The organism is Aquimarina macrocephali (assembly GCF_051627225.1).
In the GTDB taxonomy this organism is placed as follows: Bacteria; Bacteroidota; Bacteroidia; order Flavobacteriales; family Flavobacteriaceae; genus Aquimarina; species Aquimarina macrocephali.
In genome coordinates this window covers 115,343-173,013 of sequence record NZ_CP151795.1, presented here as the reverse complement: position 1 = coordinate 173,013, position 57,671 = coordinate 115,343, and the positions used below count along the sequence as shown (strand labels likewise).

Here is a 57,671-nt window from a genome sequence, read left to right as displayed (position 1 = left end):
GGAGTTGCTGTTGCAGCTAATTTTTGTGTTGCCGCAATAGGAACAGAAACCAGCGGATCTATTTTGTCACCATCTAGTCAGAATTCTGTAGTAGGTTTAAAACCTACTATAGGAGTATTAAGCAGAACAGGAATAGTACCTATCTCAAGTACATTAGATACCCCGGGGCCTATGACTAAGAGCGTAATTGATAATGCTATCTTACTTAATGCTGTTATAGGTAAAGATGATAATGATGCTATCTCTAAAGCTATAGACATAAATTTTATGGACTCAATTAAGGAACGTTCTCTAAAAGAAAAACGTTTTGGAGTAATTAAAGAACTTTTAGAAGATTCTATCTATAAAATTGCCGTAGAAAAAATAAAGAAAGCAGGAGGAGAGATCATAGAAATTGAACCAGAACGAGTACAATTACCAGGTTTTCTAAGTATTTTAAATATAGACATGAAAAATGATCTTCCTGTATATATAAGTACTCAGTCTGGGAGTGATGTTGCCGTTAAAAATATAAAAGATGCAATTGCATTTAATCAACAGGACTCGATAAAACGAATTCCTTATGGGCAGCAGTTGTTTGAAGGTATCCTTGCAGATAGTACTACTACCGAAGAATTGAATGTAATAAAAGAAAATCTAAAAACGATCGCACGTAATTATTTTGATACTCATATTGATAAACATCAACTGGATGTGATACTATCCATAAATAATTATCATGCGGGCTATGCTGCTGTAGCCAAATATCCTGCTCTTACGGTCCCTATGGGGTATACAGGTAAAGGCGAACCAAAAGGACTTACATTTATAGCTAAACCTTTTTCTGAAGCCTTATTGTTGCAATTAGGTTATGCTTACGAACAAGCTACAAAAGAAAGAAAAGAACCTGCTAATTATATGGATTAAGAATAAGATTGCTCCAGATATTGTCTGTTTTTAGTAATCAAAAAACTTTCTAAAAAAGGTGCCTGAAAAGTAACTAAATTTAGTTTTCTTTCTGGTTTTTCACAGCTGCCAATAAGGGCGACTAATGCTATAATAGAAATTGTTTTAAGAATTTTTTTATGATTTGTCTTCTAATTCTAACTTTTTAGAGCTCTCTTTAGGTTCAAAAAGTAATAAACTAGTAAAAATGAAAATAGAGATTAGTGACAATGTCGAAAACCTTAACATAAACCATGGATGTCCTGCTGTGTGATTTATAAAAGTTGTATACCAAAAAAAGGGAAATATTGCTGCTGCTAAAAACAAACAGTTAGATGTTTTATGTAACAAAATTTGTTTAAACCTAATAATAACTGCACTAACTAGGCCTAGTCCAATAAAAATCAAACTTAGATATACAAATTTTTTGTTACCCGAGCCTAGAAAATATAGATAATCAATCAGTCCAGTATACACATCTCCTATACTGTATGTTTCTCCATTTATTCTATAGGTAAAGGTTTCATAAAAAACTTTAAAAATAGAATCATTTACCAAGAAATATTTAACTAATAAAAAAACTACAAATGTGCCGACAAAAGAAATCCCATAAGTAAATAATAGTCGAAAAATTTTAGAAAAGTTGTATGTCGAATCAATTCTATTTTTTATAGCTCCAAAAATTAGAATGCTAATAATGCAAAACGGCAAAATGCCAATTAAATATTCTATATATGCACTTAATGATCCAAAAATAATACATAGAATAACATTTTTTTTGTAGCTCAAACCCCAATGGATTGACCACATCAAAATAGCAAAAAAGCCAATACTGATCCAATCACCAAGACCGTGACTTAAGTTTTGACCAAAAAAATCAAAACCATGTAAAGTTAGTAACATAATTACAGCTCCCATTCCAGCAATTGCTAGACCCGGTCCTTTGAATTTTTTATCGCTAACTAGAATTAGTGCTATTCCAGAAAGGGCAGTCAATAGAATGGTGATAAATTTTAATAAAGCTCTATATAATTCTAAAGGAATTATAGAACAAAATATCGATGTTACAGCTACAGTTCCATGATTATATTGCCAATACATATGTACTGTAGACATTAATTCTTCTTCATCTTGTTGTTCAAAAACATAATCATATAGCCATTGACATTTAGCTTCTCCAGATTTAGGTCCTAAAAAAGCATTTTCTTTCCAATCATCACTAAGATGTAGTGCTTGCATTAGCACTAGACAATCCTGGTATTGATGATTACCTCTCCATGCATCTAATCCGTATGTGTTTCCTCCTACATCAGATTTTAATAGATGGGATTTCGCAAATGCCTGTTTTGTTCTTTTTACAAGTTGATCTCTGGGAATAAATGCAGAAATAATGTTTAATAATATAAGGAATGTTATACAAGCAAAAAACCATAGAATATAAGAATGTATACCCGCGAATTTTGTTTTTAATGTTTTCATGAAATTAATTTAAGAATTATTATACTGCTGCATAAAATTAGCTTGCCTGCTAATTTTAATACCATCAAGTATTAGACCTGTGAATATCGATAAAAACCCTCCAAGTCCTAGTATAGAAGAAATGAATAAAGTTGGAAATCTTTCAACTTTTCCTGTATTCAAAAAATCAGAATATACCGGGAAAAACAAAATCAAACTAGTTATAAATAAAAATATTCCTAAAAAAGAAAATACTTTAAGTGGTGAATGATCTCTAAGAAAAAGTAATAAATAAAATAATATCCGGAAACCATCACTTAATTTATTCAATTTGCTTTCGGATCCTTCTGCACGAGCAAAATATTTTGTAGAAACTTCATAAAAAGGCAAACGATAAGTTACTAGATGCGCATTAATTTCTGTCTCTATTTCGAACCCTTTCGAAAAACAGGGAAATGTTTTTGCAAATCGACGAGAAAATACTCTATACCCAGAAAATAAATCATTGATATTCATTTTAAACAAGATTGAGAAAATTTTGCTAAAGAATTTGTTACCAAATTTATGCCCTGATCTATATTGACCTTCATCATGACCTACTCTGGCGCCAATAACCATATCCAGATTTTTTTCTAAAAGTACTCTTACCAAATTTGGTGCTGCATCTGCTTCATACGTATCGTCAGCATCTGCCAATATATAGACATCTGCATCCACATGAGAGAGTAATGCTCTAACAGCATTTCCTTTTCCTTTTAATGGTTGGTCTATAACAAAAGCGCCTGCGTCTAATGCCAATTGTCTTGTATTATCTGTACTATTATTATCACAAACCCAAATATCGGCTTTTGGTAATGCCTTTTTAAAATTTTGAATTGTAACTCCTATGGATACCTCTTCATTATATGCTGGTAATAAAACCGCTACTTTTTTTTTCAAAACTGTGTTTTTAATTAAGAAGTGCTTTTTTGCTTTTTCTTTACCTGATAACTGGCACTCTGACCACCTCTTACTGCAGAGGTATGACTTCCGTCAAGGTCAACACAGGAAAGGCCAAACTTACTTTTGTTTCTCTCTAATAGCTTTTCCTAACATTGCTGCCGTACTACTAAAAGACACTATTTTCTGTAATGATGGTAGACCGATTGCCAACCTAATACCACCCTTGTAAAGAGGGCCTTTACCGGTAAATAGTTCCATTGAACACCTGTCTTTAGCTTATATTTATTGATAGGAAGGAATGGTATAATTTCAATTTCTATCATATCTTTGTCTAGTGCTAAGTGTATAACGATTTGTTTTTAAATATCTTACGTGTATTAATGTAAATTTCTTCAATCTTTTTGTTTTTTCGAAAAAGTTTAAATCACTTCAACTATTGAAGCCGAAAATTAAATTTTGTAAGTTATTTTGGTACCCCCTGTTTTCAGGGAAATAGACAGTTTGATTAAGATATTACCATATTCAATGTTTTATCTTGAAATTACATGTAGTTCTTAACTCGTATGATACCATAACCGAATATCCTACCCTTATATGGTATATGCTTAAAGGAAAGTTAAAACGATTTATGTTTATTGTTAAGCCTTTTTTTCAACTAGATTGTTGCAACTAGGCTGTGTTTATGAATAGGTTTCAAAAAAAGAAGAAGATACCTTTTAAGTATAGAATTTTATATAATAAAGGAAGAGATTATCTTTTCAGATAACCTCTTCTTCCCAAATAAAAATATAATGATAAACCCCCGAAGTAATAAAAAAAATGATCTTACGTATGAAAAATTAAATCTATTTTCAGAGGTTTATAAAAACTGAATGTGTGTATACACATACCTGTTTTTTTTTGTGTACTTTCAATTAAATGACTGTTACTTTTAAAGATATTAAGAATAATAGAACACAATAGATTATCATAAGGGCTCCATAAATAAGAATTCTGTGTTTTGGAATTATTTTTAATCTAAGCATTTGACAATTGTTATTAAGTTTAATCAGTAAGTTCTTGTGTTTGAAAGTATTTTATTTTAAAGTTTGATTACAAAATAAATTCTAATCAATTTTAATAAAGAGGGTAATTTTTCTGAACTTTATCCTCCAATAGGGTTTTCGATACAAAATTCTAAGTACATTGCCCAACTATTACCAGAAAAATCAGTTCCTTCTCCCCAAGCAGTTTCTTCTCCACATTCACCCATTTCTATAGGGGTTTCTATACCTTCAATAATCTCTAAGCTACCCCCTCCTTCAATAGTAGTTTCAATATTACTACAATCGACTTCTGCATGAGCAGCAAAACAAAAGCAGTCTCCTTCTAATGATGATAAGGGAATAGTATATGTGTATTCTGATATGCCATCTTCATGTTCTTTTTTGTAAGGAAACTTACCTATTTTAGGATTACCACTTCTACTTAGTGGTAATTCTTCACAATTTCCAATATAGAGGTGAGAAGCTTTCATTGTCCAATTATAGTCGATATTGTATGTCACTAATAAATTTGTTCCATCAGAGTCTACAGTAACAGTTCCTGCTTCATGATTTTGCCCTGCAATTAACTTTGTAATAAAAGGAGTTGTTAAGGCACCACCTTCTTGAGACATAGTTAACATTTTTACGTCAACACCAGTTTTGATCTTATAGTTATCGGCTACAAATGACTCAGTTTCGCAACTTGTTACCAATAGTGCAGTAAATGATACAATTGTTAGAGTAAATAGTGAGTTTACAATTGTTTTAAAGAGATTTTTCATAATTTTTTGATTTGTTTATTTATTGAGGCTATTATTGTAATTGTTGAAAGAATAATTCATCTTTACTTATCTCCTGTTCGGTTCTATCATCAAGCATGATACGTTTGTCTTTTATTTTCTTGACATTCCATTTATTGTTCAGTTTATTTAATGGTGCACCATTCCCAAAATCAAGAAAGGTATCTAATCCTCCATCTACTCTTGTAGATACAGACCATGTACCATCAATAGTACTGTTGTCATTTTTATTAGTTATAATGACCGTACCATCTCCTGAAAAATTAAATATATAATCTCGGTAATTATTAGTTTCATTACTTTGATTGTCTTTATACTTCTGTATTCTTAATGTTTGATTAATGATAACTTGAGTAAAGTGTTCTCTGGTAAGATCTCTTTCATCACAATCATCAATAGTGTCTTCAATAACATTTTCGAGATGATCCAGATCAATGATGCTAATTTCGCTACCATCAGAAAGGACTACTGTGATAGGAAAACCTATGTTTACAATATCATTCTCGTTAAGATCTTTAATAAATTTGTGGAGTTCTTTGTCATTTTTAAAGGTTAGAGTTTCTAGTAATTCGTTACTTGAATTAAACACAGAAACTGAGAATGGATATTGAAAATCAATACATTCGATATCTTCGTCTTTATCCCCGTCATTATTATCGCAATTTTTAATCAACTTTTTTAATTGATTTTCGTTTTCGACGATGACTTCAGAAAAATCATTTAATATAATCGTTATAGGAAAAATAATTTCTAATACATCTGTGTCATTATTAAACTCTGTGAAAATATCTTCAATGATTAGAAAATCTTCTACAGAATTAATAATTTCTTCTGATCCATTAGCAATTACAGTAATTGGCAATTTTACTGTAGAGCAAGTTAAATTATCGATTATATTGTCTATCGATCCATCATTCATAGTAACTTTTGATATCAAATTCGCTACTTTAGAATTAGGTCTAATAATTTGGTCTTCGGGTGTTTCTGTAAGTATATCAGATTCGTTTCTACAAGATGAGAAGGTGATCACTATAATGAGAGGCAAAAAAAGTGAAATAAAATTCTTTTGTGTTTTCATAGTTCTATTTAGATAAGCCTTGTAATATAGAAACAACTAACTTTTAAAAATCCCTTTAATTATTTTTGAGTTTTTTACATCTACTAAAAATAGTTGTCATTTTATGCCAGAAAAACTGGGTAAAGATGTTTGCAATGATGGTGTGTTTACTATGATTTATAGAGAGTATTTTTCAAGCATCTATATTATAAATTTGAAGAAACTTTGGGATAAATATAAAGAAGTAACTCCTATAATAAAGTAAAAGGTTATGCGCATACTGATAAAGAGTGGCTAAAAGAATTTACGCTTGTAGCTAAGACCTTTTTTTGAAGATTTATTTGAAACAAGATGCAAAAGAAAGGAAGATGTCGTTTACTTACGAAGAGTAGATAAATAATAAAAAAGAATACCTCCAAAAAGTTAATTTGGAGGTATGTAATGATTTAATTAAATTTCTGATAATTACCCCTGTCAGACGATTTATTAAACCCTTTAGTGTATTCCGGTACAATTATGTTCCCAGTGATAATTATATTAAATTTTTATTCTTAATTGTAAATATTCATTTTGATTATAAAAATGTAAACCAAAAAAATGCAGTATCCAATTATCAAAGCTCCACCGATTAATATTTTATTCTTTGCTACCATAATTTTATAATTTTTATTGCGTATTCAATGCTTTTCTATATTTCCCTTTTACGTATTATTTTTTTTTAAAAAATAACTCGTCTTTGCTAATTCCTCCACTTTTTCTATCATCTAACATTACTCTATTATCCTGTACTTTCTTAACATTCCAATTGTTATTATTAAGTTTATCTAGAGGAGGTTGTGAACCAAAATCTAAGCTGGCATCAAGGCCGCCATCTGCTCGGGTGACTGTAGACCAATTACCGTTAGTAATTTCGTTGGTTACTGTGTTTTCAACAGATACAGATCCGTCATCTGAAAAAGTAAAGATAAAATCCTTGTAATTTTGAGTTTCGTTATTTTGATTATCCTTATACTTTTGAATTTCCCAATGTCCTTTAGTTACGGTATTGGTAAACAAATCGGTAGTTGTATCACCGTTGTCACAATTCTCAACTGTATCTTCTATAGCTTCTTCTAAATTATCCACATCGACTATTGTAGTTTCAGTATTGTCAGGAAAAACAACAACGATAGGGAAGTTTATACTCGCAATATCTTCTTCTTTTAAATTTTTCAAGAATCCGAACAACTCCTTATCATTAATAAAGGTAATTGTTTGTATGAGTTCACTTTGAGAATCAAAAACTGAAATAGAAAATGGATATTTAAAATCTACACATTCGATATTTTCATTATTAGTTGTGCAATTACTATTTATGGTTTCCAATTCGGTTTGATTTCCAACACTGGTTTCTGTATAATCATTAAAAATAACAGTAATGGGAAAAATAATTTCTAATGTATCAGTGTCATTATTAAACTCCGCGAAAATATCTTCAATGATTTGAAAATCGTCAACGGAGCTAATAATTTCTTCTGATCCATTAGCAATTACAGTAACTGGCAATTTTACTGTAAAACAAGTCGAATTATCAATTATATTATCAATAGATCCATCATTCATAGTCACTTTAAGCATCAAATTAGCCGTTTTCGAGGTAGGTTTAATCGACTGATTTTCAGAATCTTCTATGAGTGTGTCAGATTCACTTCTACATGATGAGAACATGACTAATATAATCAGGGGCAAAAAAAGTAAAACAAAATTTCCTTGTGTTTTCATGTTTTTATTTTAGAAAAGCCTTCTATTATAAAAACAACTATCTTTTAAAAATCCCTTTAATTATTTTGTATTTTTTACATTTACTAAAAATAGTTGTTGTTTTATGCCAGAAAAACTACGTGAAAATGTTTGTGATGATACTGTGTTTTCTGTGATTTATAAAGAATATTCTAATGATTTATTTAAATATCTCTATTATAAGTTCGGTGAAGCTTTAGGCCCAAATGATAAAATGCAAGATGCTTTTATGAAACTTTTAGACAAATGTAAAGATGTCACTCCTGCTAAGGCAAAAAGCTTCTTGTTTACAGTTGCCAATAATATGATGCTTAATGAGATCAAACATCAAAAAGTGGTTTTACGGTATAAGGAGGTCAAGCCAAAAGAATATACCAATGAATCTCCTGAGTTTATTCTTGAGCAGGAACAATTCTTAAAACAATATCAGGAAGCATTAAGCCTTTTGACCGAAGATCAACGTGTTGCTTTTTTGTTAAATAAAGTAGAAGGTAAAAAACAAGCCGAAATAGCTGAGATGCTAGGTACAACACGAAAAGCTATTGAAAATCGAATTTATGTAGCCTACAATAAATTGAAAAACACATTGGATGGATTTAAATAATTTTAAAATAAAATAAAGGGAAAATAAGGTTTATGTTGTTATATATATAAAGGAACACCAAAAAATGGATAAAGAATATCTGATAAAAAAGTGGCTAAACGATGAATTAACAGATCAGGAAAGAGAGGCTTTTGAGAAATTAGAAGACTACAATTCGCATGTCAAAGTTCTTGAAACAGCTAAACAATTCAAAGCTTCTGAAGTTTCAGAGGGTAGTGATTTAGATTCCTTTTACTCAAAATATAGTACTAAGAAACAACCTAAAGTTAAAAGCATAGGTTGGTATAATCCATTGTTTAAAATTGCTGCTACTGTAGCTGTTATATTGGGTATTACATCTCTTTTCTTTTTATCAAAAGATACACTTGTTAATACCTCGATAGGAGAAAAAACGACAATTATACTTCCTGATGCTTCTGAGGTAATCCTGAATTCAAAATCTTCAATACAGTATAACAAGAATAAATGGAATAAAACGCGTACGGTTAGTCTTGAAGGAGAGGCTCTTTTTAAAGTTTCTAAAGGAAATAGATTTGATGTGGTGACACCTTCGGGAACTATCACTGTACTCGGGACACAATTTAATGTAAAAAGCCGTAAAGATTATTTTGAAGTTACCTGCCTTGAAGGGTTAGTGAGTTTGACACGTAATGAAAAATTCATCAGGAATATACCAGCTGGCAGTTCTTTTAAAATCGCTAATGGTACTATAGTTTTTGAAAAGAATTCAGACTCTTTTCCTTCTTGGGTAAGTAATATAAGTAGTTTTAAAAGTGTACCTTTTGAAGAGGTAATAAGGGAGTTTGAAAGGCAATATGATGTGACTTTCTCTATTGATAATATTGATGCTCAACGAGTTTTTACAGGTGGTTTCGTACATAATAATTTACAAGATGGTTTAAAATCTATAACTTTACCTTTAGATTTAAATTATACAATTGATACGTCTAATCATATTACATTTCAAAAACTTAAAGAGTAGTATAAAGAATACTAGTTTTATTGTAGTATTGTTTTTCATATTTTGTATGAGTGCTTTTGGTCAGGATAAAACCGAAAAACAACTTCTCACTACGATAATTTATGATTTAGAATATCGCTTTCTATTTCAATTCACTTATGCAAATGATAGTGTTGAAGGTATAACTGTTGCACTTCCGAAAAAAAACCTAACATTTGAACAAACTCTTGATTACCTTGAAAAAGAAACGAATCTCGTTTTTACTATTCTTGCTAACAATTTTGTTTCAATTAATAAACGTAACAAAGTATTGGTAATCTGTGGTGAAATTAAAACCAGTACAGGCGATCCTATACAAAATGCTACAATCCAAGGCAAAAATAAATCGACAATTAGTACTGATCAAGGATACTTTGAACTAGAACTTAGACCAGAGGAAAAAAGTATAACAATAGATCACCTGGGATATCAAACCCTGACTCTTTATGTAACTTCTTTTCAAAGGGATAGTTGTTTAACCATTTATCCAAAATTGAAGACTATTGATTTACAAGAAATTATTCTAAATAATTATATTACAAAAGGAGTAAGTAAAACCAGTGGTGGAGGTTTTAAAATTGACTATTCCAATTTTGGGACCCTTCCGGGACTTATTGAAACAGATGTATTGCAAACCATACAGGCTTTACCAGGAATTCAAAGTGCAGATGAAACTGTTTCAAATATAAATATAAGAGGAGGAACACATGATCAAAACCTGATCATATGGGATGGTATAAAAATGTATCAGTCAGGTCATTTTTTTGGATTGATATCTGTTTTTAATCCAAATATAACTTCAACAGCTACTTTGATAAAAAATGGTGCTCATACAGAATATACAGATGGAGTTTCTGGCACAATCATAATGAATTCTGATACAGAGGTCAATACCGACTTCTCGGCTAGTGTAGGGGTAAATATGATTAATATTGATGCTTTTGCTGATATTCCGATTGGTAAAAAATCTTCCCTACAGCTTTCTGCCAGAAAATCAATTAGCGAATTTTTGAAAACACCAACATATTCACGTTATTTTGATAGGATATCACAGGATAGTGAATTAGATAACAATAATGAAGAAGCATCAAATTCTGATATTGAGTTTGACTTTTATGATGCTAATCTACGATGGAACTATGAGCTTTCTGGTACCGATAAAATTAGAGTTAACTTTTTGGTGATAAACAATGACTTAATCTTTACAGAAAATACAGTTATAAATTCAGAGCCTATTTCCCGCCAAAGCAATATTACACAGAGTAGTATTGCAGGAGGTTTGTGGTATGAAAGAAACTGGAACGAGAACTTTACTTCTTCCTTACAGTTATATGAAACAGACTATAGATTAAAATCTACAAATGCAAACCTTCAACAAGGGCAAAGGTTTTTACAAAAAAATAAAGTCTCAGAAACGGGAGCTAAACTCAATACGTTTTATAACATAAATAAAAATATTACACTTCAAAGTGGTTATCAATTTATCGAGACCGGAATCACTAATCTAAATGATGTAGATACTCCGGTTTTTATAGAACAACAGGTTAGAGTGATCCGTACTCATGGATTATTTTCTCAGGCAAATTATAAAACAAAAAATAAAACTACATTTTTTAGTCTTGGTATCCGATATAATTATAATGATAAGTTTAACACTCATTTTATCGAGCCCAGGGTAAGTTATAATCAACGGTTAGGTAAATATTTTAATCTTGAAGTGCTAGGTGAATTTAAACATCAAAATACCTCTCAGGTTATCAATTTTCAGAATGATTTTTTGGGTATAGAGAAGCGAAGGTGGATTCTGGCCAATGAAGAGGATATACCTGTAATCAAAAGTAAACAAGCTTCACTGGGATTACAGTATAATCAAAAAGGCTGGTTGATAACAGCAGAAGGGTATCACAAAATTGTAGAAGGGATTACAGCAAGAAGTCAGGGGTTTCAAAATCAGTATGAATTTGTGAGGTCTGTTGGAGATTATAGAGTTAGCGGATTAGAGTTTTTGATTAATAAAAGATTTACCAGTATCAGTACATGGTTAAGTTATTCATATGTTAATAATGAGTATACTTTTCAAACTTTTGAAGAAAGAGAGTTCCCAAATAATATAGATATTGCTCATTCTGTAACATGGGGAGCGACTTATTCTTTTAAAGGATTCAAGGTTTCTGCTGGCCTTAATTGGAATTCAGGACTGCCAACGACACGACCACTATTTTCAGAGCCTGTGGTTGGAGAGGAAATTAATTATGATAAAGCTAATAGTGATACCTTACAAGAATATTTTCGATTAGATTTTTCTGCTATTTATGATTTTAATTTAAGTAAAACTATTAAAGCTCATACAGGGGTGTCTGTTTGGAATGTAACCGATAACGATAATATTGTTACTAATTACTATTTCTTAAATCAGGAAAAAACTCCTCAGGAAAAGATTAAAACTACATTAGGAGTAACTCCTAATGTAGTTTTTCGGGTTTCTTTTTAAAACCAAATTAGTTAATAAGTGAATTATTCTTTTTCTCTTAATTTATGACAAAGGGGGTGTACAACAAATTTCCCTTTTATATCTTTTGGGCGTGACCCAAGGGTCGGGCTATTCGTTTTTACTCCTCGTACTTCCTTCAGTCAGACTGTGGGGTAACCACTACTACCTCTCACGCAAAAAACAATAATATCAGTTATACTTTGAATTTATATCGTATACTTTGGTTAATCCTTGTATCTTTGCACACCTTTATCCGGAAGATATGAGAACAAAGACATTAAAGAAGAACAAAATCAATGTAGTTACACTTGGGTGTAGTAAAAATGTATATGATAGTGAAGTGTTGATGGGACAACTGCGTGCCAATAATAAAGAGGTTGTTCATGAAGAGGAAGGAAATATTGTTGTCATTAATACATGTGGTTTTATTGCTAATGCCAAAGAAGAATCTGTAAATACTATTTTAGAGTATGTGCAGAAAAAAGAAGAAGGAGCAGTCGATAAAATTTTTGTTACTGGTTGTTTGTCAGAACGGTATAAGCCAGATTTGGAGGAAGAAATTCCTGATGTAGATCAATACTTTGGTACTACAGAGCTCCCCGGATTATTAAAGGCTTTAGGAGCCGATTATAAACACGAATTGATTGGAGAACGATTAACTACAACTCCAAAAAATTATGCATACCTTAAAATTGCAGAGGGATGTGACCGTCCTTGCTCTTTTTGTGCAATACCTTTGATGAGAGGTACTCATAAATCTACTCCCATAGAAGAATTGGTAATAGAGGCAGAAAAGTTAGCTGCGGATGGAGTAAAGGAATTAGTTCTGATTGCACAGGATTTAACCTATTACGGGCTAGACCTATATAAAGAAAGAAAATTAGCAGATTTACTAAGAGCATTGGTAAAAGTTGATGGTATAGAATGGATACGTTTACATTATGCATTTCCGACAGGGTTTCCTATGGAAGTACTTAAAGTAATGAAAGAAGAACCAAAAGTGTGCAATTATATCGACATACCTTTACAGCATATATCTGATCCGATACTAAAATCAATGCGACGAGGAACTACCAAAGCAAAAACAACAAAACTTCTTGAAGAATTTAGAGAAGCTGTTCCCGAAATGACTATTCGTACCACACTTATCGTGGGATATCCGGGAGAAACGCAGGAAGATTTTGAAACATTGAGAGAATGGGTAAAAGAAATGCGTTTTGAACGTATGGGATGCTTTACATATTCACATGAAGAAAATACTCATGCTTTTAATCTAGAAGATGATGTGCCAGAAGAAATAAAGATGGAAAGAGCAAATGAGATTATGGAGATCCAATCACAAATCTCATGGGAGCTAAATCAACAAAAAATCGGACAAGAATTTAAAGTAGTTGTAGATCGCAAAGAAGGAAATTACTTTGTAGGCCGTACCGAGTTTGACTCTCCAGATGTAGATAATGAAGTGCTTATAGATGCATCTAAGTATTACCTTAAAACAGGTGACTTTACAACAGTAAAAATAAATGAAGCAGAGGATTTTGATTTATATGGAGAGGTGATTTAATTTTCTTTTACAGGTTTATAATCACCATCAAATACAGTTATCCAATTTTTTCCTTTATCAGTGCTTTGATACCAGGTTTGTCTTATTGTAGTATCCTTATTTTTTTGCCACTTGATTTTATTTAATACTACTCCCTTTTTTGTAGTCACTTCATTTTGTAATACCATTTTACCATCTTCAAGATTGCCAATAATGTGCAAGGTAAGCCCACTGTTATCTACCCAAAATTGCTCCCATTGATCAGTTCTGGGATTGTATTTATTTAGACTTGTACCATGATATTTTGATGTTGTAGAACGGTAGGTTTCTTTAATAACTTTATTGTCTACAATCGATTCTATTGTACTCTTTCCTACAATAGAATCTGTATTATGTTTATATACATTCCATTCTCCGACCCAAAAATTAAATTCTTTGTATTTATGATCTATTGTTTCTTGAGCAATAATCTGAGAGCATCCTAGCCCAATAAAAAGAAAAAAAAGGATTCTATTTAATGTTTTCATTTTTTAGGAATTGTTTTTTAAAGATACTGTTTGTTTTTTTTATAAAAAGAGGCTATTTAAAAAGTATATAAATGACCTTTTTAGTTTCCCCGATTTTTCTTCTTATTGTTTAATAAGAGTATAGTTTTTTCATTTTTGTTAAATATTTAAAATATCGAGGTTTGATTATTTTTTTAGATCTAAATCCTATGATGTGTAAGAAAAAACTTTCGTTTTCTTTAGCATCTTTATTAGTCTTTTGCCTTAAGACTTTATTCACTTGTTAATTGGGTGTGTGAATTGTGTATTTGATCGATTTTATTGTTATTCTAAAATTAGATTTTTAGTGATTTTTTTAGAAGAATCATATAATTTTGGTGTATTTGTAATAAATAGTTAAAAATATTGGCTTAATCTTTTATAAAAATAACATATCTTCAAACCGCAAAAAATTAGAAAAGTTCAAAGCTTTCTATATAATTGTATTTAGAAATAGAGTTTTTAAACTCTGTTTTTAGTTTTAATAACTACACAAACTCAATTTAATTAGAATGAAAAAAATCAAATTATTAGCGCTTTGCGCTATCGTTGCAGGATTTACAACATCTTGCGAAAAAAAAGAAGTTTCTAGTGAAACACAAGAAGAAGCTGTTAAAGAACAGCTTTCAAAAGCTCATATCCAAGGACTTTTGGATGCTGGGGTTAATCCTAATGGAGCTGAGTATACAACGCTAAAGCGCCCTGATGGATCAACAATAAAAGCAATTAAGTCTCATGATATTGCTATTGCACTTGATAACTTAGCAGAACAGGCTTTAGAAAAAATGGATAATGGTACTAAGCAATATAGAACTAGAAATCTTGTAAGCCAAGGACGTACAATTAATGTTATTGGTTATACAGGAAGTGGTCGTGCATTGACTAGTAAAATGCGTACTGGCTTACAGTGGGCTGTAAATAATTACAATGCAGTTAGTACCTCTTTAACTTTTAGACTAACTTTTTCGGCTAGCACAAATGGCGATATTGTAGTTCAAAATTTTGGTGGATCGAGCGCAGGAGGTCAGGCAGAATTTCCTAGTAGAGGTCGACCAGGAAAATTCATTGAAATATATGGTGGTATAGACAATTATAGTGCTAATGTTGTAGAGCATTTAATGACTCATGAGATGGGCCATGCAGTTGGTTTAAGACATACTAACTACGCTCGAAGAAATTGCAGAGATTCTAACAACGAAGGACAAGGTAGTGTTGGAGCTATTCATGTTCCTGGTACACCAACAGCCAATCAAACTGGTCAACAAGGTTTAGATACTGATTCTGTTATGATTGCCTGTTTTAGTGGTAATGAAGATGGAGAATTTAGTAATTATGATAGAATAGCTTTAAGGTACATGTATTAAGAATAAAGTATTGAAAGCTTTGAACTTTTTGTAAAAACCATCCTGTTAACTAAGGATGGTTTTTTTATTCGTTTATCCACGATCACAGGAAAATATTACTTTTTAAGAAAAAGAAATCTAAGAAAACTTTCTGAGTCGTCCTAAAATAGGTTGACAGTTTTTTAATAATTTAATTCAAACCATTGAATCTAGCTTCAATGGTTTTTTTGTTGTGTATAAAGTTAGGAGTTTTATAATTAAGACTGAAGTGCGGTCTTTTGTTATTATAGGTGTAAATTGATTCTTTGATGAGTTGCTTTAGTTCTCTACCATTTTCACAAGTATATATTAAAAATTCTCCTTTTAGCGTACCATTAATTCTTTCTGCCAAAGCATTCTGATAACAATCATATCCATCGGTCATTGATGGTATTATATTGTTGAGTTGTAATTCTTTTTGATAAACTATCGAACAATATTGTAATCCTCTATCAGAATGATGGATAAGCTGTTTATTAGTTACTCTATTTTTAGTTGCCATTTTGATTGCCTTTACAACATTTTCTGCACTCATATCATCACTGAGTTGATATCCCATAATCTTTCGGCTATAGGCGTCTGTAACTAGAGATAAATAATGAGTACGTTCTCTGCTTTTGATATAAGTAATATCACTAACAAAAAATTCTTCTGGCCTTGAAGCTTTACTGTCTTTCATCAAATTAGGGTGTTTTCTAAGCCAGTGCTTAGAGTTTGTGGTTTTTGTATAATTTTTCTTTGGTCGTATCAACAGGTGTTCAGATCTTAAGTAATTAAAAAGTGCATCTCTACCCATTTTTATACCTAATTTGGATATCTCTACTTTCAGTAAATAATATAGCTTACGAGTGCCTAATCTTGGCATCTCCATTCTTATAGATCGAACTAATTCTCCTATTTGAACAAGTTCTTCTGCTCTTTTAGCTTTACGTTTTTCTAATTGATAGACAGCTTGTCTTGTGATCCCAAACAATCGACAACAACGCGATAAGCTTAATCGATGGTCTTGTCTGATTCGGTGGATGGTTTGGGAGAAAACTTTTTTCTGATAGAAGTGCCATACTGTTGATCAGAGATATCAATCATAGTGTTAAGAATCTTATTTCTCAACTTCTCATCCGATAATTCTCGCTCTAAACGTTTGATCTTTTGGGCTGGAGTCTCTTTAGATTTTGGCATGTGATAACGAATTGGCTTGCTCCAGTCTAAGGTACCATGTTTTCGTAACCAAACCAAAACAGTACTTCTTCCCTGGATACCATAAGCCTTCTGGGCTTGTTTATAGGTCATCTCGCCTTTTTCTACTTGGGATACCACTCCCAATTTAAAACCTAAATTGTAATCGCGTTGAGTACGCTTCTTGTTAGTGTTTCCTGAATCTTTCATAAATAAGTCAATTTTGTGTCAACTTATTTCAGGACGGGACATTCAAAACAAAAAAGACTGCCTTTACAGACAGTCTCTTTTAAAATAGATTCTTTTGTTTTTTGGCTAACTCTATACTCGTATAAAGAGAAACTATTTTTTGACCAAGGAGCTTTATCTCCTTAGTTTAGTTATTTAAACCACCGTCAACTTCAATGTAATTATCAATGATTTTTCCTGGCTCAATTGCAGGATTAATTTCTGGGTTAACTTCAGGTCCGTTTTCTGGAGTGAATGCATTTTCATCAAATGACTCTGCTTCACATGAAAATAAGATAATAACAACTGCAAGTAGAAATGGTAATTTTTTGATCATCGTTTTAAATTTTATTTTGGGTTAAAATTTTTATTTATTTAAATCGGCGGCAAATGTATCTAAAAAAATGACACGAAATATTAAAATTTCACTAACGAATTATTTGATAATCAGAAGTTTTAAAAAGAATGGATTATGAAGTTTTCAATCAGAATAAGGAAGGAATTCTTAATTATACAATGCTCTGTAGAAACAAGAATGATTTTATCAATTTTTGAATCATTTTATTGAAAATTTGCTAACACTGAAGTTACTCTAATAAGATCAATAGTTAACAATTTGATAACATTGGGGGTCTTTTTTAGTTATTTATTATTGAATAATTATTAATAACCTATTTTTGTTGATTATTATGTATTGTTAAGTGCAAAGAACATATGTCTTGTTAAACGTTAGGACTAAAAAAAACTGATTTGATAATATGTAATGCGTTTTTCATTTAAAAATGAAATTTCTATATATGGTATAATCAAAATCAACTAGTCATTGGTACTTCCATTAGTAATATTTTTGAGTCATTATCGGCTTTAATTTTAATACGATCTGTTTCCCATATACCAAGTCCATCCCTTTTATGTAGGTTTTGATTTTCTATAGTAACATCACCATCTAGTATAAATACGTATACTCCATTTTTTGAATCTTTTAGAGTATAGTTTTGGATATTTCCCATTTCTAATTCACCTATATGAAACCAGGCATTCTGATGTATCCATACTCCCGAATCATCTGTGTTGGGGGAGAGAATCTGATATAATTGATTTTGTAGATTTTTGGTATGCAAAGTAATTTGATCATATCTGGGCTCGACATCTCTTTGATTAGGAACAACCCAAATCTGTAAAAATTTTACTTCTTGATCAGTATTTCTATTATGCTCGCTATGAAATACCCCTGTACCTGCACTCATAACTTGTATGTCACCTTGTTTAATAACCGTTGTGTTTCCCATACTATCTTTATGCTCCAGATCGCCTTCTAAAGGAATAGATATAATTTCCATATTATCATGTGGATGTTTTCTAAAGCCCATACCTGGTGCGACTATATCATCATTAAGCACACGTAATACCCCAAAATTCATTCTCTTTGGATCATAATAATTTGCAAAACTAAAAGAGTGGTGAGAACTTAACCATCCATGCTCTGCTTTTCCCCGGGTATTTGATTTGTGTATAATTGTTTTCATAGTCAATGATATGAATAATTAATTTTCTTTTGGCAAACCTAATACATATAAAATTTCACTTGGTTTCCCTTTTTTTACTTCAATTTCCCAATCAAAATTATTGCTATTATTCAATTCAGAGATCATTTGTTTCAACTCAGGAATTGTATACGTTCTCAATACAGAGATTACACCATCCCAAAGTATAAACAGTGGTAATATCGGGATGAGATAGGTAAATAATAACCGACCCAGTTTAAAAGGTCTTATAAAAGGAGTCATTAATATAACAGTAATAGGTGATAAGAGCATAGGGATCATGCTTTTGATATTTCTTTGTTGTGGTTCAAAAACTCCAATGGGCTGATTGGTGTCTACAGCATTTTGAAAAATGGCTTTTGCATTTTCTGGCTTAAAATGATGTAGAGATATAAATTGAGTCCTAAACCCTTTTAATTCTGAAGGAACATTCATTGCATCTACAGGGTAGTCAATAAAATCGAATATACCCGGCATCTTTGATTTAGTTCCCTTAAAAGCATCCAGATTTGGATAATAGTCAGATAGAGTGATTTTTAAAGTTGGGTTATTCTTTTTTAGGTGCTCTGCAAGTTTAATTAAACCGCCACCACCGCCAGAAGCAATATCAATTATTTGGTTATTTCCTACACTTTTGATTCCTCTATCAAGAATAGGAATAATACTTTTATAGATATCGAATGTATTTGATCCAAATTGTAAAAAATCGGTCATATAGTTTCTTAAGTTTTCAGGAAACCAATGTAAATCCTCAAATTCAAATACATGTATCCGTTTCATTTCGGTATAAAAATTATAGAAATAATGCTACAATAGTGTTCTTGCTAAAGTCTTTTTAGAAACTTCTATTTTCTTAAATTAAAAATACAAAATCATTTAGTTAATTAGATGTATTTCTCTGATGGATACTGATAAAATTTAGTTAATTATGTTTCCAAGGTCTTTGGATGTATATTAAAAAAACGTTTTACAAACAGTGTCTTCTTAACCGTTATACGGTAAGGGGTTATGGATTGATTGCAGCAGGTAAATATAGATTTTTACTATTTATATCAATACAACACAGGCCTATTCTGATATAAGTTCAGAATAGGCCTGTGTTTACTGTTTTAAGAAATAAATAGAATCTTTAATCCTTAACTGCTGTATTTTCTTCATTCAATAAAACGGGAGTACCAAAACCTAACTGTTCTAGTTTTTTGAGTTGTGTTTTTGCATCACCTACCACAAGGTAAATCATTTTGTTAGGGTCTAGATATGTGCCAGTTAGTTTTTTAATCTGATCTATGGTCATATTATTTACAATTGCCTCTCGTTGTGTAACATAATCTTTTGGATATTGAAACGTACTCATATTAGTTAACATATTCAATTTAGAATTAAAGGTTTCAAAAGCTCTTGCATTACTTTTTATTAAAGAACTTTTTGTGATATCTAAATCATCTTGAGTATAATTTTTTCCGTAATTATTCAGAATTTCTTTAACCAAATCAGCCGATTCATAGGTGACATTAGATCTTACACCGCTAGATATTGTAAACATTCCTGGGATAGTACTTCCCGAAAACCCAGAGCGTATACCATAGGTGTATCCTTTGCCTTCTCGTAATTGTTGCGTGAGTTGTGATGCAAAACCACCACCGCCCAGGCGATAATTCATAATCTGTACTGGATAATAATCTGGATCTGTTGCTGCTAATGCAGGATACCCAAATCGCAATTGAGATTGTTTAGCATCGGGTACATCATAAAAGTATACTTTGGACTGCTGTGGAGCTTTAGGTGCATTTAAAGCAGGGAATTTAACCTCTTTGTGTTGCCATTTGGTATTTAGGCTTGCTAGAGATGTTTTTGTCATAGCTTTTGTGATATCACCTACCACATGCATTTTGGTTACATTTGGAGCTATATTAGTGCTATAATATTGTTTAAGATCTTCTATTGTAATAGAAGGTACAGAGGTTTCTGTACCTAAATTATTATGAGAAAGAATATGATCTTTTCCATAGCTTAGTTTAGCATATTCATTACTGGCAATACTTCTAGGGCTTGCTTTTTCTTGTTGAATCTGGCTAATAACACTTTGCTTGATTAACTCAAACTCTTTAAGATCCCATCTTGGCTGAAGAATCATTTCTTCTACCAAAGCCATAATTTTACTATAGTTTCTGGATAAAGTACTTCCACTTATTATAATACTTTCGTCTCTTGCCGAAATATTAATAAATGCACCCAGGCTTTCTATTGCATTTTCTAATTCTTCTGTAGTTTTGTTTTGGGTGCCTTTAGTCATGAGTTGTGCCAATAAGTTTGATACACCTACTTTATCAGATTTTTCTAATAATAAACCTCCTCTTATGTTTATCCTAAATTGTACCAGAGGAATTTCATCATTTTGTATTCCGTATACTTCTATTCCTGACGAAAACTGATCTTGCCATACTTGTGGTACGGTGACCTCTGGAGTATCTCCATATGGCGGTTCTGTAGATCGATCAAAACTAGATGGGGTTTTCTTATAATCTACCACTATACTGGCATCAAAATTTTCTTCTGCTCCTGCTACAATTTTTTCCTCAACTACCTCTGCAAGTTTAGAATCTTTTAAAGCCAAATTACTTTGTCCGATAGGAACAAAGCTTGTGGCAACATAATGTTTTCCTTTGATATATTGATTATATACTCTATTTACATCATCAATGGTTACTGCAAGGATATTTTTTACATCCTGGTTAATAAAACCGGGATCTCCTGCAAAAATTTCATATTGTGCTAGCTGAAAGCCTTTACCCAATACACTGGATAAACCATTGTAAAATGCAGTTTCCTGACTTGATTTAATACGATCAAGGTCTTCTTGCGAGATTCCTTCGGTCTCAAATTTTGTAAAAGCTTCAGAAACGGCACTATCAATAGTACTTAGATTTGTTTTTTCAAATCCACGAATAATCAAATGATATTGGCCTGTTAATTCTGATCCAAAGTTAAACATGGTAATTTCGGGAGTAAGCTGCTTGTCTTCTACCAATACTTTATTGAAAGGAGCTTTTTTTCCTTCAGATAAATATGTAGAAAGTACTTCTAAAGCATATGAATCCGAATGATATACTGGTACGGTTGGCCAAGTCATCGTTAATTGCGGAAGACGTGCAAAATTATCTTCATAATATAATTTTTTAGTCTCGGTCAAAACCACGGGACGTTTTTCTAATGCAGGAATGTCTTCTCCACGTTTAATTTCATCAAAATATTTATGCACCCATGTTTTGGCTTGATCCGGATCAAAATCTCCTGCTATAGTAAGTGTAACATTATTAGGGACATACCAATGATTATAGAAATCTTTTACATCTTGTAGCGTAGCGTTTTGTAAATCTTCTAATGATCCAATTACCTGCCAGCTATATGGGTGATCTGCAGGATACATGTTTTTATCGATTACATAATTAACATGTCCATAAGGGCGATTATCTACACTCTGGCGCTTTTCATTTTTAACCACTTGTTTTTCTTTGGCGAGAACGGGATCAGTAACGGTATTGATAAAAAAGCCTAATTTATCAGCTTCTGCCCAGATCATTTTTTCAAGTGCATCTTTAGGTACAGTTTGGTAATAGTTTGTGCGATCCTGACTTGTAGAACCATTTGCTCCGGATCCACCAATACGAGCACTCATTTTATCTAATCCACCTTTCCCTAAATTCTCTGATTCGAGAAAAAGCAAATGTTCGAATAGATGAGCAAAACCAGTTCTTCCTTCTTTCTCACGGGCAGAACCTACGTGCGCGGTTAAGGCAACAGCAACAACTGGGTCTGATCGATCGATATGGAATACCACTTGTAATCCATTATCGAGGGTGAATTTCTCAAAGTCGACTTTAAATTCTTTATTCTCAACAATTTCGGTAGATGACTCTTCTGTTACTGTATTCTTTTTACAGGAAACCAAGACTCCTGATATTATTAGAATAAATACTAAAAATTTAATTGTTTTCATGATTGATAAAGTATTGATGAGTATGAAATTTTTGTATATAGCATTAGTTATTATTCGTTTCCTATAATTTTATATATAGTAAGATCACTAATTTGAGTAATTGATATTAGGTCCTCTTCGATTTTTGTTACAACGGGTTTCAGTTCTTTTAATTCTTCTTTTTCATGATCATATTCTAATGTTTTCTTAACCTTTGTTTTTGTTAAGAAATTAATACTGGTGTTTCCAGCCCCATCGTGAGTAGCATTCCCGTAGTTGTTTAATTCTGAGCCAATAAGCATATAGTCATTGTATTTTTTTTCGAATCTAAATTTTATTTCATAGTCATGCCTCATAGATTGATGACTAATACTTAGTATATGGGTTGTTATTTTAAGTGATGGATTTTCATTATAAATAAAAGCAGAAGTTAAGTTTCCGCTTAGTGCTTTTTGTTTATATGTATCATTTTCTGATCCTTCGTATATAGCAATTCTAACCTCTTCGGGATCAGTATCCTCTATATTGGTGTTTGAATTTACAATTATGGCCACAAAATCCTGATAACCATCCTGATTCAAATCTCCAAACGCTATCTTCTTTTCATTTTGAACTACAGCGATTTCAAAACCTTCAGCAATAAAATTAGTAAAGTCTTTTATACTACTCTCTTCTTTAACATCTTCTTTTTCAAGAACCTGTTTCTTTTCACTATTGCAAGAGAAGAGTATCATTATTATGAATAGAGATTTGATTTTTTTCATTTTATACTACTCCTTTTTTGGTGGTAATTCTACTTCTCCGTTAGGATGGATACGACATAGTACCTTATTAAACTGATCTATTAGGTTTAGGACAAATACCACAGGACCTTCTTTAGGTATTTTTTGAAATTCATCACTCTTAGCAATATCGGTAAGACCTTGTAAGACTCCATGGCAAGCATTATGAAAGCATTTTTCTTTATACTCGTGATCATCTTCACGATAATAATCGCCTTCTTCATTTAACGGGAAAAATGCTTCTAAATCTAATACTCCGCAATCACTAAAGGCTTCTCCTTCAGATCCACCACCATATCCCATAAAGCCTAAATCCGGAGGTGTTGTGATCTCTCCCTGAGCAGCAAATACAATTTTAGAAACCGGATGTAAAGGGTCATACCCGGTATGATTAGAATCAGCAAAATAGGTAAAGCTTTCTAGAAGATCTGTTGTTATCTGTTTGATTATAGTGTCTTGATTCATGTTTTTATTTTTATTACTTGACGAGATTTAGGATGTTTTTTGTATCAACTAATTATTTTTTATCGACTTTTAATTCATTTAGTATGATGAGTTTTTGCCATATTTTTCTACTTAGTCCTGTAGTTAGTATTTCGATTTCGTTTACCGCCCTTACTACTTTCTCGTCGGGTAGACTTTGAGAATATAGGGCTGCAACTTTACCAACTAATGCTGTGGCTTCAGAGCAATAGTCAAGATATCGCTGAAGCTGAAAGTTAGTAAAGGTTCGTTTAGGAGAGTTTTCTGTAGCAGATTCTGGTACATCAGTGACATTTGGATCTTTTGTTAATTGATGCATATCAATAACATGAGCAATTACCCTGAGTTCATTAAGAGATTTCAGTGCTCGTTTCATTTTTAGTCTAGATTCTAATGAAAAAAGGAAAAAAATTGCAGCACCTAATAGTATGATATCATTAAAAATAGCTTCAGAAATAGTAACCACATTAGCAAGGGTAGTATTTTCAATTTGTAAATCAATATAGGTGATACTGTAGATCAGACCTCCTAAACCGATTAGTATGATCATATGAGAAAATACACGAAGTAAAATATTTGGAGAAGAGATCCAATCAATATTTTGCTTGCTTTTTTGAGCAGTATGCAAGAATTGAAAGCAAACCTCTCTAAGTCCCGAATCAGGAAATCGATCCGAAACTCGTTTTTCGAGTAGATCGATGGTTTTAATGATTTTTTCTGGTTCCAGTTTTATACTGTTATTCATATATTGACTACATTTTATTAGTATTTATCATTCCTCCTCTGCTTTTGAACACTTCTAATCATTTTTCCTAAGTCTTTATCTTTCTTTTTTCTCTCTTTGATATCTGATTCAAAATGCATTTTTTCTTTTTCCATTTTTCGAAAATTAGAATATGAGTCTTTATCAATTTCTCCGTTTTCAACAGCTTCCAGTATAGCGCAACCTTCCTCATGCACATGTGTGCAATCTTTAAATCTGCAATTGTCAGCATATTCAATAATGGTTTCGAATGTAGTTTCTAATCCACTTGTTGTGTCAGCAATCCCGACTTCTCGCATCCCGGGATTATCGATCAAAATACCACCATTTTCCAATACAATTAACTCTCGATGACTTGTTATATGTTTTCCTTTGTTTACACTCGAACTTATTTCTCCTGTTTTCATTTGTAGCTTACCTGCAAGGTTGTTAAGAAGAGTGGATTTTCCGACTCCGGAAGATCCAAGTAGACAGTATGTTTTTCCTTTTTGGATAATTTGATTTAGATGATCATACCCTTTGACTGTTTGGTTGCTAACTGTAAGTATTGTAATGTCTTTGATTCGTTGCTTTATCTGGTTTATGATATTCTGCAAATCGGTTTCATTTAGCAAATCAATTTTGCTTAAAATAATAATGGGTTCAACTTTAGAGGCATTACAGATTGTTAAATACCTTTCTAATCTATTAATATTAAAATCACGGTTAACGGCTTGGACAATTAGACCATAATCAATGTTTGTTGCGATTATTTGTACTTTTCCTGATGCTCCAACGGCTTGTCTTTCTATGATAGAGTTTCGAGGATAAATAGCATGAATTAGAGCTTTACCTTCATCATACTCTGAAAAGGCAACCCAATCTCCAACAGCAGGAAAGTCATATCTGCTTTCTGCTGTATATCTTAAATTACCAATGAGTTCTGCATCAAATTCATGTATAGGAGTCTTAATAACATATCTTTCTTTATGCTCAGATAGTATTCTGCCTACTTCAAAAGAATCTAAATTTTGTTTGATTCTAAACTGCTCTAAAGTATTGGTATATCCTAAATCTTGAATTGTCATTCTGTGTTTTTGTTTTTTTAGAGTTTGGTTACATTATATTCTCTAAAATTTCTTTTTAATTGGTGGTACTGGAGCAGGAGCGGGAGTAGGAAAGAAAGTTGGATCAAATCTATCCAACACTTCTATTCTTGACGTGTTTATGTCTATTTTTAAACGATACTGCTCAAAGAGTTCATTAAAGTGATTAGAGTCAATAAGGTCATGATCTATCCTTCTTATTGCCATTTCATATACATTTTCATTATGCGCTGTTATTACTATTAGATAATTTCTAATTAGTTCTACTATCCCTTGGGAAGCAAAATTCTTAATTTCTTCTACATCATTGGTCACTAGGATATCATTTATTTTTTTCACAATACCATCATGATCTTTTAGAAGTGTATGGTATGAATAAGAATCGTTCATCCCATAAAGACTCATCACGAGATCTTCGGGTTTTACTTTATTACCTACCACAAACTCGATACCTCCATCTGGTGTTCTTACGACAGAAGGGTCTTCCCAGTCTATAGTAATTGTTTCTATTCCCCAATTAAATTCATCTTCTTTATAAACTCCGGGGTTCACAAAAAATGTAATTTCATTCTTAGTATAATAACCCTTATCATTAAGCATTCTTTTTTTGAGGTGAATTCTTGTTAAATCATCAACCGGAAATCCATTGTTTTCTAGTTTTTTGGCAACTTTTACAATAAGCTTTTGTTCTAAACTCGTAAACTTGGCAATGGCAGGCTTAAGTCCTCTAACTATATCCATTGATGATGATTTTTGATATTTTTTACCATTAAAAAAAAGTACAAGAACACAAAATACAAATGCTGATTTATATATGTATTTCATAAAAGCTTCATATTAGTTCTTTTATCACAACTACATCTATTCTATACTTCGTATAGTTTAATTTTTATAATGAAGTATAACTCTCTTCTATATAAAAATACACATATACCCTCTGTTATAATGGCATATGTGCATTTTAATTACATGTTATTTTTAGTTACGACTTAGGAACCGGGAATCCTCTGTCTTTCATTAATGCTTCAATCTTAGCATCACGTCCTCTAAATTTGCGATATGCTTCTGCAGGATCCATAGCGTTGCGTGGTGCAAAAAGGTATTTTACCAGTTTAGCAGCAACTTCTTTATCATAAAATCCTCCTGGAGCTTCAGCAAATGCTTCTGCTGCATCAGAGGTAAGTACATCTGCCCACATATATCCATAATATGCAGTGGCATATCCTTCTCCAGAAAAGACATGTCCAAAATGTGGTGTGCGATGACGCATCACTAATTCTTTTGGCATACGTAATTCTGTTAGTGTTTCTTTTTCAAATTTATCTACATCGATATTGGTTGGGTCTGCTAAATGAAATTTCATATCCATTAGGGCAGAGGCCAGGTATTCTGTTGTAGCAAACCCTTGATTAAAGGTAGCTGCTTTTTTAATTTTATCAACCAGTGTTTTTGGAATAGCTTCTCCGGTTTTATAATGTACAAGATAATTATCAATTACTTTATCGGTAGATAACCAACGTTCTAACAATTGAGATTGAAATTCTGTATAATCACGTACACCTCCATTAAGAGTTGGATATTTCACTTCTGAGGAGAAGAAATGCAAAGCGTGGCCAAATTCATGGAAAAAAGTAGTAGCATCATCCCATGATACTAAAACGGCTTCTCCCGGAGCCGGTTTTACAAAATTAGAGTTATTAGATCCCAGTACATTCTTTTTACCATCAAAAGTAGTATGACTTCTATAGGTAGTTGCCCATGCTCCAGATCGCTTACCAGGTCTGGCAAACGGATCTAGATACCATAATCCAATATGCTCTCCAGAAGTTTTGTCATTTACTTCCCATACTTTTACATCTTCATGAAAAACAGGAACTTTACCATCTTCGATAGGAGTGAATTTAAAATTAAATAATTCACCAGCAACAAAGAACATAGCTTCTCTTAACTTATCTAATTGTAAGTATTGTTTTACTTCATCAGAATCCAGGTCATATTTTTTCTTTCTTACTTTTTCTGCATAGTAGCGATAATCCCATGGTTCGATTGTTATCTTATCCCCATTTGCATCTGCTACGGCCTGCATATCAACTACTTCTTCTTTTACCCTTGCTATAGCAGCTGGCCAAACAGCATTCATAAGTTTCATAGCATTGTCAGGATTCTTAGCCATACGGTTTTGTAGCCTCCAGTCTGCATAATTATCGTGTCCTAATAAACCAACACGTTCTTTTCTTAGTTTTAGTATTTTGGCGATATTTTCATTATTGTCCTTAGCATCACCATTGTCTCCTCTAGAATAGTAGGTTCTCCATACTTTTTCACGTATAGCACGCTCATCAGAATAGGTAAGAAAAGGATCCATAGAAGACCTTGTATTGGTCACCGCATATTTACCATCCTGATCTCTATCGGTTGCCGCTTTTGCATATGCTTTAATCAAAGGCTCTGATAAACCGCTTAATTGATCTTTGGTTAGATAGGTAACATATCCTTCTTCATCTTCTAAAACATTATTAGAAAAGTTGGTATATAGTTCTGATAATTCTTTGTTGATTGCTGCATAGCGTTTCTTCTTTTCTTCATCCAGCTCTGCTCCATTCATGGCGAATGACTTATAGGTAAGATCCACCACACGTTGTTGATCTGCTTCTAATGGTGTTTTTTGAGCATTATCATAAACCATTTTGATTCGCTTAAACAGCTTTTCGTTTTGTGATATTTTAGAACTAAATTCTGATAGCTTAGGAGCCATTTCTTTTTGAACGTCTCTAAATTCTGGAGAAGACATATTACTACTTAGGATACCGTAATATGTAAAAACTCTATCGAGTTCTGCTCCGGATCTCTCCATTGCAACTATGGTATTTTCAAAAGTAGGAGCCTCAGAGTTATTTGCAATCTCATCAATTTCTTTAAGATTAAGCTCCATTCCTTTTTCAAGGGCTGGTTTTATATCAGCGACATTCATTTTGTCGAATGCAGGAGTACCCCCATATGGACCAGTCCATTTGGTTAGTAAGACATTTGCTGTCTCTTTAGGTTCTGATTCTGTTGTAGTTTCCACAGTTTCTTTCTTTTGGTTACAACTGGCTAAAAGCACAATAGCCGATAAAGCTACGGTCTTAAAAGTTGTAGAGAGTTGTGAGTTAATCATGATTATTTAATTTAAATTCTAAATTTATTGTTATTAGCAAAAAAGATGGCATTCACAAAGAAGAGTTTTCCATTCTCCCAAAAAGATCTGAATAGTGGATTGTCTACCATATAGATAATACTTCCGTTACCTACTCTTGATTCACCAAAAACCAATGAGTTATTCAAGTTTTTTAAGGCATCTGAACCTGCAAATCCAGAAACACTTTGTGGTTTTTCTATATAAGCGATATTATATCCATTTTGAAGAAATTTATAAGAACTGCTTCCTAATTTTAAACTAAAATAAGTGTCATCATATCCAAAAGCCATTGGGTGTGAGGGGTCTACTTTGGTCTTGAAAATGCTTCCCGTAATAAAGTTTTTTACGCTTTTTCGTTCACGTTGATCATAAGGTGTAAGGTTACCAATAGAGTCTTTTTCTTTTTTATCAGCTTTATTTTTCTTAAGACTAAATCCTTTTTTATCGGCAAAGGTTCTTACAGCATTACCAATTGCGATTACTTTACCACCACTGCTTACCCATTCTTTCAATTTATCTAAAGCTCCTTTATCCAGATAGCTGTTGTAATATCCATTTGGCATAACTAATACATCATATTTGGTAAGGTCAACATTCTTAAAATAATCTGTATCAATTGAGGTAATAGGAAATTTAAGTTGTTGTTCGAAAAAATACCAAATCTCTCCATAGCTTAAAGAAGAGGTGTATCTACCTTTTAACACGGCAATGCGTTGGTTGTTGATGAGTTTTACATCTGGAGAACCAAAATCTACCCCTTTACTAGAAAAACTAGTAGGAGCAGTATATAGTTTTCGATGATGAGTATTGGCAATATCAATAACCATTTTATCGTAATTAGTGGTTTTACGATTATCACTTTTGGTGATAATAAGACTTCCTTTTTTGAAATTCTCTGCACCATTGCTAAAATCTTTTTCACTAAAACGTACTCTAATATTATGACGTAATAAGTCTGCCATAAAAGCAGCGTCATCTATACTATTCCATTTCGCGATATATCCTGGTCCAGATGAATTGGCAACGTTATTTATAGTATTAGGTTTCTTATTTCCGTTAGCAGGAATCAATGTAGTCGAAGCAATGGCATTTAATCCGTAAGCATGCGGTACACTCCATGCTGTAATATCATAAGTCAATGGATCATTTAGCTTGGCGTTTGGCTCAAAAAGTACTTTTACCATTTTACCTTTGGGTTGATTAGTACTAACCACGAGTGCTCCGTTAGCATTAATACTCCCTTGCTTATTTTCTTTAAAATTGAATCCCGAAATTTTTGCAGTATTTGTATACCCATATTTGATATCGTGAGTTTCCAGCAATTTTACTAATGCATTGATCTTATCGGCTTCTCCATTTAATACATAGCTTTTATATTTAAGCCCAGTGGTATTAAAGAATTTCTTAAACTCAGTATTTAGTTTTGTAGCTTGATTAGATGAGATTTCGACTGTTGATAATCCGGTTGTGGTGTGGTGTAACGCACGATCTTTTAGCGTTAATACATAACCTTCGTCGGTTTGGATACCTAAACCTGCACGTCCATGCCCGGCTTGCTCATATGTCATTCCTATCGCTCCCATAAAAGTAGGGTAGGTGTCTCCATAACTAGGGTATAGTAAATCAAAACGTTCTCTGGTAAAAAACAACCATCCTTCTGCATCAAAATATCGAGCATGATTCTTACCGATTTGAGTTTGAAAATCTCTTTGCCATGGCGTAATAATCTCATGAAAGGGTTCTGCGGCAGGCGCAAAATAATAAGGTTCATTAATCCCTTGTTCATGAAAATCCACATGAATATGCGGCATCCATGTATTGTATGCTTTTATACGTTGTCTTGATTCTACTTGTGTTGCCCATGCCCAGTCACGGTTAAGATCAAATAAATAATGATTTGGTCTTCCACCCGGCCATGGTTCATTATGTTCTGTTGCGGTTTGATCCGTGTTATAAGGTGTTGCTTTTATCTGGTTGTACCAGTTTACATACCTGTCACGACCATCAGGATTTATACAAGGATCTATAATAACTACAGTATTTTTTAACCATGCGGTTTTCTTAGTGATTAACTCATAGATAGTTTGCATGGCAGATTCTGTACTAGAAGCTTCATTACCGTGTACATTATAACTTAACCAAACAATTGCAACTTCTGGATTAGCTGTACCTTCTGCAATACCAATATTTTTTAGATTGTTTAATCTTATGTTTTCTATGTTGTTTAGATTTTCTTCAGAAGAAACAATAGCATAAGTCAACGGTCTACGTTCATTTGTTTTTCCATAGGTATAATAGCTTACCATATTAGAATGGCCGGCAACATGATTAAAATAATTTACAACATCTGCATGACGTGTAAATTGGTCACCTATTTCATAGCCCAAAAATTCGGCAGGAGATTGTAATTTGTTTTGAGAATAGGTTAAGCATGTCGTTATAGTTACGACAAAGAGTGTGATGATTAGTTTTTTCATTGATCGGTGAATTCTTTTAAAAGGGTAAAATACCGAGTTAAATCTAGGATTTAATCGGTATTAACTAAAATTTAGGATTTGAAATAGAGAATATTGATAAATTTTAATATTTATATAAAGACTTATAGATGAATTCTTTCAAACTATTAAAAAAAATATAAAAAAGCAGATGAGATCACAATCCGCCGTATATTTATCGACCAAAAAGTTTGCTTATGCTTAGTGACTGTATTCCGTTTAGCGATACGAATTACTTTTCTTCTCTTATTTGTGACTATTTAGATCAAAAATCTGAATTACAACCTTTTTATAATCGGTTTCCAAAATTAGAAAACTTCAAAGACCAAATTGAAGAAAAACAACACTCTTTTTCTAATGAGCATAGAAAAGTATTGGTACAAGCTTTACGTAAACAATATATAGGTGTCGTTCCTTCAGATCTCACCAATCAAAATATAGAATCATTAGATAAACCTACCACATTTACTGTGGTTACAGGACATCAACTGAATCTTTTTACAGGGCCATTATACTTTTTATATAAAATCATTTCTACCATTAATCTTACTAAAAATTTAAAAGAGAGACATCCAGAATATGATTTTGTACCTATATACTGGATGGCAACAGAAGATCATGATTTTGAAGAGATTAATTACTTTAATCTTTTTGGGAAAAAGGTACAATGGAATCGTAACGATGGAGGACCGGTAGGGGTTTTTGATACCGAAGGATTAGATAAAGTTTTTGAGATTTTTTCTTCGGAAATTGGATCAGGACGAAATGCAGAATACCTTAAAACCTTATTTAAGGAAGCATATTTACAACATAATAACCTTGCCGAAGCAACCCGATATCTGGCTAATGAATTGTTTGGTGAGTATGGTCTGGTTATTATAGATGGGGATGACCGGGAATTAAAGAAGCTTTTTATACCGTTTGTTGAAAAAGAATTAATAGATCAGATTGCATATACTAAGGTAATACCAAAAGCAGAAAAACTAGAAGTACAAGGGTATAAAGTACAGGTAAACCCAAGAGAAATTAATTTGTTTTACCTGGCAGATAGATTACGCGAACGAATTATTGAAAAAGAAGAAAGATACTTCGTGAACGAAACCGATATCTCCTGGAGCAAGAGTGAGATATTAAAAGAACTTTCTGAGTTTCCAGAAAGATTTAGCCCTAATGTAATGATGCGACCTTTGTATCAGGAAGTGATTTTACCTAATCTTTGTTATATAGGTGGAGGAGGAGAATTAGCGTATTGGTTAGAGTTAAAAGACTATTTTGAAACTGTAGATATTCCTTTTCCTATGTTGTTACTTCGTAACTCTGTGCTGATTCAAACTAAAAAACAAGCCGAGAAAATCGAAAAACTCAATGTTTCTGATACAGAATTGTTTTTGAAACAACATGAGTTGATTAACCGTAAAGTTCGTCGAGTATCAAACATAGATATTAATTTTGATCCGCAGCGCAAACATTTGAAAGAGCAGTTTGAGGAAATGTATAAGTTGGCAGAGCAAACGGATGTAACTTTTAATAATGCAGTAAAAGCACAAGAAATAAAACAACTTAAAGGATTAGATGTTTTAGAAAAACGATTGTTGAAAGCACAAAGACGCAAATTAAGTGATCATGTAAAACGTTTAACAACACTGCAAAATGAACTTTTTCCTAATCAAAGTTTGCAAGAACGTAACAAGAACTTTACAGAATTGTATCTGGAGTATGGTTCTGATTTAATTCCAACATTGATGAAGTATTTAGAACCTTTAAAAGGAGAGTTCTTGATTTTAAAAGAATAAAGTATAGCCTCTATTTTTATAAGTTTAAAATCAAATCTTGTAAAGAGCAGTCTGGTGATAGGTCTAGTTTTTTTCGAAGCCTGTAGCGTGCTTTTTTTACTCCTTCTTGTGAGATGTTGAGAATACTGCCAATTTCTTTAGAAGACAAATTCATCTTAAGAAGTGCTAAAAATCGTAATTCATTTGTAGTTACATGAGAGTATTTTTTTTTAATTCTGCAATAAAACCCTTTGTGAACTTGTTCAAAGTATTTTCTAAAATTCTCCCAGTTTTCATCATCTCTAAGATCAAAGTTAATGGTTTGTATAAGTTTTTGATAGTTGTATTGAGCATTTTTAGACTCGGAATGCTTAATAAGTTTTACTTCATTTCTTAAATTTTCCAGGACTTTATTCTTTTTTGCAATATGTAAAGCATAAGTAGTCAATTCATTTTTTTTATAATTCAATTCTGAATTTAGTTTTTCTTTTTCCAAAATTGAACGTTTTATTTTTAGCCTGAAAACATAAAACCCTAAACTAAAAATAATCATGAGTAATCCAAACCCGATAACTAAAAGTGCTCGCTGTAAACTACTCATCTTGGCTTTTTGTTCGAGCAATTCAATTTCAGTATTTTTCATTGTGATTTGGCGCTCTTTTTTCTCGGTTTCAAAAATGATTTGTAGTTCACCTACACGCTTCTCATTTTCTAAAACGTATAAAGAATCTTTTAATCGCTCATAATTTTTATAAAACTGCAATGCTTGTGTACTTTTTCCCTCCTGCTCTGCAATATTAGATAAGGTATGATTGATTTCTTTTTCTCTTTTCAAGTCTTTGATTGTTTTATTAATAGCAATCGCTTTTGAGACGTAATGTTTTGCCAGATCTATTTTTTTTGTTTTTAAATAGGTTTTTGCAATGGCATTATATGTAGATAATTTTTGTTTGTTATTTCTTGTGGTTGGGTAATTCGACAATGCTTTTTCATAGTATTGCATAGCAGTGTTATATTCTTCTTTTTCATAATACGTATCTCCTATTATGGATTGGTTAAGTGCGATAGCTTTTTTGTTTCCTATTGCCTTTCTATAATCCAGTGCTCTTTGCAAATAATCCAGTGCCTTAGAGTATTTTTTTAAGCCTTTATAACAATTGCCTGTATTTTGTAAAATTGATGCTATAAATTGCTTGTTTCCCTCTTTTTCTATTTTAGGTAATCCTTCATTTAGATATTTTAATGCCTCTTTATACTTATGTTGGTTTATCAATATATAACTAATATGATAGTATCCACGACCTACTCCTACGGGGTTATTAATTTTTTCATAAAGTTGTATTGCTTTTAAAAAATACTCGATGGCTTTTGGTCGATGCCTCATCAGGTTATATGAAACACCTATGTTTTCTGTAGATTTAGCAAAAGCAAGAGAATCATTTTTAGATTTAAAAATCTCACCAGATTCTTGAAAACTTTGTATCGCTTCATGATAATTTCCTTGAAGATTTTGAATGGCTCCAATCTGATGTAAAGCAGAAGCCTGACCCCATTGATGCATTATTTCTGTGTTAATAGCTAATGCTTTTTTAAAATATACTAGTGCAGAATCTAGTTCTTTTTGGTAATAGTATACCACTCCCATGCAGTTATATGCACCGGCAATACCTCTTGGTTTTTGGATCCGCTTAGCAATTATAAGTGCCCTGTTGATATAAATTTCAGCTTGTTTTGGATCAGAAACTGCATATTGAATACCAAGGTCATTATAGGCCAGTATTTGTGTAGTATCGGCAGTTTTTTTGTTGGAGACCAATAGAGTCAAACTATCTATGACTTTTTTGTTTTGAGACCAAACTGTATTACTAAAAAGCAAAAAAGTTAAAAGCAGGTAGGTGGGATAAAGGGGTTTCATTAAAAAATGATTTAGCAATTAAAAGTAACGCTTTGATTTAATTTTTTTTTAAAATTTAGTGTTTAGATAGACAGATGTTGGATTATTTTTGATTTGTGTAATACATATGTTGTTTTGAAAAAGTTGGTTATCTAGAAACTAGTTTTATCTTTTAAATTTATTACTAAGGAGTAAAAGATAAAAAAAAGGTAGGGGGACAAAAGGGGGACATGCCTTGTAAGATTAATAAAATGAAGACAGAATCTTAGGGTAATTTTTTTTCGTGCTGAAGTTTAGGTGTAATCCGTTAAACTTTACATGAAAATAAGATTGACTTTTTTGAAATATTTTAAAGAAATATTTTTGATGTTGACAAAATGTTTGAATTTATTAAATCCAGTTTATACATTAAAACTTCGTTATAAAAGTTTTAATTATTACAAAACATGACGAAATGATGTGTTTTACTGTAGCTGAAAACTGAAGTGGTTTTTTTAGTCTATAAAGTAAAGTGTTATTGATTCTGAAATAATAAGCAATGTATGTAGAATCTTTTGTCTAATTTGGAAGGTGTGCCGTAAATACTTCACAACTTTATACAGCGAATTACACAAGCTCTCTTTTTATCCAATTTGGATCTTTAATCCATTTAGTACTTTTGATCCAACTACCCTGAGCCTCATTTTTCTTTTTATATGGATCAGTATGTTCTTTAATGAAATCTAAAATGGACATTGTAAGAACCTCGTTCTTTTTTTCTAATGCAGTGCTGTAAAACGTATTTTGATCCATCATGGTATCAGGGATTTTTGTAATCATACTCGATATATGCTGATCAAAGATTTTTATACTATACTCAGTATCGTTGGCAAAACATCTTGTGTTAGAAAAAAGAATGATTATTATGGCAAGTTTCAAAGTAAAGTTATTCATCGTATTGGAGGTTAGAAGGTTTCTGATGTAAATTTAAAATTATTGTGTCATTTGCAATGATTGTTATCGACGAAATGCATTTAAATATCGACGAACGGTTAATTGGTTTAGGTAGAAGGTTTTTGGTAATAGCTTGTTTTATAAGAATAATGATGCCTAAAAACTTAGATAGTAAATAATATTGAAAATTATTCCTTTTAGGATTTCGAGGGTTGTAATTTAATTTTATTTTTGCCTATGCAAAACAACGTACTTATTTTAGATTTCGGATCGCAATATACTCAGCTAATAGCACGACGAGTTAGAGAGTTAAACATATATTGTGAGATACACCCTTATAATAACTTACCCGAGAATATATCAGACTTTAAGGCGGTAATCCTTTCTGGTTCTCCTTTCTCTGTTAGAGGGGAAGATGCTCCTCATCCTGATTTATCAGCAATTCGGGGTAACAAGCCACTTTTGGCTGTTTGCTATGGTGCTCAGTACCTGGCTCATTTTAGCGGAGGAGAAGTTGCTCCATCAAATACGCGAGAGTATGGTAGGGCTAATTTATCATTTGTACAAGAAGGAGAGCAGTTTTTTGAAAATATTACTAAAGGCTCTCAGGTATGGATGAGTCATAGTGATACTATAAAAAAACTTCCTACAGGAGCTGTTAAATTAGCAAGTACTGGTGATGTAGAAAATGCAGCATATAGGATAGAAAACGAGCAAACTTATGCTATTCAATTTCACCCAGAAGTGTATCACTCTACTGATGGGAAAAAATTATTAGAAAATTTCTTGATCAAAATAGCAGATGTTCAACCCGATTGGACACCTGATTCTTTTGTGGATTCTACAGTAGCAGAGCTTAAGGATAAAATAGGTAATGATAAAGTAGTATTAGGTTTAAGTGGAGGTGTAGATTCTACAGTAGCGGCAGTATTATTACATAAGGCTATTGGTGAAAACTTGCATTGTATCTTTGTTAATAACGGGTTGTTACGTAAAAATGAGTTCTCTGCGGTATTAAAACAGTATGAAGGAATGGGACTTAATGTTAAAGGCGTTGATGCTTCGGCACGTTTTTTGGATGCTTTGGCTGGAGAAAGCGACCCTGAAGGAAAACGAAAAATTATAGGAAAGATTTTTATAGAAGTATTCGATGATGAAGCTCATAAAATAGAAGATGCAAAATGGTTGGGACAAGGAACAATTTATCCAGATGTAATAGAATCTATATCTGTAAATGGCCCATCTGCTACGATCAAATCACATCATAATGTTGGTGGACTGCCGGATTACATGAAATTGAAAGTCGTAGAGCCATTGCGTATGTTGTTTAAAGATGAGGTGCGTAGAGTAGGAGCATCGATGGAGCTCGATCCAGAATTGTTAGGAAGACACCCTTTTCCTGGTCCTGGATTAGCAATTAGAATATTAGGAGATATTACAACAGAGAAAGTTGCTATCTTGCAAGAAGTAGATGCTATCTTTATTAATGGATTAAAAGAAGATGGTCTTTATAACAAAGTTTGGCAGGCAGGGGCTATTTTATTGCCTGTGCAAAGTGTGGGAGTAATGGGAGATGAGCGTACTTATGAAAATTGTGTGGCATTAAGAGCTGTAGAAAGTACAGATGGGATGACGGCAGATTGGGTAAATCTACCGTATGAATTTCTACAAAAAACTTCTAATGCAATAATAAACAGGGTAAAAGGCGTTAATAGAGTAGTATATGATATTAGTTCTAAGCCTCCGGCGACTATAGAATGGGAATAGAAATATATTAAATTAAAAGTTAGGGAATTAAAAAACAAATCGGATAAATACATGAAAAAGTTTTTATTGATATTTCTGTTGTTGATAGTATCAGGTTCAACTTTTGCACAGCAATATAAAAGTCATACCGTTGCAAAAGGAGAAAATGTATACAGAATAGCTAAACGTTATAATACAACTCCAGAAGCAATATATAGAATAAATCCAACTGCAAAAAATGGAATTAGCGAAGGAGAAATTTTAGCTATCCCAATAGTAGATGATCAGGAATATAATACTCATGTTGTAGAAAAAGATGATACTGTATACAGTCTGTCTAAAAAATATAATATAAGTATAGAAACTATTTACTTGCTTAATCCAGAAGCAGATAAAGGTATTAATATAGGGCAAATACTAAATGTAGGTAAAATTGTAAAAAAGGATCCTACCTCTATTGATGCGATTTCAGAAAAAGGAAAAGATACTGTGCTTGATAGTTTGAAAGTTATCCCTAAAGAGCGAAAAATTGTTCGGTTTATTACTCATAAAGTTAAAAGAAAAGAAACGTTATATGGTATAGCAAAGAAGTATGAAGTTACGGTTGAGGATATAAAAAAGAATAATAAACGGTTATATTCTGAACAGATAAGAAAGAAAGATAAAATAAGGATACCAGTATATGAAGAAGAGACTTCAACTGTTGAAACAATTAAGGATCCAACCAATTCTAGATTATCTGCCACAACCAGATATACAATAAAACCAAAAGATACTAAATACAATATTGCAAGAAGACACGGAATTACGATAGCAGAGTTAGAACAGCTCAATCCTAACATGAATCCTAGTTTTCCTATCGGAATGCAAATTACAGTACCTACGACTATTTTTGTCTCTCTAAAAGATTCAATTCAACCAGGATTTGAGTTGTATGAAGTAAAACCTAAAGAGACTGTTTTTAGAATTTTACAACGTACAGGTATTTCTGCTGATTCTTTGTTTAAAATGAATCCTTACTTAAGAGATGGGCTTAAAGCGGGTATGGTTATTACAATTCCTAAAGACACATTAAGCGCAGTTACAGACTTAGGCGTGACCAAAGGGAAATATATAGACCTAAGTAAAAACCTTTATAATTTCTCTCCTAAAAAAGTAGCTATAATGTTACCTTTTAGTTTAGATACGTTAAACTTTGATGCTAGAAAAGATACCGAAGAATTTCTTAAAAGCAAACAAAGTCTTAGAATAGCATTAGATCTTTATAGCGGAGTGTTGATTGCTGTAGATTCAGCTAGGACAAGAGGGATTACTACAGAGCTTAATGTTTTTGATACTCAGAAAAGTAATAATGAAGAGTATATTAAAAAGCTAATGGCAGAAAATGATTTTAACGAAACAGATGTGGTGATTGGACCATTATATCAAACTAATTTAGAAATAGTAGCTTCAGAACTTAAAAAGTACAATACACCTGTTTTTTCACCTGCATCAAGAAAAGAATCAAGCTTGTATGACAATTTCTTTCAAACCCGTCCAACTAATGTAATACTTCAGGATAAAATAATATCGTTTGTAGAAAAAGATTCGATCGATAAGAATATTATTATTATAGTACAACAGGGGGCAAAATATGAGCAAATTAAAGAGAAGCTAGTCGCTAAATTCCCTAAAGCTAAAATTGCTAAAATTGAAGAAGGTAATTACCTTTATGAAGTTAGGCTGAATAAAGTTTTGGATAAGAATAAACCTAATTGGGTTTTTCTGGAATCAAATGATGTAGCAATGATAAGTAATGTTATTCCTTTACTTAATGCCAAAGCAGAGAGCCATAAAATAACATTGTTTACTACAGATAAAAATAATGCATTTAATAATGATAATATTAAAAATGAACACTTATCAAAGTTACATATGCATTATCCATCGGTAGATAAGGAGTTTGATAGTAAAGAAATAGAAGAAGGTGAAGAAATAACTCCATTTGTTAAACGATATAAGAAAGAATACGGTATCGATCCTAATAATTGGGCTATACGTGGTTTTGATATAGCATATGATATTTTGATGCGGCTAGGAACCGCTGATGACCTATATCACTCTGCTTCTTATGAAGGAACAACAGAGTATGTTGAGAATAAATTTAGTTATTCTAAGAAACTTTTAGGTGGATACCATAATAATGCGGCATATTTGATTAAGTTTGATGATGAGCTAAAATTAACTCTGGTTGAATAATTTTTGTTAGTTTTGGAATCTTGAGACTCAATCTGAAAAATTAGTTTTTAAAGAAAAATAAAGTATACTAGTATTATTTGGGGAATATTTTTAATATTAAATTAAAAATACATTTTGATATATAAAAAGAGGATTTTTTATATATCTTTGATACTGTATCTGTTATCTTTTTTGTTGTTATTGTTTTGTGAAATGAAGATTTCTTGGCATTATAATTGATTAGATTGGAATATTAAGGAAAACAAAGGAAAAATAAATCGAAATTAGATTCTAGAAATTATGTATTTTTTAAAAATACGTGTATATTTAGAACTAAAAAATAATGCTATTTTACAGAGAGCAAACAATATTTGCCCCATATTGTGTTCCCCTGGCGTCTCTGAAATAGATGAAAATATAACTTTTATCTGGGCATAATTGTTTGCAATTATGAGTAAGTGCTTTACTATTATTTTAATTTTATTTTTTACCAGTAATAATGGTTATGTTGGGAAATTCTCGTACGCAGAAAGAAGCGAATTAGACTGGTCAGATTTTAGAGGAAAGCCTAATTTGAATAGTAATTATGACGCTAGTGTAAATACGGGAATAACCTATCAATGGTCTTATGGTAAAGATAAAGGAGAAATTGAATTAAATTATCAGGTAGATAGCTTTTGTTATCCATCTTTATCTTGGGTTAAGAGAGGGCAGATGTCGTTAGCTCTTCTTTCTCATGAGCAATTGCACTTTGATATTTCAGAATTACATGCCCGAATAATGAGAAAGAGACTTAAAGAATATAGTGCGGGTAAAAACATAAGAAGAGACCTTAATAAAATGTATAAGCTGGTGGAGAGGATGAGAATAAATATGCAAGAGAGATATGATGAAGAAACGGATCATTCTAGAAATAAAGAGGCTCAAAAAAAATGGGAAAGAAAGGTAGAGACATTAATGTGGTATTACCGAGATTTCACTGAATAATTGTTCTTATAACCAACCTCATGGAAATCCAACTCCAAAAGGATTTTTTAATCAAATTAGCACATACCAAAATGCCATTTGGCAAGTATAAAGACAGATACCTTATTGATCTTCCAGAGTATTATGTTGTATGGTATCACAACAAAGGTTTTCCCAAAGGATTACTGGGACAACAATTGCAAACAGTTTATGAATTAAAACTTAACGGATTAGAGTATTTAATTAGAAATATTAAAAATTTGTAATCACATATTTACAAACTCATATCCAGAAAGCTCATTCTCCTGTAGACTTATTTCAGTTTCATTTAGTAAAATACCATGCTCCACAAAAGCTTTTAGATTGGCAAGCCAAAATGTCCAGCCATTACTGCATCCATAATGTATTTGTAATTTGCTTTTGTCGTCTACAGGTATATCAAATTGTGATAAAATCACCATAGTCACATTATTTTTCTTTTCTAGCTTTACAGAGACTTTTGAATTGCTAAAGCTAATTTCTATATAATTATCTCCATTAGCTTCTAGTACTTCTCCTTTTTCTTTTTCGTCCCAATTATGCCATTGCCAGGTGTACGTGTCCCCTTTTTGAATATGCTCCGATGGCTCTCTGATTTGTCCATCAATGGTGCTGTATTCAGCTTGTTTCAAAAACCAGGAAGTGATGCCTTTTGGAGTGGCCCATAAATCATATAGTTCTTCAATAGATTTATGGATATAAATTTTTTTGGTAAACGAATTCCATTGTAACTTTTCCATGATTAAAATGATTTTAGTGGTGTATTAAAGATAATGAATATTATAATTGTTGTATTTCGCTTTAATAAAGAGACATAGAGGTGTTAAATTCTTCATAGAGATTATTCAGTTTTATTTTGAATTGAGTAAGTTTAATCACAATTATTGATAGCGTATTTTCTAATTTGTAAAGAAAGGCGCTCTTTTTTTCTTGTTTTATACAAATCTTTTAAAATGAAAATCACAAAACACATACTCCTTCTCCTTGCTGTATTTTTTATATCACAATCCAATGCACAAGAACTTAAAGAAGGACCTTTCTCTCAACTAATCATTAGAGGGGTAACACTAATTAATGGTAATGGTGCCCCTCCAAGAGGGCCAGTCGATATTGTTATAGAAAAAAATATAATTAAAAACATTGTTGTTGTTGGATATCCGGGTATGCCTATCAATGCTACAAAACGTCCAGTATTAAAACCAGGAGGTAAGGAGCTTAATGCAGAGGGGATGTATGTGTTGCCTGGCTTTGTAGACATGCATGGACATATTGGCGGAGTAGCACAAGGAGCAGATGCTGATTATGTCTTTAAATTGTGGATGGCACATGGTGTAACCACGGTTAGAGAACCTAGTGGAAGAGGTGTAGATTGGACAATGAAATTAAAAAAAGCAAGCGATAAAAATGAAATTATTGCCCCTCGTATTTTTGCATATACAGGATTTGGACAAGGTAGTGCATCACCAATAAGCACTCCTGAGATGGCAAGAAAATGGGTTCAGGAAAATGCCAAGAAAGGAGCAGATGGGATAAAATTCTTTGGAGCAGCTCCAGAAATTATGACCGCAGCATTAGATGAAAACAAAAAACTAGGACTGCGTTCTGCTTGTCATCATTCTCAAACCGATGTGGCTCGATGGAATGTCTTAAATTCTGCAAAAGCAGGACTTACTTCTATGGAGCATTGGTATGGATTACCAGAAGCGTTGTTTGAAGATAAAACCGTTCAGCATTACCCTTTGGATTATAATTATCAAAATGAGCAACATCGATTTGAGGAAGCAGGTAAATTATGGAAACAAGCAGCAAAACCCTATTCAGATCATTGGAATAAGGTAATGAATGAGTTAATAGAGCTTGATTTTACACTGGATCCAACGTTTAATATTTATGAAGCGAGTAGAGATTTGCAAAGAGCCCGTAGAGCAGAATGGCATGAGACTTATACATTACCTTCGTTATGGAGATTTTATCAACCCAGTAAGATCTCACATGGCTCGTATTGGCATGATTGGGGAACAGAACAAGAAGTGGTTTGGAGAGAAAATTACCGCCTGTGGATGACCTTTATTAATGAGTATAAAAATAGAGGAGGGCGTGTTACTGTAGGATCAGATTCTGGATTTATATTTCAACTATATGGGTTTGCGTACATACGAGAATTAGAATTGTTTCGAGAAGCTGGTTTTCATCCTCTCGAAATAATTAGAGCAGCTACATTAAGTGGAGCAGAAGCTTTAGGAGTGTCAGACAAAATTGGTTCTGTCGAAGTAGGTAAACTAGCAGATTTTGTGATAGTAGAAGAAAATCCACTTCAAAACTTTAAAGTGCTTTATGGAACAGGAGCCATTCGATTAACAGATGATAACAAAGTTATTCGGGCAGGAGGAGTTAGTTATACCATTAAAGATGGGGTGATTTATGATGCAAAAGCACTTCTTGCTGATGTGAAAAGAATGGTGGATGAAGCAAAAGAAAAAGAAAAGTTTACTATTTTACAACCTGGGATAAAAGAATAAACTTTTGACAATATTTACAATGCAAAAAAAAGCGTCAGATTTTTTATCTGACGCTTTATAAATATATATAAGTGTTATATTATGTCGTTTCAGCAACTTTAGAAAAGATATCTACGTCCACCTGGTTTTTCGTAAGATCTTCAAATGTTTCACGCTTACGAATCAAATGAGCTTTCCCTTCATGCCATAATACTTCTGCGGGGCGATAACGAGAATTGTAATTGCTAGACATAGAAAAACAGTAAGCACCTGCGTTTTTAAAAGCAATAGTATCTCCTTCGTTAATTTCAGAAATCCTTCTGTTTGTGGCAAAAGTATCTGTTTCGCAAATATATCCAACTACCGAGTAAAACCGTTCTTTTCCTTTTGGATTAGAAATATTAATAATCTCATGATGTGAATTGTAGAACATAGGTCGAATTAAGTGATTAAAACCACTATCAATTCCAGCAAAAACAGTAGATGTAGTCTGTTTGATTACATTTACTTTGGCTAAAAAGTATCCTGATTCACTTACGAGAAATTTACCAGGTTCAAAACCTAGAGTTAGCTCTTTACCGTATTCTTTGCAAAAAGTATTAAAACGTTTAGTCATTTTACTGCCAAACTCCTCAATGTTAGTTTCAATATCCCCCAGTTTGTAAGGTACTTTAAACCCACTACCAAAATCAATAAAATCAAGATTTTTGAAATTCATTGCAGTTTCAAAAAGTATTTCACAAGCACGTAGAAACACTTCAATATCCAGAATATCACTACCTGTATGCATGTGTATTCCATTAATACGCATTCCTGTGTTTTCTACAATCCTAAGGATATGTGGAATTTGATGAATTGATATTCCAAATTTACTATCAATATGTCCTACCGATATTTTGCTGTTACCTCCTGCCATTACATGCGGATTCATACGGATGCATACTGGAACATTAGGGTGTTTTGTGCCAAATTGCTCCAGAATAGAAAGGTTGTCAATATTTATTTGTACACCTAAGGCAGAAACTTCCTCAATTTCTTCAAGAGAAACTCCGTTAGGAGTAAAAACAATATTACTTGGTTTGACACCCGCCTTTAATCCTAATTCTACTTCTTGAGCAGAAACAGTATCTAGCCCAGCTCCTAATGAATTCATCAACTTTAAAACAGCAATATTAGACAGTGCCTTGACTGCATAATTAAGTTTTAACCGTTTGACTTTTTTAAAAGCGTCAGAAAGACGGTCGTACTGTGAGATAATTTTTGAGGAGTCATATACATAAACCGGACTCCCAAACTCATTTGCAATTGCTAATAAATTTTCATTTTCCATTGTGTCACAAATTTAAGCCTACGAAATTATCAATAAAATTAGAGATATCTACGTCTTAAAAAGAAAAAATCTAATGCATAAGAAAAATTAAGATTTTTAACTTGTGTTTAAGGGATATAAACAGTGTTAATTAGTACATTTAATAAAAAAATCATGCTACCTCTTTTTCCATTACAAACCGTTGTTTATCCCGAAGAGCGATTGCCTTTGCATATTTTTGAAAAAAGGTATCAACAATTGATTAATGACTGTGAAGAAGAAGGGGTTTTGTTTGGGGTGCCTACCTATATTGACGAAAAATTAGAGTATGGTACCGAAGTAAAGCTTCAAAAGGTAGCTCAAAAATACCCGGGAGGAGAGAGTGATATTATATGTCAGGGAACAAGAATTTTTAGAATCAAAAACTTTTATCAGCAATTTCCTGGTAAACTATACGCCGGAGGAGAGGTAGAGTTTCTTAAGGATGATGATAGTAGTGAAGAAGAATTGCAAGAAGAGTTACTCAAAAATATTGCTATTCTGTATGTAGAATTAACAATAGATAATCCACCTGTATTTGATATTCCTTTTGTTAGTTATCAGGTAGCGCATAAAATAGGATTGGCTTTACGTCAGGAATATCATTTGTTGAAACTTCGTAATGAGGTTGAAAGATTAAAGTATCTGATTAGTCATCTAAAAAAGACAATTCCTGTAGTGAGAGAGATGAATAATGCTAAAAAGGCGATCAAAATGAATGGGCATTTTAAAAACTTTGACCCTTTGGATTTTGAGGATTTTAAATTGTAATGAGTTAAGAGGCAATCTTTACCTGTATTAACGTGATTTTTTGATTGTTTATAGAATTAAAAACGACTGGTTTTTTTTACTATAAAAAGATTGGCACAATAACTTCACTTTTCCTATTTTTGGAACTCCTAAAAAAGGCAAAAAAATAATAGTATGAACTTACACGAGTATCAGGGTAAAGAGATATTAAATAGCTTTGGCGTGCGTATACAGCGCGGTATTGTAGCACAAAATGCAAATGAAGCTGTAGCTGCGGCAAAACAACTTACTGCAGAAACCGGAACAGGATGGCATGTAATTAAGGCGCAAGTTCACGCTGGTGGACGAGGAAAAGGCGGTGGAGTGAAGCTTGCTAAAAACCTTAAGGAAGTAGAAGAGATAGCAGAACAGATCATAGGAATGAATTTGATTACTCCTCAAACTTCTGCAGAAGGTAAGAAAGTTCACCAGGTATTAGTTGCAGAAGATGTGTATTATCCTGGAGATAGTGAGCCGAATGAATTTTATATGTCGGTATTGCTAAATCGTACTTCTGGACGTAATATGATTATGTACTCTACAGAAGGAGGTATGGATATCGAAACTGTAGCAGAAGAAACTCCTCATCTAATTTTTACAGAAGAAGTCGATCCATCTGTTGGATTACTCCCTTTTCAAGCAAGACGTGTTGCTTTTAATTTGGGATTAAGCGGAACTGCTTTTAAAGAAATGACCAAATTTGTAATGGCGTTATATACAGCTTATGTTAAATCAGATGCATCTTTATTCGAGATAAACCCTGTTCTTAAGACAAGTGATGATAAAATTATGGCAGTAGATGCCAAAGTGACTTTGGATGATAATGCGTTATATCGCCATAAGAATTATGTAGATATGCGTGATATTAGAGAGGAAAATCCAATCGAAGTTGAAGCAAAAGAAGTAGGACTTAATTATGTGGATCTTGATGGAAATGTAGGATGTATGGTAAATGGTGCTGGTCTTGCAATGGCGACAATGGATTTAATTAAACAAGCAGGAGGCGAGCCGGCAAATTTCCTTGATGTAGGAGGTACCGCAGATGCAAAACGTGTAGAGACAGCATTTAGGATAATTCTTAAAGATCCAAATGTAAAAGCAATTTTAATCAATATTTTTGGAGGTATCGTTCGTTGTGATCGAGTAGCACAAGGAGTTGTAGATGCTTATAAAAATATGGGTGACGCGATTAATGTGCCAATTATAGTTCGTTTGCAAGGTACTAATGCTGATATAGCGAAAGAATTAATTGACAGTAGTGGGCTGGATGTACAAAGTGCAGTACAGTTTCAGGAAGCTGCAGATAAAGTGCAGGCAGTATTAGCATAATAACACTAATTAAATTTTTAGTATATATTAGAAGCGATCTATTGATGATCGCTTCTTTTTTTTATAAAACATCTAAATATAAATACCATGAACACAAGGATAGAAAAGATAGTTCAAAAACTAGATATGAATTCACATCCCGAAGGTGGATTTTATAAAGAAACGTATAGAAGTGAAGGTGTTATTCCTCAACAAATTTTAAGTAAAGAATTTAAGGGAGAACGCAATTATTGTACAGCGATTTACTTTCTTCTTACTTCAGACAATTTTTCGGCATTTCATAAAATTAATCAGGATGAGATATGGCATTATTATGAAGGGTCTTCTTTGTTTGTGCATGTGATTGATTTAGAAGGGAAATATCATCGATATTCTGTAGGTATAAACCTGGATGAGGGAGAGTTACCTCAGTTGGTAGTTCCGGCAGGTTGTTGGTTTGCTTCTAGTGTAAAAAAAGAGGATAGTTATTCTTTGGTGGGATGTACAGTATCACCTGGTTTTGATTTTGATGATTTTGAGTTGGGAGATAAAAAGGACTTAATTCAGCAATTTCCAGAATATAAAGATGTAATTACTCAGTATACAAGAAATTAACATAAGGGCTGGGAGATGCCATTTTTAGGGATTTTCTGTGTTAATTGCATTCAGTCTGTTTGTTAATCTGTGTTAAATATTCCTTTTTAGTGTAACAGATTTGGATAATCAGTGGTCTTATAAGTATAAATCAATAAAAACGAATAGATCATGAAAAAATTGAATGTATTACTTTTAGCAGTTGCTTTTGCAGTAAGTAGTGTTGCAAGCGCAAGTACTAATCCAACAAAAACAGAAAACGCTCTTAATAAAGAAATTAGTACGTTATTAAAGAAGCCATCTTTCAAAATTAAAAAAGAATTAACAGCCTATGTAACATTTACTTTAAATAGTAAAGGTGAAATCGTAGTATTATCTGTTGATTCTAAAAGTGAAAACTTAGATGGTTTTATTAAGAGTCGCTTAAACTATAAAAAAGTAGGAACACAATATGGTTCTGAAGCTAAAGTATTCAAGATGCCTGTGCGTATCGTAGAAGAATAAGATTGTATAAAACATGTGAATACATAAAAAGTCCCGGAAATCATCAACCGGGGCTTTTTTATTTGTCAATATTGAGGGTAATTAAATTTTTAGGTTTTATTAAGTTGGATTGTTACTCCCCAATAATATAATTAATACTTACTGTTGCCAGATCAGAATTCGGGAATTTAGAAAAGTACTTATCATCACTTTGTAAGCCTACTTCTTTAATTACTTTTAAAAAAGAATCAATTTCTAAAATATATTGATCAGAAAATCCGTGAGTAGCATCGTAGGCAGTAGCTGCAGTTTTGCCTAGGTTTTTAGCGGTTAATTTTGGAGATATAGTATGTAATTCTATGACGATTAACCCGAATTTTTCAATATGAGGAGCCCACTTTTTAAAATGATCCTTTAAGTTTCGTTCGACATCACTATTAAGTAATCGTTTTCCCCGATAAGCAAATGCACCTGTAGATTGGCTGGGAATGTCCAGTTGTGAAGTTGGTTTGCTCCAAATCCTATTGTGATCTAGAAATGTTCTTACCGATAATAAATCTTTTAATGCTATTGTGTAGTTTTCCTTTAAATCTTTTTCTAGTAAATCAGGATCGCTAATGTCTCCCCAAATAACTTTGGCCCATATATCTGCTTGGATTAAATTAGCTCTGGTGACTTTTAGAGCAGCTTTATTATAGTCTGCACCTACTAGGAATAATGGGTAATCATCTAAGTGTTTACCTCGTAGTGTTTTGGATTCAATGACTTCAAAAAGGTGAATTAAAAAAGCACCATTGCCACATCCCATATCCAGAATTCCTTTGGGTTGCTCATCCAGAGGTTTATTAAACAGGCTAATAATGATTTCATCAATCTTTTTAAAATATGTAGTATGTGCGCCTCCACTTCCCCATACATTCATTTCTCGATCTACGTGTATTTCGGTATCAGCTTGAGGGTTCCATAGTACATTAGGATCGCCAAATAATAAAGCATCCATTTGTCGAAACATAGGGATATATGAAACAGTTACGCCGTATGCAGAAGCTCTTTTAGCAAAAAACAATCCTTTATTAGTAAAAGTATAGTTGCCATTTGATTTGCTAAACCAACCCAGGTAGCTTAGGAATGTGAGGATGGTGTTAAAGCTTTCTGGAAATTTGTGATATTCATCAGCACTAAAGGATGCTTCCATAAAATATTTATGAAACATTCCGCCCATACCAAGATGTACGGTAGTTGGTCCAACCAAAATGCCTTCTATATGTTTAAGGACTTGATCTTGGATTTGAGTAGTTGTACTGTCTTTTTCAGAGGCTAAGCCAAAGCGGTTTTGATATTTTTTGAATAGTTGTTCAAGTTTATGAAAAGGCTCTAATTCAAATTTTCGAGGGTGAAATTTACCAGAATATTCTAAGAGATCAACGACTTCTTCATATAAATAAAAATGATCAAAAGCTAATTCAGAAAGCGCATTGGTTTTTATAATTACGTCATCTTTATTTGCTTCATAATCCAACCAGCCTTGAGCGCTTAGTATGCGCAGAGCGATATTTAGATATCCTTCATTGGTTTTATGAGATGCAGCAATTTGTGAAATTGATATTTCTTTATTGCTAATTAGATAATCGGTAATATTGTTTTTATAAAGAGAATAAGCAACAGGAGCTACAGCAATCCCGTCTAAATGACAGAAAAGCTCTTCTCTAAATAATTGTTTTTCGGCTGCGGTAAGCATAGATACTTAAGTTGAGTGATTGTTGGATGAAAAATATTGGTCCAACCAAATTAAGCATTTATTTCGAAGTAAAAAACGTTAGTTTGTGTTCTTATCCTTTGCAGGGTCTTTCTTTTTTTCGGGCATTGGACCTCTAAGATGAATAATTAACCCGTTTAAGAAGTTACGTAGTATTTGATCACCACATTCCATGTATTTTGGATGATTCTCATTTCTGAAAAATGCACCTAATTCACTTTTGGTAACTTTAAAATCTACTAATGTGCAGATTTTTACAATATCGTCATCGCGTAATTTATGTGCAACCCTTAACTTTTTGAAAATATCATTGTTTGTTAAACCCATATTGCAAAGGTATATTTTTTTGAATTGAAAATCGGATTAAAATTAGAAGTTGAATATAAAGAATGTTATATGAGTTTAGTTGAAAATTACTATTTTCGACAAAAAGTAATTGGTTTATGTATAGTAAAGATGAGAAATTAAGTTTGCTTTCTGAAATGATACAGTTTGCAAAAGCAGATAAAAAATTTAAAGAACAAGAATATAACTTTATTCTGGCCATTGCATCGCAGCTTAAGATTACAAAAGAAGAGGTAGATGTTTTGATAGAGGAAGGAGTAGAAAAAAAGAATTTACAGCCCGAATCGCAAAGAATTCTTCAATTTCATAGATTGGTGCTGCTTATGAATATAGATCAGGAGACTTCTCAATTAGAAATTCATAAGATAAAAGAAATAGGATTGCATATGGGACTGAGATTAGAAGCGGTTGATACGGTTCTGGAGAAAATGAATGACTACCCGAATAAGATAATTCCACCAAAAGAATTGGTCTCTATTTTTACACGTTTTTATAATTAATATATTGACTTTGAAACCATTTAGGTAACAAAACCGATGTTCTATTAATAGAAAACCGACTTATCTGTAATTAAGTTTCTGTAATCTATAACTAAAAAACCCGAAAGATAATCCTTTTGGGTTTTTTGTATTTAAGATGTTTTGTCATTCTAATAAAGATATTTTTGACAAAATGTCATTATTAGAATGTAGAATAATGACAAAATGTCTGTTATTTTGAAATGGAATCCAAATTGCTATACACTCATTGTAATTGAAATTTTGAATAACCTTAAAAAAATATACAATGAGTTTACTAAAAAAAACAGACAGATTACCTTTTCTTTTTGATGATTTCTTTACTACCGATTGGCTTGGTGGAACATCTAATATCAATAAAATAGGTGTAAATACTCCAGCGGTTAATGTAAAAGAAACAGATGAGGATTTTGTAGTAGAATTAGCTGCACCAGGACTTGCTAAAAAAGATTTTAACATTGAACTGAATAATGATGTCCTTACCATTTCTTCTGAAACTACATCAGAAAAAGAAACTAAGGATGAAAAAGGAAAATACACCCGAAAAGAATTTGGGTACGATGCATTTAAACGTTCATTTAGCTTGCCAGAAGCGGTAAATGGTAACAAGATTGAAGCTTCATATGAAAACGGAGTACTATTGGTAAAACTCCCTAAAAAAGAAGAAGCAAAAGTACAACCAAAACGGTTGATTGAGATTTCATGATTTGATTGATTTGAGATTTAGTTAGTTAATGTTTCAAAAACGCTCTTGGTTATAAAGAGCGTTTTTGTTTTTTAATCCAAGTCTAAAATGAAATAATTGAATTAAGGAATTTTTTACTTCTTTAAATAGTTAATATTTAAGCATTTCTCATAATATTAAAAAAATATTTGTATTATTGTGATATCAAAATGATATTATTATGAAATATGAAAAAAGTATAAAAGCGAGTAGTGGTTATCTAATGTTAGGTCTACTTATGTTAGTTGTAATGGGGATGGTTACTGGTTTGCTTCTAAGTGAAAATCCCTTATTTATAATTCTTATAGTGGTAATATTGTTTATCATTAAAGGTTTTTTTATTGTAAACCCTAATAGTTCTAAAGTAATGGTGTTATTTGGAGCGTATAAAGGAACAGTAAAGAATAATGGTTTCTTTTGGGCCAATCCTTTTTTTACGAAACAAAGAATTTCTTTGCGAGCCAGAAACTTCTATAGCGAACGGGTAAAAGTGAATGATAAAATTGGTAATCCAATTTTGATTAATGTAATTTTGGTGTGGAAGGTAGCGGATACATATAAAGCAGCCTTTGATGTTGATCAGTACGAAGAGTTTGTAAGAGTGCAAACTGATGCAGCAGTAAGAAAACTTGCAGGTTCGTATCCGTATGATAATTTTGCTGATGGGCAACAGGAAGTAACATTGCTATCTGGTATGGATGAAGTAAATGAAGCTTTAGAGAATGAAATAACAGAGCGTTTAGCCATTGCTGGAATAGAAGTTCTGGAAGCCAGAATTGGATATCTGGCATATGCACCAGAAATAGCAAGCTCGATGTTAAAAAGGCAACAAGCAGTAGCTATCGTAGCAGCTCGTAAAAAAATAGTAGAAGGAGCTGTTGGTATGGTAGAAGATGCTTTAACCAAATTATCTGCAGATGATATTATAGATTTTGATGATGATAAGAAAGCATCTATGGTGAGTAATTTAATGGTTGTCCTGTGCGGAGATAAAGAAGCAACACCAGTAATTAATACTGGAACATTACATTCGTAATTTATGAGTAAGAAAAAATCATTTGTTCTTAGAATAGATCCAGAAACTTTTAAGTCGATTGAGAAATGGGCTGATGATGAATTTCGGAGTGTTAATGGGCAATTAGAATGGATGATACATAAAAGTCTTAAAGATGCTAAGCGTTTGAAACCTAAAAAGAAGTCTAACGATTCTGAAGAATAGTATAAAGATTTTAAATATTTACTAGTGTAAAAATGCTCCTGATATACCGGGAGCATTTTTTATAGTGATATTTAAATAGAATTTACAACTAATCTGGATTTGATTTTACCCACAAGATAATATGCGAAAATAAGATTCGGAATCCAGCAAAGCCACGCTACTATTTGATATGCAATGATAAAATCTCCAATAAGCATGATAAGTATGGGTAACCATATTCTAAGTGTTACTGCAGAAAAACAGGCCGCATAACTGTAATACATCATAGTTTGATGTTGGGATATCCGAACAGTTCTGGTATACCAATATGCTTTATAGGTAGTATATACCCAAAGTATTCCTAAGGATATAAATCCAAGAGATGCAATAATTCCTCCTGTAGCAAAGAAACCAATATAAATTCCCGAAACTCCACTTATAAAGACCATAATCACATAGATTTTCCCAATACGTTTATGCAATTTTGATCGAGAGGTTCTTATTTTTTTATTAAACTGAATCCAACCTACCAGTAGTGCAACACCTCCCAAAAAGATATGACTATATAAGGCAATATTCCAAATGGTATCGACAAGTAAATCACTACTTTTCGAACTTAATAAACCAAATTTTCGATTCACAAAGAGATATACAAAAGGATAGAGGCCTATTACAGTACTTAATAGGACAAAAATGACTTGGGTAATTTTTTTCAACATTTTGTAAATTAAAGGTCAAGCCACTTTTTGAAATTAGAGGTCCGCTCTCTGGAAACAATAATCTGATCATCGTCCATAGGCTTTAGTTTTAATAATAATCGACTATTAAAATAACTGTGGATCTCGATCACAGCTTTAACAGAAATCATAAACTTTCTATTAATTCTAAAGAAATGAATAGGATCTAGAATTTCTTCCAGTTGATCTATAGTGTATTCAATAGGATATTGTTTTCCAGTGTGAGAGTGCAAAAAAATAATTCCTTCATGAGACTTAAAATAAGCAATATCGTCAACACTAAAGGTGTTAAATTGATTTCCGACCTTAACCATAAAACGACGTTTGTATTCTTTTACAAACAAGTTTTTGATGCGCTCGAATTTTGCATCATCTATTGATTTATCAGACTCTGTAAAACTCTTTTTGTATTTGGCGAGAGCGTTTTTTAAATCTTTTTTATCAATTGGTTTTAAAAGGTAATCCAGCCCATTATACTTAAAACCTCTTATGGCATATTCATTATATGCCGTAGTAAATATTATAGGAGGATGATCTTCCAGTGTATCTAAAATATCGAATCCATATCCATCATTTAACTGAATGTCTAAGAATATTAGATCGGGGAGTGGGTTATTCTCAAACCAATGTCGTCCGTTCTCTACAGAAGTGATTTGACCGGCAATTTTTATTTCCGGAGCCAATTCTTCGATGAGGTTTGCCAAACGCTTAGAGGCTATATTTTCGTCTTCAACAATTACAGCAGTCATTTTATGAAACTTTTATCATGGTAACTTCTTTTATATCTTTGGTCAATAGAGGGAGAGTAACTTTAAAATATTCATGCTCTGTTTCTATTACTACCTCTTGATTTGTATAAAAAGAATATCTCTTCTTAATATTTTTAAGTCCTAATTGTGTAGATTCCTCTTTTTGTTTTCTTACACGTAAATTATTCTGAATAACAATACTGCTTTTTTCAATAGAGATAATACTAATTTCTAAAGCCTTTTCTTTGGAATAGTAATTATGCTTTAAGGCATTTTCTACAAGCATTTGTAATGATAATGTCGGGATTACATATTCTTTTGGGTTAACAGAAATATGAGTAGTAATACTAAGTGCTCCTTCGTGTCTCACATTCATCATAAATATAAAAGAGTCGAGAAAACTTAATTCTTTTTCCAAACTTACCAGATCAGCTTCACGGTTGTCTAGGATATACCTGTAACATGTGGCTAATCTTGATACGAAATCAGAAGCCAAATCCCTGTCTTGATACATTAATGATGTAAGAGTATTTAAGCTATTGAACAAAAAATGCGGACTAATTTGATTTTTTAAAGATCTATATTTAGAGGTCATGACCTCTTTTTTTAGTTTATTCATTGTATTCTCCATTTCTTTTTTCTGTTTTAAAGAATAATAGAAAAGATTAAAAATAACAACGGCGAAACCTAAGAGTGTAGCTCTGAAAAAGTCTATTCTAAATAATAACCAGGGTCTATCAGTATTAATTTTACAAATGTGATTAAATTCAAAAATCGCCAAATAATACAGTGAAGCAGCTATAGGGATAAAAATTGCCATATTGATAGCAATAATTTTCATTCCATTATTTAGATCCAGACTTTTACTTTGATTAGATGTAATCTCCCGTCGTATTAACCAGTCATTGGTCTCCCAGGTGAATATAAAAAGGAAAAAAGCAGTTAAATAATAAAATAAACTAGTAGCATCAAATTCTGTAACATCACCATTATGATCAATAGTCGATTTAATAAGGAAATAAACCACGTTTATAACGATAAAGCGAAATGTAAACTTCTTTATGTATGCTTTAGATATCATGTATAAAAATCAATAATAGATGTGTTCTTATTTAATAGTATTGTAAAGATACATAACAGATACCCAATAATCATTTATAGATATATTCAACCGTTAAATAAAACGCTGAATTGTTTTAAACAAAGTTTGACCTGATAACACAGGGTATTACTTCATTTTATACTATTCAAACTTGTTTTTGACATTTCACGGGTAAAAACACCAATTGAGTATTTTTAATTTTAGGAGTTACAAAAGAAGTCACAGATTTGAGCAAAATAGTAATCAAATCATGAAAAAAATCACTTTTGTATTTATTATTGTGCTAGGATACGTAGCAAGTGCACAAACAGGAATAATTAAAGGTCTTGTAATCGATAAACAATCTGAAAGTCCTCTACCAGGAGCTACAATTGAGTTATTAAATGTAGAACAAGCTATTGGGGTGGTAACCGATATGGATGGATATTTTACGTTAGAAAATGTACCCCTTGGCCGTCAAGCAATACGAGTAAGTTATATAGGGTTCGAATCGATTACGATACCTAACATTGTAGTGACTTCTGGTAAGGACGCTGCCGTTAACGTGGCACTTATAGAAGCTTTTGACCGATTAGATGAAGTTATTATTACATCAGAGACAAACAAAGCTCAGGCTATAAATAAACTTACATCTGTTTCGGCCAGACAGTTTGGAGTTGAGGAAGTAACACGTTTTTCTGGAGGAAGAAGTGATGTCGGTCGTTTGGCAGCAAATTTTGCAGGTGTTTCTTCTCCCGATGATAGTAGAAATGATATTGTAATACGAGGTAATTCTCCTGTTGGATTGTTATGGCGGTTAGAAGGAGTGCCAATACCAAGCCCTAATCATTTCTCAACAGCTGGCACTACAGGAGGACCAGTATCTGCACTTAATCCAAATCTCTTAAAAAATTCTGATTTTATAACATCAGCATTTCCATCAGAATATGGTAATGCAATCGGAGGAGTGTTTGATTTAGGGTTTCGAAAAGGGAATATAGATGATTACGAATTTACGGGACAGGTTGGTATCTTTAGTGGAGTAGAAGCAATGGCAGAAGGACCTTTAGGAAAAAATAAAGGTTCATTTTTAGTGTCGGGAAGATATTCATTGGTAAGTATTTTAGGAATTGGGGCAGGAGGAACATCAGCTACACCAAATTACTACGATGTTTCATTTAATGTTGATTTTGGAAAAAGTAAATTAGGTAATTTTTCGTTATTCGGGATTATTGGTTTTTCGGATATTGAATTTCTTGGAGATGATATTGATGAGGATGATCTGTTTGCTGCCGAAGATGAAAATTCTAAGGCAGATTCTGGTTTTGGAGTGATTGGCCTAAAACACCAGATCAATATTGGGGCATCCTCTTTTTTAAGAACAACAGTGGCTGGGTCTTTTGCAACTAATGAATTTCAGGCGGATCGTTTTATTGAAAAAAACACCCCTCAAGAACGTATTATAAAATATACTGAAGCCGATAACACAGAATCACGCCTTACGTTTTCTACGCTTTTTAACTCTAAATTAAGTAGTAAAAGTACGCTTCGAACCGGAGTTTTGGTAGAGAATTTTGGTGTAGAATTTCTACAGCGTGACCGTGAAAAACAACCCGATAATAATGGAGATGGTGATCCGGACTTATTTACATTTACAGATATAGACGAAAACCTAAGCATTATTCAGCCTTATATTCAGGGACAGTTCAGACTTACAGAAAAACTAACGTTAAATGCAGGACTACATGGACAGTATAGTACTTTAAATGAACAATTTGTATTTGAACCCAGAGCAGGACTTTCTTATAAAGCTAATCAAAATCATCGTTTTAGTTTAGGATATGGATTACATCATCAACCAGTTTCTTTGCCGTTATTGTTTTTAAATGAAGATGTTAATGGAGAACTTGTAAAGACCAATCAGGATCTTGATTTTGTGAGAAGTAATCATTATGTATTGGGTTATGATGTAAGAATTAGTAAAGGCTGGAGAGGTAAAGTAGAGGTGTATTATCAGGATGTTGGTAATGCCGCTGTAGAACCTTTTTCGTCAAGTTATTCTTCTTTGACAGAAGGAGCAAATTTTGGATTCGAAAACGATAGGGTATCTCTGGTTAATGATGGTACTGGTTTTAATCAGGGGATAGAATTAACCTTAGAAAAATTTTTTAGTGATGGATATTATGGATTGTTAACCACTTCACTATTCGAAAGTAAGTATGAAGGAAGTGATGGTGTAGAACGAAACACACCTTTTAATAATGGATATGTGGCAAATCTTCTTGCCGGAAAAGAATTTACTATTGGTAAGTCGAAGAAAGATGTATTGTTTTTTGATACTAAGGTAACAGTATCAGGAGGAAGATATTTTACTCCAGTTGATCTAGAGGCTTCTCAGTTAGCGGGTTATCAGGTATTAAAGGAGGACTTGGCTTTTAGTGAGCAAAATGATGATTATTTTAGGCTGGATGTGAAATTTGGATACAAAATTAATAGTAAATCAAAAAAACGTTCTCACCAGTTTTATGTTGATCTTCAAAATGTAACGAATAATGAGAATATTTTTACGCGTCGTTACAACCGTTTAACTAATCAGGTAGATCAGGTAGATCAAATTGGTTTTTTTCCTGATTTCGGATATCGTTTTCAGTTTTAAGTAAAATTAGTTCTCATTATTATGGAAATGAGTAGTTTATAAGTGTTTAGTCAGCTTTCT

49 protein-coding genes (1 of these 49 cut by a window edge) are annotated in these 57,671 nt (G+C 32.4%); 21 read left to right on the top strand and 28 right to left on the bottom strand.

Annotated features, from left to right (window positions below; translation table 11 throughout):
- Positions 1 to 906, top strand: partial view of an amidase family protein gene (locus tag AAFU52_RS00720; protein WP_438424716.1) — the 3' portion only. The gene continues 768 nt to the left of window position 1, outside the view; 906 of the gene's 1,674 nt are visible here — the last part of the coding sequence; its start codon lies off the left edge, out of view; its stop codon occupies positions 904 to 906.
- 156 nt (positions 907 to 1,062) lie between these two features.
- On the opposite strand, the gene AAFU52_RS00715 is transcribed toward AAFU52_RS00720, so the two are convergent.
- The 6 genes from AAFU52_RS00715 to AAFU52_RS00690 all read right to left on the bottom strand — a co-directional run bounded on the left by AAFU52_RS00715 (position 1,063) and on the right by AAFU52_RS00690 (position 7,967).
- Entirely contained in the window at positions 1,063 to 2,403 is a 1,341-nt protein-coding gene (locus AAFU52_RS00715) for a hypothetical protein (RefSeq protein ID WP_438424714.1), read from the bottom strand.
- Positions 2,404 to 2,412: 9 nt separating this feature from the next.
- Positions 2,413 to 3,321 (bottom strand): glycosyltransferase family 2 protein, encoded by a 909-nt coding sequence (locus tag AAFU52_RS00710; RefSeq protein WP_438424711.1) that lies wholly within the window; start codon positions 3,319 to 3,321, stop codon positions 2,413 to 2,415.
- A 120-nt stretch (positions 3,322 to 3,441) separates the two neighbouring features.
- Positions 3,442 to 3,582: a hypothetical protein gene (locus AAFU52_RS00705; RefSeq protein ID WP_438424708.1), complete on the bottom strand. Its 141-nt coding sequence runs from the start codon at positions 3,580 to 3,582 to the stop codon at positions 3,442 to 3,444.
- A gap of 886 nt (positions 3,583 to 4,468) precedes the next feature.
- Positions 4,469 to 5,131, bottom strand: a complete 663-nt coding sequence (locus tag AAFU52_RS00700) for a hypothetical protein (RefSeq protein WP_438424705.1) — start codon at positions 5,129 to 5,131, stop codon at positions 4,469 to 4,471.
- A 31-nt stretch (positions 5,132 to 5,162) separates the two neighbouring features.
- Positions 5,163 to 6,227 carry a hypothetical protein gene (locus AAFU52_RS00695; RefSeq protein WP_438424701.1) on the bottom strand — a complete coding sequence of 355 codons (1,065 nt, stop codon included), beginning with the start codon at positions 6,225 to 6,227 and terminating at the stop codon, positions 5,163 to 5,165.
- A gap of 687 nt (positions 6,228 to 6,914) precedes the next feature.
- The gene (locus tag AAFU52_RS00690) at positions 6,915 to 7,967 is read right to left on the bottom strand and encodes a hypothetical protein (RefSeq protein ID WP_438424699.1); all 1,053 of its coding nucleotides are present in this window, start codon (positions 7,965 to 7,967) and stop codon (positions 6,915 to 6,917) included.
- Positions 7,968 to 8,070: 103 nt separating this feature from the next.
- On the opposite strand from AAFU52_RS00690, the gene AAFU52_RS00685 reads away from it, so the two are divergent.
- The 4 genes from AAFU52_RS00685 (at position 8,071) to rimO (ending at position 13,644) form a co-directional block, all read left to right on the top strand.
- Positions 8,071 to 8,589 (top strand): RNA polymerase sigma factor, encoded by a 519-nt coding sequence (locus tag AAFU52_RS00685; RefSeq protein WP_438424698.1) that lies wholly within the window; start codon positions 8,071 to 8,073, stop codon positions 8,587 to 8,589.
- Between the two features lie 64 nt (positions 8,590 to 8,653).
- Positions 8,654 to 9,571 (top strand): FecR family protein, encoded by a 918-nt coding sequence (locus AAFU52_RS00680; RefSeq protein WP_438424696.1) that lies wholly within the window; start codon positions 8,654 to 8,656, stop codon positions 9,569 to 9,571.
- Between the two features lie 46 nt (positions 9,572 to 9,617).
- A complete protein-coding gene (locus AAFU52_RS00675; protein ID WP_438424694.1) occupies positions 9,618 to 12,080 on the top strand; it encodes a TonB-dependent receptor in 2,463 nt (820 codons plus the stop codon).
- Positions 12,081 to 12,342: 262 nt separating this feature from the next.
- Positions 12,343 to 13,644: a 30S ribosomal protein S12 methylthiotransferase RimO gene (gene rimO / locus AAFU52_RS00670; protein WP_024771290.1), complete on the top strand. Its 1,302-nt coding sequence runs from the start codon at positions 12,343 to 12,345 to the stop codon at positions 13,642 to 13,644.
- On the opposite strand, the gene AAFU52_RS00665 is transcribed toward rimO, so the two are convergent.
- A complete protein-coding gene (locus AAFU52_RS00665; RefSeq protein ID WP_438424691.1) occupies positions 13,641 to 14,150 on the bottom strand; it encodes a hypothetical protein in 510 nt (169 codons plus the stop codon). The two genes, rimO and AAFU52_RS00665, sit on opposite strands and share 4 nt — an antisense overlap.
- Before the next feature lie 530 nt (positions 14,151 to 14,680).
- Here AAFU52_RS00665 and AAFU52_RS00660 point away from each other — a divergent pair.
- Entirely contained in the window at positions 14,681 to 15,532 is an 852-nt protein-coding gene (locus AAFU52_RS00660) for a M57 family metalloprotease (protein ID WP_438424689.1), read from the top strand.
- Positions 15,533 to 15,701: 169 nt separating this feature from the next.
- On the opposite strand, the gene AAFU52_RS00655 is transcribed toward AAFU52_RS00660, so the two are convergent.
- The 12 genes from AAFU52_RS00655 to AAFU52_RS00600 all read right to left on the bottom strand — a co-directional run bounded on the left by AAFU52_RS00655 (position 15,702) and on the right by AAFU52_RS00600 (position 31,242).
- Positions 15,702 to 16,936 (bottom strand): IS3 family transposase gene (locus AAFU52_RS00655; protein ID WP_438422755.1). Its coding sequence is split into 2 segments (ribosomal slippage): positions 15,702 to 16,600 and positions 16,600 to 16,936, totalling 1,236 coding nucleotides; the frame shifts between segments, so codons are not numbered across the junction.
- 166 nt (positions 16,937 to 17,102) lie between these two features.
- Positions 17,103 to 17,291, bottom strand: a complete 189-nt coding sequence (locus AAFU52_RS00650) for a hypothetical protein (RefSeq protein WP_024771287.1) — start codon at positions 17,289 to 17,291, stop codon at positions 17,103 to 17,105.
- Between the two features lie 475 nt (positions 17,292 to 17,766).
- Positions 17,767 to 18,480: a pirin family protein gene (locus AAFU52_RS00645; RefSeq protein WP_024771286.1), complete on the bottom strand. Its 714-nt coding sequence runs from the start codon at positions 18,478 to 18,480 to the stop codon at positions 17,767 to 17,769.
- An 18-nt stretch (positions 18,481 to 18,498) separates the two neighbouring features.
- Positions 18,499 to 19,278, bottom strand: a complete 780-nt coding sequence (locus AAFU52_RS00640; protein ID WP_438424686.1) for a hypothetical protein — start codon at positions 19,276 to 19,278, stop codon at positions 18,499 to 18,501.
- Positions 19,279 to 19,627: 349 nt separating this feature from the next.
- Positions 19,628 to 22,495, bottom strand: coding sequence for a M16 family metallopeptidase (locus AAFU52_RS00635; protein ID WP_438424684.1), 2,868 nt, complete (start codon positions 22,493 to 22,495; stop codon positions 19,628 to 19,630).
- Between the two features lie 50 nt (positions 22,496 to 22,545).
- Positions 22,546 to 23,238 carry a hypothetical protein gene (locus AAFU52_RS00630; RefSeq protein WP_024771283.1) on the bottom strand — a complete coding sequence of 231 codons (693 nt, stop codon included), beginning with the start codon at positions 23,236 to 23,238 and terminating at the stop codon, positions 22,546 to 22,548.
- A gap of 6 nt (positions 23,239 to 23,244) precedes the next feature.
- The gene (locus AAFU52_RS00625) at positions 23,245 to 23,721 is read right to left on the bottom strand and encodes a hypothetical protein (RefSeq protein ID WP_438424683.1); all 477 of its coding nucleotides are present in this window, start codon (positions 23,719 to 23,721) and stop codon (positions 23,245 to 23,247) included.
- 52 nt (positions 23,722 to 23,773) lie between these two features.
- Positions 23,774 to 24,484 (bottom strand): hypothetical protein, encoded by a 711-nt coding sequence (locus AAFU52_RS00620; RefSeq protein ID WP_024771281.1) that lies wholly within the window; start codon positions 24,482 to 24,484, stop codon positions 23,774 to 23,776.
- Positions 24,485 to 24,501: 17 nt separating this feature from the next.
- Complete coding sequence (gene rsgA, locus AAFU52_RS00615) at positions 24,502 to 25,569, bottom strand: ribosome small subunit-dependent GTPase A (RefSeq protein WP_024771280.1); 1,068 nt, start codon at positions 25,567 to 25,569, stop codon at positions 24,502 to 24,504.
- Between the two features lie 42 nt (positions 25,570 to 25,611).
- Positions 25,612 to 26,328: a hypothetical protein gene (locus AAFU52_RS00610; RefSeq protein WP_438424678.1), complete on the bottom strand. Its 717-nt coding sequence runs from the start codon at positions 26,326 to 26,328 to the stop codon at positions 25,612 to 25,614.
- A 241-nt stretch (positions 26,329 to 26,569) separates the two neighbouring features.
- Entirely contained in the window at positions 26,570 to 28,744 is a 2,175-nt protein-coding gene (locus AAFU52_RS00605; protein WP_438424676.1) for a M3 family metallopeptidase, read from the bottom strand.
- 11 nt (positions 28,745 to 28,755) lie between these two features.
- Positions 28,756 to 31,242 carry a M14 family metallopeptidase gene (locus AAFU52_RS00600; RefSeq protein ID WP_438424674.1) on the bottom strand — a complete coding sequence of 829 codons (2,487 nt, stop codon included), beginning with the start codon at positions 31,240 to 31,242 and terminating at the stop codon, positions 28,756 to 28,758.
- Between the two features lie 215 nt (positions 31,243 to 31,457).
- Here AAFU52_RS00600 and bshC point away from each other — a divergent pair, with 215 nt between their 5' ends.
- On the top strand, positions 31,458 to 33,053 hold the full coding sequence (bshC, locus tag AAFU52_RS00595) for a bacillithiol biosynthesis cysteine-adding enzyme BshC (protein WP_438424672.1): 1,596 nt from the start codon (positions 31,458 to 31,460) through the stop codon (positions 33,051 to 33,053).
- A 16-nt stretch (positions 33,054 to 33,069) separates the two neighbouring features.
- Here bshC and AAFU52_RS00590 read toward each other — a convergent pair whose 3' ends face one another.
- Positions 33,070 to 34,947 (bottom strand): tetratricopeptide repeat protein, encoded by a 1,878-nt coding sequence (locus AAFU52_RS00590; RefSeq protein ID WP_438424670.1) that lies wholly within the window; start codon positions 34,945 to 34,947, stop codon positions 33,070 to 33,072.
- Positions 34,948 to 35,532: 585 nt separating this feature from the next.
- Positions 35,533 to 35,859, bottom strand: coding sequence for a hypothetical protein (locus tag AAFU52_RS00585; RefSeq protein WP_438424668.1), 327 nt, complete (start codon positions 35,857 to 35,859; stop codon positions 35,533 to 35,535).
- A gap of 237 nt (positions 35,860 to 36,096) precedes the next feature.
- Between AAFU52_RS00585 and guaA the strand changes: the two genes are divergently transcribed.
- The 4 genes from guaA (at position 36,097) to AAFU52_RS00565 (ending at position 41,054) form a co-directional block, all read left to right on the top strand.
- Complete coding sequence (guaA, locus tag AAFU52_RS00580; RefSeq protein WP_024771273.1) at positions 36,097 to 37,626, top strand: glutamine-hydrolyzing GMP synthase; 1,530 nt, start codon at positions 36,097 to 36,099, stop codon at positions 37,624 to 37,626.
- Positions 37,627 to 37,677: 51 nt separating this feature from the next.
- Positions 37,678 to 39,843, top strand: a complete 2,166-nt coding sequence (locus tag AAFU52_RS00575) for a LysM peptidoglycan-binding domain-containing protein (protein ID WP_024771272.1) — start codon at positions 37,678 to 37,680, stop codon at positions 39,841 to 39,843.
- A 429-nt stretch (positions 39,844 to 40,272) separates the two neighbouring features.
- Positions 40,273 to 40,809, top strand: a complete 537-nt coding sequence (locus AAFU52_RS00570) for a DUF922 domain-containing protein (protein WP_024771271.1) — start codon at positions 40,273 to 40,275, stop codon at positions 40,807 to 40,809.
- A 20-nt stretch (positions 40,810 to 40,829) separates the two neighbouring features.
- The gene (locus tag AAFU52_RS00565) at positions 40,830 to 41,054 is read left to right on the top strand and encodes a DUF3820 family protein (RefSeq protein WP_035092407.1); all 225 of its coding nucleotides are present in this window, start codon (positions 40,830 to 40,832) and stop codon (positions 41,052 to 41,054) included.
- Here the strand turns inward: AAFU52_RS00565 and AAFU52_RS00560 are convergent, their stop codons facing one another.
- Positions 41,055 to 41,567 (bottom strand): SRPBCC family protein, encoded by a 513-nt coding sequence (locus AAFU52_RS00560; protein ID WP_438424664.1) that lies wholly within the window; start codon positions 41,565 to 41,567, stop codon positions 41,055 to 41,057. It abuts the gene before it with no gap.
- A 213-nt stretch (positions 41,568 to 41,780) separates the two neighbouring features.
- Here AAFU52_RS00560 and AAFU52_RS00555 point away from each other — a divergent pair, with 213 nt between their 5' ends.
- Positions 41,781 to 43,346, top strand: coding sequence for an amidohydrolase family protein (locus tag AAFU52_RS00555; protein WP_438424662.1), 1,566 nt, complete (start codon positions 41,781 to 41,783; stop codon positions 43,344 to 43,346).
- Between the two features lie 79 nt (positions 43,347 to 43,425).
- Here the strand turns inward: AAFU52_RS00555 and lysA are convergent, their stop codons facing one another.
- Positions 43,426 to 44,655: a diaminopimelate decarboxylase gene (lysA, locus tag AAFU52_RS00550; RefSeq protein ID WP_438424659.1), complete on the bottom strand. Its 1,230-nt coding sequence runs from the start codon at positions 44,653 to 44,655 to the stop codon at positions 43,426 to 43,428.
- Between the two features lie 153 nt (positions 44,656 to 44,808).
- Here lysA and AAFU52_RS00545 point away from each other — a divergent pair, with 153 nt between their 5' ends.
- From AAFU52_RS00545 to AAFU52_RS00530, 4 genes are all read left to right on the top strand, one after another.
- On the top strand, positions 44,809 to 45,444 hold the full coding sequence (locus AAFU52_RS00545) for an LON peptidase substrate-binding domain-containing protein (RefSeq protein WP_051473792.1): 636 nt from the start codon (positions 44,809 to 44,811) through the stop codon (positions 45,442 to 45,444).
- A 153-nt stretch (positions 45,445 to 45,597) separates the two neighbouring features.
- A complete protein-coding gene (sucC, locus tag AAFU52_RS00540; RefSeq protein WP_024771265.1) occupies positions 45,598 to 46,791 on the top strand; it encodes an ADP-forming succinate--CoA ligase subunit beta in 1,194 nt (397 codons plus the stop codon).
- A gap of 87 nt (positions 46,792 to 46,878) precedes the next feature.
- The gene (locus AAFU52_RS00535) at positions 46,879 to 47,385 is read left to right on the top strand and encodes a cupin domain-containing protein (RefSeq protein ID WP_438424655.1); all 507 of its coding nucleotides are present in this window, start codon (positions 46,879 to 46,881) and stop codon (positions 47,383 to 47,385) included.
- 150 nt (positions 47,386 to 47,535) lie between these two features.
- On the top strand, positions 47,536 to 47,868 hold the full coding sequence (locus AAFU52_RS00530) for a hypothetical protein (protein WP_024771263.1): 333 nt from the start codon (positions 47,536 to 47,538) through the stop codon (positions 47,866 to 47,868).
- Positions 47,869 to 47,980: 112 nt separating this feature from the next.
- Here AAFU52_RS00530 and AAFU52_RS00525 read toward each other — a convergent pair whose 3' ends face one another.
- On the bottom strand, positions 47,981 to 49,585 hold the full coding sequence (locus tag AAFU52_RS00525) for a class I SAM-dependent methyltransferase (RefSeq protein WP_024771262.1): 1,605 nt from the start codon (positions 49,583 to 49,585) through the stop codon (positions 47,981 to 47,983).
- A gap of 78 nt (positions 49,586 to 49,663) precedes the next feature.
- Positions 49,664 to 49,930 (bottom strand): DUF1456 family protein, encoded by a 267-nt coding sequence (locus AAFU52_RS00520; protein WP_024771261.1) that lies wholly within the window; start codon positions 49,928 to 49,930, stop codon positions 49,664 to 49,666.
- 116 nt (positions 49,931 to 50,046) lie between these two features.
- Here AAFU52_RS00520 and AAFU52_RS00515 point away from each other — a divergent pair, with 116 nt between their 5' ends.
- The 4 genes from AAFU52_RS00515 to AAFU52_RS00500 all read left to right on the top strand — a co-directional run bounded on the left by AAFU52_RS00515 (position 50,047) and on the right by AAFU52_RS00500 (position 52,409).
- Entirely contained in the window at positions 50,047 to 50,448 is a 402-nt protein-coding gene (locus AAFU52_RS00515; protein WP_024771260.1) for a hypothetical protein, read from the top strand.
- 286 nt (positions 50,449 to 50,734) lie between these two features.
- On the top strand, positions 50,735 to 51,172 hold the full coding sequence (locus tag AAFU52_RS00510) for an Hsp20/alpha crystallin family protein (RefSeq protein ID WP_024771259.1): 438 nt from the start codon (positions 50,735 to 50,737) through the stop codon (positions 51,170 to 51,172).
- 199 nt (positions 51,173 to 51,371) lie between these two features.
- A complete protein-coding gene (locus AAFU52_RS00505) occupies positions 51,372 to 52,226 on the top strand; it encodes an SPFH domain-containing protein (protein WP_438424650.1) in 855 nt (284 codons plus the stop codon).
- A 3-nt stretch (positions 52,227 to 52,229) separates the two neighbouring features.
- Complete coding sequence (locus AAFU52_RS00500) at positions 52,230 to 52,409, top strand: hypothetical protein (protein ID WP_024771257.1); 180 nt, start codon at positions 52,230 to 52,232, stop codon at positions 52,407 to 52,409.
- 71 nt (positions 52,410 to 52,480) lie between these two features.
- Here AAFU52_RS00500 and AAFU52_RS00495 read toward each other — a convergent pair whose 3' ends face one another.
- From AAFU52_RS00495 to AAFU52_RS00485, 3 genes are read right to left on the bottom strand one after another with little or no spacing between them, the layout of a single operon-like run.
- Positions 52,481 to 53,107: a DUF2306 domain-containing protein gene (locus AAFU52_RS00495; protein WP_438424648.1), complete on the bottom strand. Its 627-nt coding sequence runs from the start codon at positions 53,105 to 53,107 to the stop codon at positions 52,481 to 52,483.
- 8 nt (positions 53,108 to 53,115) lie between these two features.
- A complete protein-coding gene (locus AAFU52_RS00490) occupies positions 53,116 to 53,874 on the bottom strand; it encodes a LytR/AlgR family response regulator transcription factor (protein ID WP_024771255.1) in 759 nt (252 codons plus the stop codon).
- Between the two features lies 1 nt (position 53,875).
- Entirely contained in the window at positions 53,876 to 54,955 is a 1,080-nt protein-coding gene (locus AAFU52_RS00485; protein WP_024771254.1) for a sensor histidine kinase, read from the bottom strand.
- A 271-nt stretch (positions 54,956 to 55,226) separates the two neighbouring features.
- Here AAFU52_RS00485 and AAFU52_RS00480 point away from each other — a divergent pair, with 271 nt between their 5' ends.
- A complete protein-coding gene (locus tag AAFU52_RS00480) occupies positions 55,227 to 57,611 on the top strand; it encodes a TonB-dependent receptor (RefSeq protein WP_438424645.1) in 2,385 nt (794 codons plus the stop codon).
- Positions 57,612 to 57,671: the final 60 nt, after the last annotated feature.

Bases quoted from the DNA above. Each gene is read 5' to 3' on its own strand.
- AAFU52_RS00705 (WP_438424708.1), bottom strand. From the start codon at position 3,582: ATGGAACTATTTACCGGTAAAGGCCCTCTTTACAAGGGTGGTATTAGG.
- AAFU52_RS00570 (WP_024771271.1), top strand. From the start codon at position 40,273: ATGAGTAAGTGCTTTACTATTATTTTAATTTTATTTTTTACCAGTAAT.
- AAFU52_RS00640 (WP_438424686.1), bottom strand. From the start codon at position 19,278: ATGAAACGGATACATGTATTTGAATTTGAGGATTTACATTGGTTTCCT.
- AAFU52_RS00575 (WP_024771272.1), top strand. From the start codon at position 37,678: ATGAAAAAGTTTTTATTGATATTTCTGTTGTTGATAGTATCAGGTTCA.
- AAFU52_RS00665 (WP_438424691.1), bottom strand. From the start codon at position 14,150: ATGAAAACATTAAATAGAATCCTTTTTTTTCTTTTTATTGGGCTAGGA.
- AAFU52_RS00565 (WP_035092407.1), top strand. From the start codon at position 40,830: ATGGAAATCCAACTCCAAAAGGATTTTTTAATCAAATTAGCACATACC.
- AAFU52_RS00600 (WP_438424674.1), bottom strand. From the start codon at position 31,242: ATGAAAAAACTAATCATCACACTCTTTGTCGTAACTATAACGACATGC.
- AAFU52_RS00485 (WP_024771254.1), bottom strand. From the start codon at position 54,955: ATGATATCTAAAGCATACATAAAGAAGTTTACATTTCGCTTTATCGTT.
- AAFU52_RS00510 (WP_024771259.1), top strand. From the start codon at position 50,735: ATGAGTTTACTAAAAAAAACAGACAGATTACCTTTTCTTTTTGATGAT.
- AAFU52_RS00585 (WP_438424668.1), bottom strand. From the start codon at position 35,859: ATGAATAACTTTACTTTGAAACTTGCCATAATAATCATTCTTTTTTCT.
- AAFU52_RS00620 (WP_024771281.1), bottom strand. From the start codon at position 24,484: ATGAATAACAGTATAAAACTGGAACCAGAAAAAATCATTAAAACCATC.
- rimO (WP_024771290.1), top strand. From the start codon at position 12,343: ATGAGAACAAAGACATTAAAGAAGAACAAAATCAATGTAGTTACACTT.
- AAFU52_RS00630 (WP_024771283.1), bottom strand. From the start codon at position 23,238: ATGAAAAAAATCAAATCTCTATTCATAATAATGATACTCTTCTCTTGC.
- rsgA (WP_024771280.1), bottom strand. From the start codon at position 25,569: ATGACAATTCAAGATTTAGGATATACCAATACTTTAGAGCAGTTTAGA.
- AAFU52_RS00625 (WP_438424683.1), bottom strand. From the start codon at position 23,721: ATGAATCAAGACACTATAATCAAACAGATAACAACAGATCTTCTAGAA.
- AAFU52_RS00660 (WP_438424689.1), top strand. From the start codon at position 14,681: ATGAAAAAAATCAAATTATTAGCGCTTTGCGCTATCGTTGCAGGATTT.
- AAFU52_RS00560 (WP_438424664.1), bottom strand. From the start codon at position 41,567: ATGGAAAAGTTACAATGGAATTCGTTTACCAAAAAAATTTATATCCAT.
- AAFU52_RS00495 (WP_438424648.1), bottom strand. From the start codon at position 53,107: ATGTTGAAAAAAATTACCCAAGTCATTTTTGTCCTATTAAGTACTGTA.
- AAFU52_RS00480 (WP_438424645.1), top strand. From the start codon at position 55,227: ATGAAAAAAATCACTTTTGTATTTATTATTGTGCTAGGATACGTAGCA.
- sucC (WP_024771265.1), top strand. From the start codon at position 45,598: ATGAACTTACACGAGTATCAGGGTAAAGAGATATTAAATAGCTTTGGC.
- AAFU52_RS00505 (WP_438424650.1), top strand. From the start codon at position 51,372: ATGAAATATGAAAAAAGTATAAAAGCGAGTAGTGGTTATCTAATGTTA.
- AAFU52_RS00610 (WP_438424678.1), bottom strand. From the start codon at position 26,328: ATGGATATAGTTAGAGGACTTAAGCCTGCCATTGCCAAGTTTACGAGT.
- AAFU52_RS00680 (WP_438424696.1), top strand. From the start codon at position 8,654: ATGGATAAAGAATATCTGATAAAAAAGTGGCTAAACGATGAATTAACA.
- AAFU52_RS00675 (WP_438424694.1), top strand. From the start codon at position 9,618: ATGAGTGCTTTTGGTCAGGATAAAACCGAAAAACAACTTCTCACTACG.
- AAFU52_RS00545 (WP_051473792.1), top strand. From the start codon at position 44,809: ATGCTACCTCTTTTTCCATTACAAACCGTTGTTTATCCCGAAGAGCGA.
- AAFU52_RS00490 (WP_024771255.1), bottom strand. From the start codon at position 53,874: ATGACTGCTGTAATTGTTGAAGACGAAAATATAGCCTCTAAGCGTTTG.
- AAFU52_RS00530 (WP_024771263.1), top strand. From the start codon at position 47,536: ATGAAAAAATTGAATGTATTACTTTTAGCAGTTGCTTTTGCAGTAAGT.
- AAFU52_RS00500 (WP_024771257.1), top strand. From the start codon at position 52,230: ATGAGTAAGAAAAAATCATTTGTTCTTAGAATAGATCCAGAAACTTTT.
- AAFU52_RS00650 (WP_024771287.1), bottom strand. From the start codon at position 17,291: ATGATCAAAAAATTACCATTTCTACTTGCAGTTGTTATTATCTTATTT.
- AAFU52_RS00555 (WP_438424662.1), top strand. From the start codon at position 41,781: ATGAAAATCACAAAACACATACTCCTTCTCCTTGCTGTATTTTTTATA.
- AAFU52_RS00715 (WP_438424714.1), bottom strand. From the start codon at position 2,403: ATGAAAACATTAAAAACAAAATTCGCGGGTATACATTCTTATATTCTA.
- AAFU52_RS00590 (WP_438424670.1), bottom strand. From the start codon at position 34,947: ATGAAACCCCTTTATCCCACCTACCTGCTTTTAACTTTTTTGCTTTTT.
- AAFU52_RS00520 (WP_024771261.1), bottom strand. From the start codon at position 49,930: ATGGGTTTAACAAACAATGATATTTTCAAAAAGTTAAGGGTTGCACAT.
- AAFU52_RS00700 (WP_438424705.1), bottom strand. From the start codon at position 5,131: ATGAAAAATCTCTTTAAAACAATTGTAAACTCACTATTTACTCTAACA.
- AAFU52_RS00695 (WP_438424701.1), bottom strand. From the start codon at position 6,227: ATGAAAACACAAAAGAATTTTATTTCACTTTTTTTGCCTCTCATTATA.
- AAFU52_RS00535 (WP_438424655.1), top strand. From the start codon at position 46,879: ATGAACACAAGGATAGAAAAGATAGTTCAAAAACTAGATATGAATTCA.
- AAFU52_RS00605 (WP_438424676.1), bottom strand. From the start codon at position 28,744: ATGATTAACTCACAACTCTCTACAACTTTTAAGACCGTAGCTTTATCG.
- AAFU52_RS00525 (WP_024771262.1), bottom strand. From the start codon at position 49,585: ATGCTTACCGCAGCCGAAAAACAATTATTTAGAGAAGAGCTTTTCTGT.
- AAFU52_RS00690 (WP_438424699.1), bottom strand. From the start codon at position 7,967: ATGAAAACACAAGGAAATTTTGTTTTACTTTTTTTGCCCCTGATTATA.
- AAFU52_RS00635 (WP_438424684.1), bottom strand. From the start codon at position 22,495: ATGAAAACAATTAAATTTTTAGTATTTATTCTAATAATATCAGGAGTC.
- bshC (WP_438424672.1), top strand. From the start codon at position 31,458: ATGCTTAGTGACTGTATTCCGTTTAGCGATACGAATTACTTTTCTTCT.
- guaA (WP_024771273.1), top strand. From the start codon at position 36,097: ATGCAAAACAACGTACTTATTTTAGATTTCGGATCGCAATATACTCAG.
- AAFU52_RS00515 (WP_024771260.1), top strand. From the start codon at position 50,047: ATGTATAGTAAAGATGAGAAATTAAGTTTGCTTTCTGAAATGATACAG.
- AAFU52_RS00645 (WP_024771286.1), bottom strand. From the start codon at position 18,480: ATGAAAACAATTATACACAAATCAAATACCCGGGGAAAAGCAGAGCAT.
- lysA (WP_438424659.1), bottom strand. From the start codon at position 44,655: ATGGAAAATGAAAATTTATTAGCAATTGCAAATGAGTTTGGGAGTCCG.
- AAFU52_RS00685 (WP_438424698.1), top strand. From the start codon at position 8,071: ATGCCAGAAAAACTACGTGAAAATGTTTGTGATGATACTGTGTTTTCT.